The 57,241-nt window shown below is 71.2% G+C and carries 51 protein-coding genes (1 of these 51 cut by a window edge); 21 read left to right on the forward strand and 30 right to left on the reverse strand.

Annotated elements, in window-relative coordinates:
- Window positions 1-141: 141 nt before the first annotated feature.
- Window positions 142-1,581 (reverse strand): DegT/DnrJ/EryC1/StrS family aminotransferase, encoded by a 1,440-nt coding sequence (locus ACFV9M_RS31705; RefSeq protein ID WP_385070006.1) that lies wholly within the window; start codon window positions 1,579-1,581, stop codon window positions 142-144.
- A 411-nt stretch (window positions 1,582-1,992) separates the two neighbouring features.
- Here ACFV9M_RS31705 and fahA point away from each other — a divergent pair, with 411 nt between their 5' ends.
- The 8 genes from fahA to ACFV9M_RS31745 all read left to right on the forward strand — a co-directional run bounded on the left by fahA (window position 1,993) and on the right by ACFV9M_RS31745 (window position 11,624).
- Window positions 1,993-3,204, forward strand: a complete 1,212-nt coding sequence (fahA, locus tag ACFV9M_RS31710) for a fumarylacetoacetase (protein WP_385070166.1) — start codon at window positions 1,993-1,995, stop codon at window positions 3,202-3,204.
- Between the two features lie 155 nt (window positions 3,205-3,359).
- Window positions 3,360-4,298: a M56 family metallopeptidase gene (locus ACFV9M_RS31715; RefSeq protein WP_385070008.1), complete on the forward strand. Its 939-nt coding sequence runs from the start codon at window positions 3,360-3,362 to the stop codon at window positions 4,296-4,298.
- 158 nt (window positions 4,299-4,456) lie between these two features.
- Window positions 4,457-5,245: a GntR family transcriptional regulator gene (locus tag ACFV9M_RS31720; RefSeq protein WP_385070011.1), complete on the forward strand. Its 789-nt coding sequence runs from the start codon at window positions 4,457-4,459 to the stop codon at window positions 5,243-5,245.
- 121 nt (window positions 5,246-5,366) lie between these two features.
- Complete coding sequence (locus tag ACFV9M_RS31725) at window positions 5,367-5,594, forward strand: ferredoxin family protein (protein ID WP_030790138.1); 228 nt, start codon at window positions 5,367-5,369, stop codon at window positions 5,592-5,594.
- Between the two features lie 16 nt (window positions 5,595-5,610).
- Window positions 5,611-6,951, forward strand: a complete 1,341-nt coding sequence (locus tag ACFV9M_RS31730) for an ABC transporter substrate-binding protein (RefSeq protein WP_385070015.1) — start codon at window positions 5,611-5,613, stop codon at window positions 6,949-6,951.
- On the forward strand, window positions 6,948-7,850 hold the full coding sequence (locus ACFV9M_RS31735; RefSeq protein ID WP_385070018.1) for an ABC transporter permease: 903 nt from the start codon (window positions 6,948-6,950) through the stop codon (window positions 7,848-7,850). The genes ACFV9M_RS31730 and ACFV9M_RS31735 overlap by 4 nt, the downstream gene beginning before the upstream one ends.
- Window positions 7,834-8,679, forward strand: a complete 846-nt coding sequence (locus ACFV9M_RS31740) for an ABC transporter ATP-binding protein (protein ID WP_385070021.1) — start codon at window positions 7,834-7,836, stop codon at window positions 8,677-8,679. Before ACFV9M_RS31735 ends, ACFV9M_RS31740 begins: the two co-directional genes overlap by 17 nt.
- Window positions 8,680-8,690: 11 nt before the next feature.
- Complete coding sequence (locus ACFV9M_RS31745) at window positions 8,691-11,624, forward strand: fumarate reductase/succinate dehydrogenase flavoprotein subunit (RefSeq protein ID WP_385070169.1); 2,934 nt, start codon at window positions 8,691-8,693, stop codon at window positions 11,622-11,624.
- A gap of 131 nt (window positions 11,625-11,755) precedes the next feature.
- On the opposite strand, the gene recQ is transcribed toward ACFV9M_RS31745, so the two are convergent.
- The 15 genes from recQ to ACFV9M_RS31820 all read right to left on the reverse strand — a co-directional run bounded on the left by recQ (window position 11,756) and on the right by ACFV9M_RS31820 (window position 30,346).
- Complete coding sequence (recQ, locus tag ACFV9M_RS31750) at window positions 11,756-13,762, reverse strand: DNA helicase RecQ (RefSeq protein ID WP_385070024.1); 2,007 nt, start codon at window positions 13,760-13,762, stop codon at window positions 11,756-11,758.
- 206 nt (window positions 13,763-13,968) lie between these two features.
- Entirely contained in the window at window positions 13,969-15,618 is a 1,650-nt protein-coding gene (gene nuoN / locus ACFV9M_RS31755) for an NADH-quinone oxidoreductase subunit NuoN (protein ID WP_385070026.1), read from the reverse strand.
- Complete coding sequence (locus ACFV9M_RS31760) at window positions 15,615-17,186, reverse strand: NADH-quinone oxidoreductase subunit M (RefSeq protein ID WP_385070028.1); 1,572 nt, start codon at window positions 17,184-17,186, stop codon at window positions 15,615-15,617. The genes nuoN and ACFV9M_RS31760 overlap by 4 nt, the downstream gene beginning before the upstream one ends.
- Window positions 17,187-17,191: 5 nt before the next feature.
- Window positions 17,192-19,180 (reverse strand): NADH-quinone oxidoreductase subunit L, encoded by a 1,989-nt coding sequence (gene nuoL, locus ACFV9M_RS31765; protein WP_385070031.1) that lies wholly within the window; start codon window positions 19,178-19,180, stop codon window positions 17,192-17,194.
- Window positions 19,181-19,195: 15 nt separating this feature from the next.
- On the reverse strand, window positions 19,196-19,495 hold the full coding sequence (nuoK, locus tag ACFV9M_RS31770) for an NADH-quinone oxidoreductase subunit NuoK (RefSeq protein WP_003998919.1): 300 nt from the start codon (window positions 19,493-19,495) through the stop codon (window positions 19,196-19,198).
- Window positions 19,492-20,370, reverse strand: a complete 879-nt coding sequence (locus tag ACFV9M_RS31775; RefSeq protein WP_385070034.1) for an NADH-quinone oxidoreductase subunit J — start codon at window positions 20,368-20,370, stop codon at window positions 19,492-19,494. Before ACFV9M_RS31775 ends, nuoK begins: the two co-directional genes overlap by 4 nt.
- Window positions 20,367-21,008: an NADH-quinone oxidoreductase subunit NuoI gene (nuoI, locus tag ACFV9M_RS31780; RefSeq protein WP_385070036.1), complete on the reverse strand. Its 642-nt coding sequence runs from the start codon at window positions 21,006-21,008 to the stop codon at window positions 20,367-20,369. The genes ACFV9M_RS31775 and nuoI overlap by 4 nt, the downstream gene beginning before the upstream one ends.
- A complete protein-coding gene (gene nuoH, locus ACFV9M_RS31785) occupies window positions 21,001-22,362 on the reverse strand; it encodes an NADH-quinone oxidoreductase subunit NuoH (protein ID WP_385070038.1) in 1,362 nt (453 codons plus the stop codon). Before nuoH ends, nuoI begins: the two co-directional genes overlap by 8 nt.
- A complete protein-coding gene (locus ACFV9M_RS31790; RefSeq protein ID WP_385070040.1) occupies window positions 22,359-24,860 on the reverse strand; it encodes an NADH-quinone oxidoreductase subunit G in 2,502 nt (833 codons plus the stop codon). Before ACFV9M_RS31790 ends, nuoH begins: the two co-directional genes overlap by 4 nt.
- Window positions 24,857-26,206 carry an NADH-quinone oxidoreductase subunit NuoF gene (gene nuoF, locus ACFV9M_RS31795; protein WP_385070043.1) on the reverse strand — a complete coding sequence of 450 codons (1,350 nt, stop codon included), beginning with the start codon at window positions 26,204-26,206 and terminating at the stop codon, window positions 24,857-24,859. Before nuoF ends, ACFV9M_RS31790 begins: the two co-directional genes overlap by 4 nt.
- Entirely contained in the window at window positions 26,203-27,090 is an 888-nt protein-coding gene (nuoE, locus tag ACFV9M_RS31800; protein WP_385070045.1) for an NADH-quinone oxidoreductase subunit NuoE, read from the reverse strand. Before nuoE ends, nuoF begins: the two co-directional genes overlap by 4 nt.
- Window positions 27,087-28,409: an NADH-quinone oxidoreductase subunit D gene (locus ACFV9M_RS31805; RefSeq protein ID WP_385070048.1), complete on the reverse strand. Its 1,323-nt coding sequence runs from the start codon at window positions 28,407-28,409 to the stop codon at window positions 27,087-27,089. The genes nuoE and ACFV9M_RS31805 overlap by 4 nt, the downstream gene beginning before the upstream one ends.
- Entirely contained in the window at window positions 28,406-29,140 is a 735-nt protein-coding gene (locus ACFV9M_RS31810; RefSeq protein ID WP_385070172.1) for an NADH-quinone oxidoreductase subunit C, read from the reverse strand. The genes ACFV9M_RS31805 and ACFV9M_RS31810 overlap by 4 nt, the downstream gene beginning before the upstream one ends.
- 278 nt (window positions 29,141-29,418) lie before the next feature.
- On the reverse strand, window positions 29,419-29,973 hold the full coding sequence (locus ACFV9M_RS31815) for an NADH-quinone oxidoreductase subunit B family protein (RefSeq protein ID WP_055635348.1): 555 nt from the start codon (window positions 29,971-29,973) through the stop codon (window positions 29,419-29,421).
- A 13-nt stretch (window positions 29,974-29,986) separates the two neighbouring features.
- Window positions 29,987-30,346: an NADH-quinone oxidoreductase subunit A gene (locus ACFV9M_RS31820; protein WP_030494815.1), complete on the reverse strand. Its 360-nt coding sequence runs from the start codon at window positions 30,344-30,346 to the stop codon at window positions 29,987-29,989.
- 713 nt (window positions 30,347-31,059) lie between these two features.
- Here ACFV9M_RS31820 and ACFV9M_RS31825 point away from each other — a divergent pair.
- The gene (locus tag ACFV9M_RS31825) at window positions 31,060-31,902 is read left to right on the forward strand and encodes a C40 family peptidase (protein WP_385070050.1); all 843 of its coding nucleotides are present in this window, start codon (window positions 31,060-31,062) and stop codon (window positions 31,900-31,902) included.
- Window positions 31,903-32,003: 101 nt separating this feature from the next.
- Here the strand turns inward: ACFV9M_RS31825 and ACFV9M_RS31830 are convergent, their stop codons facing one another.
- Window positions 32,004-33,299: a geranylgeranyl reductase family protein gene (locus ACFV9M_RS31830; protein ID WP_385070051.1), complete on the reverse strand. Its 1,296-nt coding sequence runs from the start codon at window positions 33,297-33,299 to the stop codon at window positions 32,004-32,006.
- Between the two features lie 98 nt (window positions 33,300-33,397).
- Here ACFV9M_RS31830 and ACFV9M_RS31835 point away from each other — a divergent pair, with 98 nt between their 5' ends.
- Window positions 33,398-33,922: a GNAT family N-acetyltransferase gene (locus ACFV9M_RS31835; protein ID WP_385070053.1), complete on the forward strand. Its 525-nt coding sequence runs from the start codon at window positions 33,398-33,400 to the stop codon at window positions 33,920-33,922.
- A gap of 95 nt (window positions 33,923-34,017) precedes the next feature.
- The gene (locus tag ACFV9M_RS31840; protein WP_385070056.1) at window positions 34,018-34,422 is read left to right on the forward strand and encodes a PASTA domain-containing protein; all 405 of its coding nucleotides are present in this window, start codon (window positions 34,018-34,020) and stop codon (window positions 34,420-34,422) included.
- 21 nt (window positions 34,423-34,443) lie between these two features.
- Here ACFV9M_RS31840 and ACFV9M_RS31845 read toward each other — a convergent pair whose 3' ends face one another.
- Genes ACFV9M_RS31845 through ACFV9M_RS31860 form a run of 4 tightly spaced genes read right to left on the reverse strand, consistent with a single transcriptional unit; the run spans window position 34,444 to window position 39,395 of the window.
- The gene (locus ACFV9M_RS31845) at window positions 34,444-35,139 is read right to left on the reverse strand and encodes a demethylmenaquinone methyltransferase (protein ID WP_385070059.1); all 696 of its coding nucleotides are present in this window, start codon (window positions 35,137-35,139) and stop codon (window positions 34,444-34,446) included.
- Between the two features lie 32 nt (window positions 35,140-35,171).
- On the reverse strand, window positions 35,172-36,728 hold the full coding sequence (locus ACFV9M_RS31850; protein ID WP_385070061.1) for an acyltransferase family protein: 1,557 nt from the start codon (window positions 36,726-36,728) through the stop codon (window positions 35,172-35,174).
- Window positions 36,728-39,064: a bifunctional polysaccharide deacetylase/glycosyltransferase family 2 protein gene (locus ACFV9M_RS31855; protein ID WP_385070064.1), complete on the reverse strand. Its 2,337-nt coding sequence runs from the start codon at window positions 39,062-39,064 to the stop codon at window positions 36,728-36,730. Before ACFV9M_RS31855 ends, ACFV9M_RS31850 begins: the two co-directional genes overlap by 1 nt.
- Window positions 39,065-39,095: 31 nt before the next feature.
- Window positions 39,096-39,395 carry a hypothetical protein gene (locus ACFV9M_RS31860; RefSeq protein WP_385070067.1) on the reverse strand — a complete coding sequence of 100 codons (300 nt, stop codon included), beginning with the start codon at window positions 39,393-39,395 and terminating at the stop codon, window positions 39,096-39,098.
- A 391-nt stretch (window positions 39,396-39,786) separates the two neighbouring features.
- Between ACFV9M_RS31860 and ACFV9M_RS31865 the strand changes: the two genes are divergently transcribed.
- Complete coding sequence (locus ACFV9M_RS31865; RefSeq protein ID WP_385070068.1) at window positions 39,787-40,824, forward strand: chitinase; 1,038 nt, start codon at window positions 39,787-39,789, stop codon at window positions 40,822-40,824.
- Between the two features lie 78 nt (window positions 40,825-40,902).
- Here the strand turns inward: ACFV9M_RS31865 and ACFV9M_RS31870 are convergent, their stop codons facing one another.
- The 6 genes from ACFV9M_RS31870 to ACFV9M_RS31895 all read right to left on the reverse strand — a co-directional run bounded on the left by ACFV9M_RS31870 (window position 40,903) and on the right by ACFV9M_RS31895 (window position 47,268).
- Window positions 40,903-41,508, reverse strand: a complete 606-nt coding sequence (locus ACFV9M_RS31870) for a hypothetical protein (RefSeq protein WP_385070071.1) — start codon at window positions 41,506-41,508, stop codon at window positions 40,903-40,905.
- Between the two features lie 7 nt (window positions 41,509-41,515).
- On the reverse strand, window positions 41,516-42,715 hold the full coding sequence (mqnC, locus tag ACFV9M_RS31875) for a cyclic dehypoxanthinyl futalosine synthase (protein WP_385070074.1): 1,200 nt from the start codon (window positions 42,713-42,715) through the stop codon (window positions 41,516-41,518).
- Between the two features lie 72 nt (window positions 42,716-42,787).
- Window positions 42,788-43,696 (reverse strand): prepilin peptidase, encoded by a 909-nt coding sequence (locus tag ACFV9M_RS31880; protein WP_385070076.1) that lies wholly within the window; start codon window positions 43,694-43,696, stop codon window positions 42,788-42,790.
- 249 nt (window positions 43,697-43,945) lie between these two features.
- Complete coding sequence (locus ACFV9M_RS31885; protein ID WP_385070079.1) at window positions 43,946-44,383, reverse strand: DUF6507 family protein; 438 nt, start codon at window positions 44,381-44,383, stop codon at window positions 43,946-43,948.
- A gap of 91 nt (window positions 44,384-44,474) precedes the next feature.
- Entirely contained in the window at window positions 44,475-46,295 is a 1,821-nt protein-coding gene (locus ACFV9M_RS31890; RefSeq protein WP_385070082.1) for a serine/threonine-protein kinase, read from the reverse strand.
- 124 nt (window positions 46,296-46,419) lie between these two features.
- Complete coding sequence (locus tag ACFV9M_RS31895) at window positions 46,420-47,268, reverse strand: menaquinone biosynthetic enzyme MqnA/MqnD family protein (RefSeq protein ID WP_385070085.1); 849 nt, start codon at window positions 47,266-47,268, stop codon at window positions 46,420-46,422.
- 288 nt (window positions 47,269-47,556) lie between these two features.
- On the opposite strand from ACFV9M_RS31895, the gene ACFV9M_RS31900 reads away from it, so the two are divergent.
- Window positions 47,557-47,760 (forward strand): cold-shock protein, encoded by a 204-nt coding sequence (locus ACFV9M_RS31900; RefSeq protein ID WP_003974443.1) that lies wholly within the window; start codon window positions 47,557-47,559, stop codon window positions 47,758-47,760.
- A 143-nt stretch (window positions 47,761-47,903) separates the two neighbouring features.
- Here the strand turns inward: ACFV9M_RS31900 and ACFV9M_RS31905 are convergent, their stop codons facing one another.
- Window positions 47,904-48,467, reverse strand: a complete 564-nt coding sequence (locus ACFV9M_RS31905; RefSeq protein WP_385070088.1) for a helix-turn-helix domain-containing protein — start codon at window positions 48,465-48,467, stop codon at window positions 47,904-47,906.
- A gap of 77 nt (window positions 48,468-48,544) precedes the next feature.
- Here ACFV9M_RS31905 and ACFV9M_RS31910 point away from each other — a divergent pair, with 77 nt between their 5' ends.
- The 6 genes from ACFV9M_RS31910 (at window position 48,545) to ACFV9M_RS31935 (ending at window position 54,016) form a co-directional block, all read left to right on the forward strand.
- Complete coding sequence (locus tag ACFV9M_RS31910) at window positions 48,545-49,228, forward strand: AzlC family ABC transporter permease (protein ID WP_385070090.1); 684 nt, start codon at window positions 48,545-48,547, stop codon at window positions 49,226-49,228.
- Window positions 49,225-49,551 (forward strand): AzlD domain-containing protein, encoded by a 327-nt coding sequence (locus ACFV9M_RS31915; protein ID WP_385070093.1) that lies wholly within the window; start codon window positions 49,225-49,227, stop codon window positions 49,549-49,551. The genes ACFV9M_RS31910 and ACFV9M_RS31915 overlap by 4 nt, the downstream gene beginning before the upstream one ends.
- A 40-nt stretch (window positions 49,552-49,591) precedes the next feature.
- Window positions 49,592-50,245: a class I SAM-dependent methyltransferase gene (locus ACFV9M_RS31920; protein WP_385070096.1), complete on the forward strand. Its 654-nt coding sequence runs from the start codon at window positions 49,592-49,594 to the stop codon at window positions 50,243-50,245.
- Between the two features lie 275 nt (window positions 50,246-50,520).
- Entirely contained in the window at window positions 50,521-51,846 is a 1,326-nt protein-coding gene (locus ACFV9M_RS31925; RefSeq protein WP_385070099.1) for a cation:proton antiporter, read from the forward strand.
- Window positions 51,847-52,308: 462 nt separating this feature from the next.
- Window positions 52,309-52,476, forward strand: coding sequence for a hypothetical protein (locus ACFV9M_RS31930; RefSeq protein WP_385070102.1), 168 nt, complete (start codon window positions 52,309-52,311; stop codon window positions 52,474-52,476).
- A 187-nt stretch (window positions 52,477-52,663) separates the two neighbouring features.
- Entirely contained in the window at window positions 52,664-54,016 is a 1,353-nt protein-coding gene (locus ACFV9M_RS31935; protein WP_385070104.1) for a DUF3500 domain-containing protein, read from the forward strand.
- Between the two features lie 224 nt (window positions 54,017-54,240).
- On the opposite strand, the gene ACFV9M_RS31940 is transcribed toward ACFV9M_RS31935, so the two are convergent.
- On the reverse strand, window positions 54,241-54,672 hold the full coding sequence (locus ACFV9M_RS31940) for an ATP-binding protein (RefSeq protein WP_385070106.1): 432 nt from the start codon (window positions 54,670-54,672) through the stop codon (window positions 54,241-54,243).
- Window positions 54,673-54,801: 129 nt separating this feature from the next.
- Between ACFV9M_RS31940 and ACFV9M_RS31945 the strand changes: the two genes are divergently transcribed.
- Both ACFV9M_RS31945 and ACFV9M_RS31950 read left to right on the forward strand, forming a co-directional pair.
- A complete protein-coding gene (locus ACFV9M_RS31945; protein ID WP_385070109.1) occupies window positions 54,802-55,665 on the forward strand; it encodes a helix-turn-helix domain-containing protein in 864 nt (287 codons plus the stop codon).
- Window positions 55,662-55,910, forward strand: a complete 249-nt coding sequence (locus ACFV9M_RS31950) for a DUF397 domain-containing protein (RefSeq protein ID WP_385070112.1) — start codon at window positions 55,662-55,664, stop codon at window positions 55,908-55,910. The genes ACFV9M_RS31945 and ACFV9M_RS31950 overlap by 4 nt, the downstream gene beginning before the upstream one ends.
- Window positions 55,911-55,921: 11 nt before the next feature.
- On the opposite strand, the gene ACFV9M_RS31955 is transcribed toward ACFV9M_RS31950, so the two are convergent.
- Window positions 55,922-57,241, reverse strand: the 3' portion of a protein-coding gene (locus tag ACFV9M_RS31955; RefSeq protein WP_385070114.1) for an AMP-dependent synthetase/ligase. 597 nt of this gene lie beyond the right edge of the window; 1,320 of the gene's 1,917 nt are visible here — the last part of the coding sequence; its start codon lies off the right edge, out of view; it ends in the stop codon at window positions 55,922-55,924.

Here is a 57,241-nt window from a genome sequence, read left to right on the forward strand (position 1 = left end):
GCGGGCGGACCGGCGGGCGGACCGGCGGGCTCGTGCACCTGGCCCCCCGTCCGTCCGCCGGCCACCGGGCGGCCCCGTCTCCCGGCCTCCGCCTCGGTGTGTGTTCCGGCCTGTGTCGCGGCCTGTGTCCCGGCCCGTGTGTCAGCCACGCGTCGGCTCCAGCCCTCCCGGTGCCTCGGCCGGCCGGATGCCGGACTCCTGGAGCACGTCGACGACCCGGCGCGCCCGCAGCGGATCCACGGGGAGCGCGTGCCGCGCGAACCAGCGGGCCCCGGCGGGATCGGGCGAGGGGTCGGTGAACGCCGCTCCCGCGTAGTCGTCCAGCGGCGGGTCATAGAGATACCCGACGACGATGCCCCGCCGGGCGAGTGCCGCGATCGCGGCATCCCGGTCGGCGACGAACAAGGGGACCCGGAAGAGCGGTTGGACCCCCGGCGCACCGCCGGCCGAAGAGCCGCTCCGGAAGCCGGTCCCGGCACCGCTCGGGAAGCCGGTCACCGCACCGGAACCGGCACCAGTACCGGTCCCAGCGCCGGCACCGGTACCGGTACCGGCACGACGGCTGGTCGGCTCGCCGCCCGGAGCACCGGGGTCCGGCTGGATGTCCGGCTGGATGTCCAGCTGAACGCCCGGCTGGACGTCCGGCGGCGGCCCCGGTCTCGCCCAGGGCGTCGACCGCAGCAGCCGCGTGCCCGCCCGGCAGGCGTCCAGCACCTCGTCCAGACGGTCCAGTTTCCGTTCGATGCGGCCGAGGCGCAGCGGCCCGGAGCGCAGCCGGTAGTCGTGCATGTCGACGCGGACCCAGGAGTCGTGCGCGGTGAGGTCCGGTGCCCCGCCGACCGCCCGCGCCAGCTCGTCCGCGCGCAACGGCATCCTGATCTCCTCGCGCTCCATCAGCCCGAGCAACCGCATGGCGGCCCACGCGGCACTCCGCAGCCGCAGCCCCCGCACGGCCGCCTCCGCGTACGGGCGGAGGGTGAAGGCGAGTTCGGCGCCGAGCCGCCCGGGCAGCAGCAGGTCCTCGCAGGTCTTCTCCAGGGCCTCGCGCAGACCGGGGTCGGCACACGCCAGGAAGCCCCCGGCCTTGGCCCCGACATGCTTGGACAGGCTGAAGACGGAGGCGTCCCCCCAGGCCCCGACCGGCCGGCCGCCCACCTCGCTGCCGATGGCGTGCGCGCCGTCCTCGAACAGCGGGATCCCCCTCGCGTCGCACTTCTCCCGCAGCCGCGGCGCGTCGTCCGGGTTGCCGTAGAGGTTCGTCGTGAGCACCGCGGACAGCGAGTCCCACACGTCGTCGGGCACCGCGTCGACGTCGATCGACGCGTCCAGCGGGTTCAACGGCGCCTGCACCGGCCGCAGACCGGCGGCGAGCACCACGAAGAAGATCACGTCGTCGTTGACCGGCGACATCAACACCCGTCCGCCGGGCGGGCACCAGTGGCGCAGGGCCACGAACAGCCCGAACCGGCACGACGGCACGTACACGCATTCCCGGCCGAGTCTGCCGCGCATGGTGGCTTCCAGCCGCTTCGGCCGTGCACCACGCCGCGCCGACCCGAGGCCGGCCTCCCCTATGGCCATCCGCCCCCCAGGTGTGCCAGGGGAAAGCCCCCTCCCCGAGGCCTTCCAGCACCCGCCCAGAGTCTCCCTGTTCGCACCGCTCCGTCAAGATTGCGTGCCCGCCTGTGGACAACTTCCCGTACCCGCGTGACAGCGGAGCGCTGCGAGTCGGCCGCCTCATCCCTCACCTCCCTTGTCACTTCCGTCATTCCTTCCGCTGCGCCGCGGTGTCCCTCCTGCGAGGTCAGCCGTAACGTGTGCGACGGCCGGGCACACCCGCGCGACGCCCCGCGGACCGTCGGTCGAACACCCGCGGGCATCCACACCAAGCACCCCGGCCACGACGGACACATGTGCGTACGGGCGCATGCGCGGCGCACACGCGGCGCATCCACGGCGAGCACGAAAGCGAGGCAGCACCCGATGCCCCCCTTGCCCCCCTTCGACCTTCCCGAGGGCGACCCCTTCGGCCCGCACAACCTCCCCTACGGCGTCTTCTCCCTCCCCGGCTCCGAGCAGCGGACCGTCGGCGTCCGGCTCGGCGACCACGTCCTGGACGCGGGCGCGGCGGCCCGGGCCTGCGGTTCACCGCACGCCGCCCTGCTCACCCGTCCCACCCTCAACGCCCTGCTGGCGGCGGGCCGCGGCACCTGGTCCGAGGTACGGAACTCGCTGACGGAGTGGATCACGGCCCCCTCCCGTCACGAGAGCCTCGCCCCGCTCCTGCACCCCCTCTCGTCGGTGACCCTGCACCTGCCGTTCGACGTCGCCGACTACGTCGACTTCTACGCCTCCGAACACCACGCCCGGAACGCGGGCGCCATCTTCCGCCCGGACGCCGCCGACACCCTCCTGCCCAACTGGAAGCACCTGCCGGTCGGCTACCACGGCCGGGCCGGCACGGTCGTGGTCTCCGGCACGGACGTCGTCCGCCCGTCGGGCCAGCGCAAGGCACCCGCCGACGCCGCGCCCGTCTTCGGCCCGTCCGCACGGCTCGACATCGAGGCCGAGGTCGGCTTCGTGGTGGGCGTGCCGTCGCGGCACGGCCGACCGGTCCCGCTGGCCGGGTTCCGCGAGCACGTCTTCGGACTGTGCCTCCTCAACGACTGGTCGGCCCGCGACATCCAGGCCTGGGAGTACGTGCCCCTCGGCCCGTTCCTGGCCAAGTCCTTCGCCACGTCGGTCTCCGCGTGGATCACCCCGCTGGAGGCGCTGGAGGCGGCACGGGTCCCGCCCCCGGCGCGCACCCATCCCCTGCTGCCCTACCTGGACGACACGTCCACCGAACCCGCCGGCTACGACCTGCGCATCTCCATCGCCGTCAACGGTCACATCGTCTCCGAACCCCCCTTCTCCACCATGTACTGGACGGCCGCCCAGCAACTCGCCCACCTGACCGTCAACGGCGCCTCCCTGCGCACCGGTGACCTGTACGGCTCGGGCACGGTGAGCGGCCCGGCGGCACACCAGCGCGGCTCCCTGCTGGAACTGACCTGGAACGGCCGTGACCCCCTGGAACTGCCCGACGGCAAGCGCACGTACCTGGAGGACGGTGACGTGGTGACCCTGTCGGCCTGGGCTCCGGGGCCGAACGGTCTGCGCGTGGGTCTGGGCGAGGTGAGCGGACGGGTTCTCGCGGGCTGACTCCGGCGTCGGTCGCCGTCATACTGGCGGCGGGCACGGTCCTCGTACCGGGCCCGCCCTACGCACGCCCTCGGGGCGGGCGCACCCGGAGCGCGCCCGTCCGGTCCGCCTTCTCCCCTCCCTGTCTCCTCCGACCAGGAACCGGAGCCCGTGGCATGACCCTCTGCCTGCTCCTGCTGAGCGCCGTCGCGCTGGCGGCCGCCGTGCCGGCCCCGCGTGCCCTGACCCGCGCCGAGTGGACCGAGCGGGAGCCGGTGGTGGCCCTGTGGGTGTGGCAGTGCCTGGTCGCCACGGTCCTGCTGTGCTGTCTGACGGCCCTGGTGCTGGGTGCCGCCGCCGTCTTCCAGACCGTCCGCGTCCAGGTCTTCGCCCCCGCCCCGCCGGCCGTGACCGAGGCGTACGACCTCTCCACCGCCCCGGTGTGGGCGACCGCCCTCACCCTGCTGCTGGCCTGCGGGGCGGCCTGGACCACCGCGATGCTCGCCCGTGAACTGGCCGAAGCCCGCCGACGGCGCACCACGGCCCGCGCCCACCTGCGGGAACGCGCCCCCGACCTCCCCGCGGGCCTGCCCGCGGCCCGGGGTCCGCTGCTCGTCCTGGAGGACGAGTACCCGGACGCCTGGTGGATGCCCGGCAACCCTCCCCAACTGATCGTGACCACCGGTGCCCTGCACCGCCTCACCTCCCATCAACTCGACGCGGTCCTCACCCATGAACGCGGTCACGCCCGGGCCCACCACGACTGGCTGCTGCACCTGTCGACGGCCCTGGCGACCGGCTTCCCGCGCATTCCGCTGTTCGCCCACTTCTGCGACCAGACCCACCGGCTGGTCGAACTCGCCGCCGACGACACGGCGTCCCGCCGCTGCGGCCATCTGACGACGGCCCTGGCCCTGATCGAGCTGAACCAGCACCGGGGCGTCCTGTCCTGCGCGTCGAGCCGCCGGCTCCTGGGCGAACGCGTGGACCGCCTCCTCCAGCCGCCCCCGCGGCTGCTCCGCCGGCACCGCGCGCTGACGACGACGGTGGCCGCGCTGGTCCCGCTGCTGCCCCTCCTGATCACCTTCGCCCCGGGGTTGACGGCGCTGGCCTGAACACCCCGTCGGCACCCCTCGCCCGGAGGCGGCCCGGGTGGCAGATCTTTCCGGCACACACCGGAACGTCGCAGGTCTGACGGCTTACTGCCCCATCGTCAGGTGGCGCAATACTTCGGCAACACCACTTCCTCACCCCCCTCGGTATGGTCCAGAACATGCCATCCACCGAGCGCGTCCGAGACCACGCCGGCCAGGGCGCGACCACCGTCGCCGCCCACCGCGCACGTCGCCGGCTGCGCGCGGATCAGGCCCGCCAGCTCGCCGACCTCCTCCGCCGCCAGCTCCTCACCGGCGGCTTCCCGGCCGGCACGCTGCCCCACGAGTCCGCCCTCGCCACCGACTACCGCGCCTCCCGCAACACCGTCCGCCAGGCGCTCGACCTCCTTCGGGCGGAGGGGCTCGTGGAACGCCTGCCCGGTGTCGGCACGGTGGTCGTGGCCCAGAAGTACCCGCACGGTCTCGACCGGCTGATGGGCCTCGCGGAGACGCTGCACGAACACGGCCGGGTCACCAACGAGGTCCGCACGATGGGCCCCGTCCCCGCGCCGGCTCCGGTGGCCGACCGCCTCCATGTCCCGCCCGGCGCCGACGTCCTCTACATCGAACGTCTGCGCCGCCTGGGCGGTCTCCCCCTCTCTCTCGACCTGACCTACATCCCGCTCGACATCGGCGCCGACCTGCTCGGTGCCGACCTGGAGAACACCGATGTCTTCCGCCTCCTGGAAGCCGCCACCGGCCTGCGCCTCGGGCACGCGGAGATCACCTTGGAGGCGGTCAGCGCCGACGCCCACTCCGCCGCCGTACTGGAAGCCCCGCGGGGGGCGGCCGTCCTGATGCTGGAACGCCTCACCCACCTCGCCGACGGCCGCCCCGTGGACCTGGAGTTCATCCGCTTCCGCGGCGACCGCATCTCCATGAGCGGTCTGCTGCACCGCTCCCGCTGACACCCGCCTCACCGGCCCTCGCCCCCTTCGCTCCCTCGCCTCTCACCCCTTCATCGTTCGGCAGGGTGCGACCGGTTCACCGCCACGCGGAATTTCCCACGCGATTTCCCTGGAGACAGCCATGCCCTTGGTGCCCCAGCGGGCCGACGTGCCCGTGACGATCGACGAGTCGAAGTGCATCGACGGCTGCACCCTCTGCGTGGACATGTGCCCGCTGGACTCCCTCGCCATCGACGAGAGCAACGGCAAGGCGTACATGCACGTCGACGAGTGCTGGTACTGCGGCCCGTGCGCGGCCCGCTGTCCCACCGGAGCCGTCACGGTCAACATGCCCTATCTGCTCCGGTGAAAGGTCCGCCCTCCCCATGAAACGCCTCGCGGCCGCCCTCGCCGCCACCCTCCTGCTGCCCCTCACCGCCTGCGGCGGCAACGCCGAGGCCGGTGACGGCTCCACGGTCACCGTCACCGTCGGCTACCAGTCCAAGACGATCAACACCGTCACCGCGGGAACCCTCCTGCGCTCCCTCGGCTACTTCGAGAAGCAGCTCGACGCCCTCGACGACGGCACCACCTACAAGGTGCAGTGGCAGGACTTCGCCACCGGCGCCCCCATCACCGCCCAGATGACCGCGGGCAAGATCGACATCAGCTCGATGGGCGACTTCCCCCTGCTCATCAACGCGGCGCGCGGCAAGCAGCTCGGCCGCCCCACCCATCTGGTCTCGGTCACCGGCTACAACCTGCGCGGCGGCCTCAACACCATCGTCACCGCCCCCGATTCCCAGCTGACCTCCCTCGCCGACCTCAAGGGCAAGAAGGTCTCCACCAGCGTGGGCTCGGCCGCCGACGGCACCCTCGTGCGGGCCCTGCAACGCGCCGGCATCGACCCCGACAAAGGCATCGAGAAGCTCAACCAGCAGCCGGCGGTGGGTGCCTCCGCCCTCTCGGCGGGCAGCGCGGACGCCCTCTCCCAGTTCGTCGCCTGGCCCGGCCTGCTCGTCCACCAGGGCAAGGCGAAAGCCCTGTACGACGGCGCCCAGCTCGACCTGCCCACCTTCCACGGCGTCACCGCCCGCGAGGACTTCGCGAAGAAACGGCCGGCCGTACTGGAGGCCTTCCTGAAGGCGCAGGCCGAGGCCACCGCATACCTCTCCGCACACCCCGTCGCCGCGGCCGAGAAGGTCGCGAAGGCCACCGACCTGCCCGCCGAGGTCGTCTACCTCTACAACGGCGCCCACGGCATCGCCACCTTCGACCCGTCCGTCAAGCCGCAACTGGTCGCCGCCCTGAAGAAGGACGTGTCGATCCTGAAGGCGGCGAAGCTGACCGGGGACATCGACGTGGACGCCTTCGTCGACGACCAGTACGTGAAGAAGGCCCTCGGTTCCTCGTACGCCCAGCAGCTCGCCGCCACGCCCCCACCGGCCCGAAGCGAGGTCTGGCCGAAGGGCGCCGCCGAGACCCAAACCTTCACCTCACCCGGCGGCCTGCTGGCCTACGTGGCCGCGCACCCCGACGGCATCCGCGCCGCCTACGTCCCCGACGCCGACACCGGCACCCTCTGGTTCGCCGACAAGGCGGTCTGGGTGGCGGACGGCTCGGCACTGCTCCCCTTCGTCGCCCCGGCGACCGCGCAGGCCTACACCGACGCCCACGGCGGCGCCCGCGTCGTGTCGTACGCCGAAGCCCTGGAGCGTGCCGCGTGACCCGGCCCGCGCCGCGCTTGGGCCGCTATGCCCTGCGGCTGCTCTCCCTCGCCGTCGCCCTCGGCCTGTGGCAGCTGGTGACCAGCCTGAAGATCGACCTCTGGCTGCGCTTCTCGCAGTTCCCCACCGTCACCGACGTCACCCGCGCCTTCGCCGACCGGCTCACCGGCGGCGACTACTGGACGGACCTCACCGACAGCGTCACCCGCATCCTCACGGGGTTCCTGCTGGCCGCCGTCCTGGGGGTGGCCGTGGGCGTGCTCGTGGCGCGCTCGCGGCTCGCCGAGGACCTGCTCGGCCCGCTCCTTGAGGTGATCCGCCCCATCCCGGCGATCGCCCTGGTCCCCGTGGCGATCCTCCTGTTCCCCTCCAACGAACAGGGCATCGTCTTCATCACCTTCGCCGCCGCCTTCTTCCCCGTGCTGGTCTCCACCCGGCACGCGGTCCGCGCCCTCTCCCCCGTCTGGGAGGAAGCGGTCCTCACCCTGGGCGGCGGCCGGTGGCGCATCCTCCGCTCCGTCGTCCTGCCGGGCGCGCTGCCCGGCATATTCGGCGGCCTGTCGGTCGGTATCGGCGTGTCGTGGATCTGTGTGATCTCCGCCGAGATGATCTCCGGCCAGTACGGCGTCGGCTACCGCACCTGGCAGGACTACACGGTCGTCGACTACCCCGGCGTCTTCGTCGGCATGGTCACCATCGGCATCCTCGGCTGGGCGACGTCCACGGCCGTGGAACTCCTGGGCCGCCGCCTCACCCACTGGCTGCCACGCACCTCGTACGTTCCCGTGGCCCGGCCGAGGACCGCACGAGCCGCGGCGCAAGTGCCGTCCGCGCCCTCCCCCATCGGCGGGGGACCCGCATCCGAGGCCGAGGAGGCACACGATGAGCACCTCGTCTGAGACGTCCCGGCACCGCACGTCCGGCACGACCGCCACCGGTGCGGAGAAGACCCCTCCCCTCCCGACCGGCCCGGACACGGCCGCACCCGCGCCGGTCCGCGGTACCCGGCTCACCCTGCGCGCCGCCGCGCTCGGCCGCCCGGACGCCCCCGCCCTGACCGGCGTCGATCTCGACGTGGTCCCGGGCGAGATCCTCACCGTCGTCGGCCCCTCGGGCTGCGGCAAGTCGACCCTGCTGCGCACCCTGGCCGGTCTGCTGCCCGTCCTCGCCGGAACGGTCGAGCAGGACGGCCACCGGATCACCGGACCGGCGGCGGACCGCGCGCTGGTCTTCCAGGAGGACGCGCTCCTGCCCTGGCGCACCCTGCGCGCCAACGTCGAACTGGCCCTCGCCGTGCGGGGCCGGCCGCGCGCGGAACGCCGCCGGCAGGCCGACTCCTGGCTCGACCGCGTCGGACTCGCCGGCGTGGCCCGGCAGTTGCCCCATCGGGTCTCCGGAGGACAGCGCCAGCGGGCCCAGCTGGCCCGCGCCCTGGCCGCCGGGCCGCGCGCGGTCCTGATGGACGAACCGTTCGGCGCGCTCGACGCCCAGACCCGGGCCGGCATGCAGGACCTGCTGGTGGAGGTGCTGCACGGCACGGGCGCGACCGTCGTCTTCGTCACCCACGACGTCGACGAGGCCCTCTTCCTCGGCGACCGCGTCGCCCTGCTCGGTGCGGACGGCCTCCTCGCCGTCCGGAACGTCCCTCGCCCGCGCGACCGCGCCGCCCACGACGACCCGGCCCGCACGGCCCTGCGCCGCGACGTCCTCACCTCCCTCGGCACGTGAAAGGCACCCTGGTGGCCACCCCCGTCAACACCCCTGTGCAGATCCCCGCGCTCGCCGACGCCGAAGAGCTGACCTGCGACGTCCTGGTCATCGGCGGGGGCACCGCCGGCACGATGGCGGCCCTGACCGCCGCCGAGCGCGGCGCGGACGTGCTGCTGCTGGAGAAGGCGCACGTCCGCCACTCCGGCGCCCTCGCGATGGGCATGGACGGCGTCAACAACGCGGTCGTCCCCGGCCGCGCCGAGCCCGACGACTACGTCGCCGAGATCACCCGCGCCAACGACGGCATCGTCGACCAGTCCACCGTCCGCCAGACCGCGACCCGCGGCTTCGCCATGGTGCAGCGGCTGGAGTCGTACGGCGTGAAGTTCGAGAAGGACGAACACGGCGAGTACGCGGTCCGCCAGGTCCACCGCTCCGGCTCCTACGTCCTGCCGATGCCGGAGGGCAAGGACGTGAAGAAGGTGCTGTACCGGCAGTTGCGGCGGCGGGAGATGCGCGAGCGGATCCGCATCGAGAACCGTGTGATGCCGGTGCGGGTGCTGACGGCGGGCGAGGGCCCCGACCGGCGGGCCGTGGGGGCGGCGGGCTTCCACACCCGCACCGGACGGTTCGTGACCGTCCGGGCGGGCGCGGTGATCCTGGCCACCGGCGCCTGCGGCCGGCTCGGCCTGCCCGCCTCCGGCTACCTCTACGGCACGTACGAGAACCCGACGAACGCGGGCGACGGCTACGCCATGGCCTACCACGCGGGCGCCGAGCTGACCGGCATCGAGTGCTTCCAGATCAACCCGCTGATCAAGGACTACAACGGCCCGGCCTGCGCCTACGTCGCCAATCCCTTCGGCGGCTACCAGGTCAACCGGCACGGCGAGCGCTTCGTCGACTCCGACTACTGGTCGGGCCAGATGATGGCGGAGTTCGCGGCGGAGGTCGCCTCCGACCGCGGCCCGGTCTACCTGAAGCTGAGCCATCTTCCCGAGGAATCGGTCTCGGCGCTGGAGTCGATCCTGCACTCGACCGAGCGCCCCACCCGAGGCACCTTCCACTCCGGCCGCGGCCACGACTACCGCACCCATGACGTCGAGATGCACATCTCCGAGATCGGTCTGTGCGGCGGCCACTCGGCCTCCGGCGTCCGCGTCGACGACCACGCCCGCACCACCGTCCCCCGCCTGTACGCCGCCGGCGACCTCGCGTGCGTACCGCACAACTACATGATCGGCGCGTTCGTGTACGGGGACCTCGCGGGCGCGGACGCCTCCCAGTACCGCGCCTACGAGGGCGAGTTGCCGCAGGATCAGCTGCGCGAGGCGCATGAACTGGTCTACCAGCCGCTGCGCAACCCGGACGGTCCGCCGCAGCCCCAGGTCGAGTACAAGCTGCGCCGCTTCGTCAACGACTACGTGGCGCCGCCGAAGTCCGGTGCCCGTCTCTCCCTCGCCCTGGAGGCGTTCGAGCGGATGCGGGACGACATCGCCGCGATGGGGGCCGCCACCCCGCACGAGCTGATGCGCTGCGCCGAGGTCACCTTCATCCGTGACTGCGCGGAGATGGCCGCGCGGGCCTCCCTGGCCCGCACGGAGTCCCGCTGGGGTCTCTACCACGACCGCCTCGACCACCCCCGCCGTGACGACGTGTCCTGGTTCCACCACCTCGACCTGCACAAGTCCCCCTCCGGTGCGATGGAGTTCACGGCCCGCCCCGTGGCTCCCTATCTGGTTCCGGTCGACGAGTTCGCCCCGGTCGGCGGTCCGTCCCGGCATCTCGGCGAGGTCCGCCCCGAGAACGTGGCCACGGCCGGCTCACGCGACGTGGCACCGGTGGCGTCCCCGCCCCCGGGAACCGGACCGGACCCGGCGAGCGCCCCCGTCGGCTCCGACCCTCTCGCCCCTCTGGCCCCTCTCGCCCCTCTCGCCCCTCTCGCCCCTCTGGCCCCTCTCGCCCCTCTCGCCCCTCTCGCCCCTCTCGCCTCTGCGGAGCCGGATCCCTCCGCCGAGCAGTCCTCCTCCCGTCTGCTGGCCCTCGTCGCCCTCGCCGACGAGCAGCCCGGCCTCGACGCCCTGCGGCCCTACCTGAGCGACCCGGCCCCCGCCGTGCGGCGCGAGGCGGTCACCGTCCTCACGGAGACCGTGCCGCCGGGCAGCGGCCCCGCGCTCGCCGAGGCGCTGCGCGACACCGCCGCCGAGGTGCGTGCCGCCGCCGCGGCCTCACTGCGCGAGCTGGTCGAGACCCTGCCGCCCGAGCCCGCCCTGCGCGACGGCCTCGCCGCCGCGCTGGCCGAGCCCGACCCCGTCGTCCGCGCCGCCGCGCTCGACGTGCTGCGCGCGTTGCGCCTGGGCGACGCCGGCCTGTTCGCGGCCGCCCTCACGGACGCGGACATCGCCGTCCGCATCGAGGCCGTGCGCGCCCTGGTCTCCGTGGGCGCCGCCGCCGAACTGGCCCGCACGGCATCCACCGACCCATCCCGCGAGGTACGCGTCACCGTGGCCAAGGCGCTGGCCACGGTGGCCGCGGGACACCTGGACGCCGCCTCCGCGACCGGCCCCGGCACGGCCCCGGGCACCGCCTTCGACGTGACCCCTGTCCACACGGCGCTGAGCACCCTCACCTCCGACGCCGACGCCCTGGTCCGCGCGGCCGCCTACGGGGCTCTGGGCACCGTCGGCTGCCCGGACCCGCTCGCCACCCGCGCCGTGACCGCCCTGGCGGACCCGGCGTGGCAGGTGCGCGCCGGGGCAGCCACGGCCCTGGCCGCCGCCTCCCCCGACACCGCGGTCCCGGCACTCGCCAAGGCACTGGCCGACCCCAACGCGGACGTCCGCAAGGCCGCCGTTCTCGCCCTGACCCGGCACCGCGCCTCCGAGGCCGCCCGGGCGGCCATCGCCACGGCCACCGCCGACTCCGACGCCGACGTCAGGGCGTACGCGGCACGGGGCAACTGACAGACCGTGGCCGGCAGCGGGCCATCAAAGCTGCGGAGGCCGAGGGCTGCAGAGGCCGGGAACTGCGAAGGCCGGGACCTGTCGGCGACCGCAGCCCCCGCGGCCCGGGCCGCGTCCCGATGTGCAGCCGTCTACATCCAGTCCTCGGGCTCCGGTTCCGCCTCCATCTCGGGCCAGTCCTCCGCGCCGTCCTGGCCGTCCGCTTCCGGAGCGGCGCCCGGAGCCGAGCCCGGGGCTCCGCCCAGCGACGCGAGCACCGCGACCACGCCCTCCCCGTACGTCGCCAGCTTCTTCTCTCCTACTCCGCTGACCCCGGCGAGCTCGCGCACCGACGCCGGCCACACCGTGGCGATCTCCCGGAGCGTGGCGTCGTGGAAGATGACGTACGCCGGGACGCCCTGTTCGCGGGCCTGTTCCGCGCGCCAGGCGCGCAGGGCCTCGAAGGCGGGGAGCAGTGTCTCGGGCAGCTCCACGGCTGCCGTTCTGGCCTTGCGGTCCCCGCGGCCGGACGAGGACGAGCCCGTCTTCGCGGTCGCCGGCTTCTTCGGCTCCTTGCGCAGCGGCACCTCCCGCTCGCGCCGCAGCACCGCCCCGCTGGCCTCCGTCAGCACCAGCGTGCCGTACTCCCCCTCTACGGCGAGCAGCCCCTGCGCCAGCAGCTGCCGCACCACACCGCGCCACTCGCCCTCGTTCAGCTCCTCGCCGATGCCGAACACCGACAGCTGGTCGTGGTCGAACTGGATCACCTTGGCGGTGCGCTTGCCCAGCAGGATGTCGATGATCTGCACCGCACCGAACTTCTGCCCCCGCTCCCGCTGAAGCCGCACGACGGTCGACAGCACCTTCTGCGCCGCGACCGTGCCGTCCCAGGTCTCCGGCGGGGTGAGGCAGGTGTCGCAGTTGCCGCAGCCCGCCGGGTCCGGCTCCTGGCCGAAGTAGGCGAGGAGCTGTCCGCGGCGGCACCGGGCCGTCTCGCACAGCGCCAGCATCGAGTCCAGGTGGGCCGCCGCCCGCCGCCGGAACGCCTCGTCGCCCTCCCCGGACTGGATCAGCTTGCGCTGTTGTATGACGTCGTTGAGGCCGTACGCCATCCAGGCCGTCGACGGCAGCCGGTCGCGGCCCGCGCGGCCGGTCTCCTGGTAGTAGCCCTCGATGGACTTGGGCAGGTCGAGGTGGGCGACGAACCGCACGTCGGGCTTGTCGATGCCCATGCCGAAGGCGATGGTCGCCACCACGACCAGGCCTTCCTCCCGCAGGAACCGGGACTGGTGCGCCGCGCGCGTGCCCGCGTCCAGGCCGGCGTGGTAGGGCACCGCCTCGATGCCGTTGCGGGAGAGGAACTCGGCGGTCTTCTCCACCGAGTTGCGGGAGAGGCAGTACACGATGCCCGCGTCGCCCGCGTGCTCCTCCCGCAGGAAGGTCAGCAGCTGCTTCTTGGGGTCGGCCTTCGGCACAATCCGGTACTGGATGTTGGGCCGGTCGAAGCTCGCCACGAAGTGCCGGGCCGCCGGCATGTTCAGCCGCTGGGTGATCTCCTGGTGCGTGGCGTGCGTGGCCGTCGCCGTGAGCGCGATCCGCGGGACGTCCGGCCAGCGCTCACCGAGCAGGGAGAGGGTCAGGTAGTCGGGGCGGAAGTCGTGGCCCCACTGGGACACACAGTGCGCCTCGTCGATGGCGAAGACAGCGATCTTGCCGCGGGAGAGCAGGTCCAGCGTGGAGTCCAGGCGCAGCCGCTCCGGCGCCAGGTACAGCAGGTCCAGCTCACCGGCCAGGAACTCGGCCTCGACCACGCGCCGCTCGTCGAAGTCCTGCGTGGAGTTCATGAACCCGGCGCGCACGCCGAGCGCCCGCAGGGCGTCCACCTGGTCCTGCATCAGCGCGATCAGCGGGGAGACGACGATCCCCGTACCCGGTCTGACCAGGGCGGGGATCTGGTAGCACAGCGACTTGCCGCCACCGGTCGGCATGAGGACGACGGCGTCACCGCCGGCCACCACGTGCTCGATGACCGCTTCCTGCTCGCCGCGGAAGGCGTCGTATCCGAAGACGCGGTGCAGCGTGGCCCGTGCCTCGCTGTCTGTCGTCCCCAATGTCCCGGTGATCGCAGTCATCTCCCTGATTCCGCCCGTCCCACCCATCGCATGGCCCCCGTACGTCGTCCTTCGACCACTGCCTCCACGATAGGGGTCCGGACTGACAGCGTCGGAGTTATCCACAGGCGGCTCCGCCGAGATCGAGCCGCCGCGCAGCACGGGAGGCGGCCCCCCACCGTCCACCTCCCGGCACGGCGACGGCCCGGCACCCCCATGAAGGGTGTCGGGCCGGCCTGCGTATGGCTCGTCGCTCAGCGCACGAACACCCCCGCCTGTCCCGCCAGGTCCAGGAAGTACTGCGGCGCCACGCCCAGCACCAGGGTGACCGCCACGCCCACCGCGATCGCCGTCGTCGTCAGCGGCGACGGCACGGCGACGGTCGGGCCCTCGGGCCGCGGCTCGCTGAAGAACATCAGCACGATGACGCGGATGTAGAAGAACGCCGCGATCGCCGACGAGATCACACCGACCACCACGAGCGGTGCCGCGCCACCCTCCGCCGCCGCCTTGAACACGGCGAACTTCCCGGCGAACCCGGAGGTCAGCGGGATGCCGGCGAAGGCGAGCAGGAACACCGCGAACACGGCCGCCACCAGCGGCGAGCGACGGCCGAGCCCCGCCCACTTGGACAGGTGGGTCGCCTCGCCGCCGGCGTCCCGCACCAGCGTCACCACCGCGAACGCCCCGATCGTCACGAACGAGTACGCGCCGAGGTAGAAGAGGACGGACGAGACGCCGTCCGGCGTGGTCGCGATGACACCCGCGAGGATGAATCCCGCGTGCGCGATGGACGAGTACGCCAGCAGCCGCTTGATGTCGGTCTGCGTGATGGCGACGATCGCACCGCCCAGCATGGTGACGATCGCGACACCCCACATGACCGGCCGCCAGTCCCAGCGCAGGCCCGGCAGCACGACGTAGAGGATCCGCAGCAGCGCGCCGAAGGCGGCCACCTTGGTCGCGGCGGCCATGAAGCCGGTGACCGGGGTCGGCGCGCCCTGGTAGACGTCCGGCGTCCACATGTGGAACGGGACCGCGCCCACCTTGAACAGCAGACCCATGACGATCATCGCGGCGCCGACGAGCAGCAGCGCGTCGTTGCCCATGGTGTCGGCGAGCGCCGGGGTCACGCCGGTGACCGTGCCGTCGACGACCTGCGCGATGGTCGCGTACGACACCGAGCCCGCGTAGCCGTAGAGCAGGGCGATGCCGAACAGGGTGAACGCGGAGGCGAAGGCGCCGAGCAGGAAGTACTTGACCGCGGCCTCCTGCGACATGAGCCGCTTGCGGCGGGCCAGGGCGCACAGCAGGTACAGCGGCAGGGAGAAGACCTCCAGGGCGATGAAGAGGGTCAGCAGGTCGTTGGCCGACGGGAACACCAGCATGCCGGCGACCGCGAACAGCAGCAGCGGGAAGACCTCGGTGGTCGTGAAACCGGCTCTGACCGCGGCCTTCTCGCTGTCGCTGCCCGGCACGGAGGCGGCCTGCGCCGCGAAGGAGTCGACGCGGTTGCCGTGCGCCACCGGGTCGAGCCGCCGTTCGGCGAAGGTGAAGAGGCCGACCAGGGCGGCCAGCAGGATCGTGCCCTGGAGGAACAGGGCGGGGCCGTCGACGGCGATCGCGCCCATCGCGGCGATGCGCGCCTTGGTGGTGCCGTACCCGTCGGCCGCCAGCGCCACCACCGCGGCGAACGCGGCGGCCAGGGCGACGACGGACACGAAGAGTTGGACGTGGTAGCGGGACTTGCGCGGTACGAGCGCCTCGACCAGCACCCCGACGACCGCCGCGCCCACGACGATCAGGGTGGGCGACAACTGCGCGTATTCGATCTTCGGCGCGTCGATCTTCGTGATCGGGTCGGCCGCTGTTGTCCACAGGCTGTGGACGGCTGCTGCGCTCACTTGGCCGCCTCCACCTCGGGCTGGGGGTCCTTCTTCTGTACGTCGGACAGCGTCTGCTCGACCGCCGGATCGACGATGGCCGTGACGGGCTTCGGGTAGACGCCGAGGAAGATCAGCAGCACGATCAGCGGGGCGACCACCAGCAGCTCCCGCGCGCGGAGGTCCGGCATCGCCGAGACCTCGGGTTTCACCGGGCCCGTCATCGTCCTCTGGTAGAGGACGAGGGTGTAGAGCGCGGCGAGGACGATGCCGAAGGTGGCGATGATGCCGATCACCGGATAGCGCGCGAACGTGCCGACCAGGACGAGGAACTCGCTCACGAACGGCGCGAGGCCCGGCAGCGACAGCGTCGCCAGGCCGCCGATCAGGAAGGTGCCGGCGAGCACGGGAGCGACTTTCTGCACACCGCCGTAGTCGGCGATGAGCCGGGAGCCGCGCCGCGAGATCAGGAAGCCGGCGACCAGCATCAGCGCGGCCGTCGAGATGCCGTGGTTGACCATGTAGAGCGTCGCGCCCGACTGTCCCTGGCTGGTCATCGCGAAGATGCCCATGATGATGAAGCCGAAGTGCGAGATCGACGCGTACGCCACCAGCCGCTTGATGTCCCGCTGCCCGACGGCGAGCAGGGCCCCGTAGATGATGCTGATCAGGGCGAGGACCAGGATCGCGGGCGTCGCCCACTTGCTGGCCTCCGGGAAGAGCTGGAGGCAGAAGCGGAGCATCGCGAAGGTGCCCACCTTGTCGACGACCGCCGTGATGAGGACGGCGACCGGGGCGGTGGACTCCCCAATGGCGTTGGGCAGCCAGGTGTGCAGCGGCCACAGGGGGGCCTTCACCGCGAAGGCGAAGAAGAAGCCGAGGAACAGCCAGCGTTCGGTGGTCGTCGCCATGTCGAGCGAGCCGTTGGCCCGGGCCTCGGCGATCTCCGTGAGCGAGAAGTTCCCGGCGACCACGTACAGCCCGATCACCGCTGCCAGCATGATCAGCCCGCCGGCCAGGTTGTAGAGCAGGAACTTCACGGCCGCGTAAGACCGCTGGGTGGCGGCCGTCTGCTCGCCGTGCTCGTGGGCCCGGTCCCCGAAGCCGCCGATGAGGAAGTACATCGGGATCAGCATGGCTTCGAAGAAGATGTAGAAGAGGAAGACGTCGGTGGCCTCGAAGGAGAGGATCACCATCGCCTCGACGGCGAGGATCAGCGCGAAGAAGCCCTGGGTCGGGCGCCACCGCTTGCTGCCCGTCTCCAGCGGGTCGGCGTCGTGCCAGCCCGCCAGGACGATGAACGGGATCAGCAGTGCGGTGAGCGCGATCAGCACCACCGCGATGCCGTCCACGCCCAGTTCGTAGCGGACGCCGAAGTCCGCGATCCAGGAGTGGGACTCGGTGAGCTGGTAACGGTCGCCGTCCGGGTCGAAGCGGACCAGGACGACGATCGCCAGGACCAGGGTGGCGAGCGAGAACAGCAGCGCCAGCGCTTTCGCGGCGTCGCGCCGCGCGGCCGGCACCGCGGCCGTGGCGACCGCCCCGATCGCGGGGAGCGCCGCCGTCGCTGTCAGCAGAGGAAAGGACATCGGTATCAGACCGCCCTCATCAGCAGGGTCGCGGCGATGAGGACCGCCGCACCGCCGAACATCGAGACCGCGTACGACCGCGCGAAGCCGTTCTGCAGCTTGCGCAGGCGTCCGGAGAGGCCGCCGACCGAGGCCGCCGTGCCGTTGACGACGCCGTCCACCAGGGTGTGGTCGACGTAGACCAGGGACCGCGTGAGGTGCTCGCCGCCGCGGACCAGGACGACGTGGTTGAAGTCGTCCTGGAGCAGGTCGCGCCGGGCGGCCCGGGTGAGGAGCGATCCGCGCGGGGCGACCGCGGGGACCGGGCGGCGCCCGTACTGCCCGTAGGCGACGGCCACCCCGATCACCATCACCGCCACCGTGGACAGGGTGATCGTGAGGGCGCTGACCGGCGGGTGGCCGTGTTCGAACCCGGTGACGGGCTCGAGCCAGTGCACGAAGCGCTCGCCGATGCCGAAGAAGGCTCCGGCGAAGACCGATCCGACGGCCAGCAGGATCATCGGGACGGTCATGATCTTGGGCGACTCGTGCGGGTGCGGTTCGGCCGTCGCGGCAGCGTGACCGGAAGCGGTCTCGCCGTGGTGCGCGGCCGCGGGCTCCGCGCTCGGCGCTTCGGGCGAGCGCGTGGGCCGGTTCCTCCAGCGCTCCTCACCGAAGAACGTCATCAGCATCACGCGCGTCATGTAGTACGCGGTGATGGCCGCGCCCAGCAGCGCGCAGCCGCCGAGGATCCAGCCCTCGGTGCCGCCCTTGGCGAACGCCGCCTCGATGATCTTGTCCTTGGAGAAGAAGCCGGACAGGCCCGGGAAGCCGATGATGGCGAGGTAGCCGAGGCCGAAGGTGATGAAGGTGACCGGCATGTACTTCCTCAGGCCGCCGTACCTGCGCATGTCGACCTCGTCGTTCATGCCGTGCATCACCGAGCCGGCGCCGAGGAACAGGCCGGCCTTGAAGAAGCCGTGCGTGACCAGGTGCATGATCGCGAAGACGTAGCCGATGGGGCCGAGGCCCGCGGCCAGCACCATGTAGCCGATCTGCGACATGGTCGAGCCGGCCAGCGCCTTCTTGATGTCGTCCTTCGCGCAACCGACGATCGCACCGAACAGCAGCGTGACCGCGCCGACGATCGTGACGACGAGCTGCGCGTCGGGCGCCAGGTTGAAGATCGCCGCGGAACGGACGATCAGGTAGACGCCCGCGGTCACCATCGTCGCCGCGTGGATGAGGGCCGAGACCGGGGTCGGGCCCTCCATCGCATCCCCGAGCCAGGACTGCAGCGGCACCTGGGCGGACTTGCCGCAGGCCGCGAGCAGCAGCATCAGGGCGATGGCGGTGAGCCGGCCCTCGGACGCGTCACCGGCGAGCCCCGCCTCCTCGTGCGTGCCGAGCAGCGGGCCGAAGGCGAAGGTGCCGAAGGTGGTGAACATCAGCATGATGGCGATCGACAGTCCCATGTCGCCGACGCGGTTGACCAGGAAGGCCTTCTTCGCGGCGGTGGCGGCGCTGGGCTTGTGCTGCCAGAAGCCGATGAGCAGGTAGGAGGCGAGACCGACACCCTCCCAGCCGACGTACAGCAGCAGGTAGTTGTCGGCGAGGACGAGCAGCAGCATCGCCGCGAGGAACAGGTTGAGATAGCCGAAGAAGCGGCGGCGCCGCTCGTCGTGCGCCATGTACCCGACCGAGTACAGGTGGATCAGCGAGCCGACGCCCGTGATCAGCAGCACGAACGTCATCGACAACTGGTCGAGGCGGAAGGCGACGTCCGCCTGGAAGCCCTCGACCGGGATCCAGCTGAACAGGTACTGCGTCAGCGTCCGGTCGTCGGCGTCCCTGCCGAGCAGACCGGCGAAGAGGACGAGGCCGATCACGAAGGAGCCGGCCGCGAGCAGGGTGCCGATCCAGTGGCCGACGGCATCGAGCCGGCGGCCGCCGACCAGCAGGACGGCCGCTCCGAGCAGGGGCGCCGCGATCAGCAGCGCAATCAGGTTCTCCACGATTCTTCCGACCCCTTACAGCTTCATCAGGCTGGCGTCGTCGACCGAGGCCGAGTGGCGGGAACGGAACAGCGACACGATGATCGCGAGTCCGACCACGACCTCCGCGGCGGCGACGACCATCGTGAAGAAGGCGATGATCTGGCCGTCGAGATTGCCGTGCATCCGGGAGAAGGCGACGAGCGTGAGGTTGCAGGCGTTGAGCATCAGCTCGATGCACATGAACACGACGATCGCGTTGCGCCTGATCAGCACACCGGTCGCGCCGATCGTGAACAGCAGGGCCGCCAGATACAGGTAGTTGACCGGGTTCACTGGGACGCCTCCTCGGTGCGACGGGAGTTCCGCCCGGTGTGCGGCGGCTCGATCGCGGACCGCTCCAGGCGTTCCTCCGCGCGGTGCTCCAGCGCCTTGAGGTCGCTCAGCGCCTCGGCGGACACGTCACGGATCTGGCCGCGCTCGCGGAGCGTCCGGCTGACCGTGAGCTCCGACGGGGTGCCGTCGGGCAGCAGGCCCGCGATGTCGACGGCGTTGTGCCGCGCGTACACGCCCGGTGCCGGCAGCGGCGGAACGTGCTTGCCCTCGCGCACCCGCTGTTCGGCCAGCTCGCGCTGGGTCCTGGCCCGCTCGGTCCGCTCGCGGTGGGTGAGCACCATGGCGCCGACGGCGGCCGTGATGAGCAGGGCGCCGGTGATCTCGAAGGCGAAGACGTACTTGGTGAAGATGAGGGCCGCCAGTCCCTCCACGTTGCCACCGGCGTTGGCCTGCGCGAGGCCGTCGAACTCGGTCAGGGAGGCGTTGGCGATACCCGCGACCAGCAGGACACCGAAGCCGAGGCCGCACAGGAGGGCCAGCCAGCGCTGGCCCTTGATGGTCTCCTTCAGGGAGTCCGCCGCGGTAACGCCGACGAGCATCACCACGAACAGGAACAGCATCATGATCGCGCCGGTGTAGACGACGATCTGCACGATGCCCAGGAAGTAGGCACCGTTGGCGAGGTAGAACACCGCAAGGATGATCATCGTTGTGGCGAGGCAGAGCGCGCTGTGCACGGCCCTCTTCATGAAGACGGTGCACAGGGCGCCGATCACCGCGACGGTGCCGAGCACCCAGAACTGGAAGGCCTCGCCGGTGGAGGTGGAGTAGGCGGCGAGCTGGGCGGAGGAGTGGACGGCGAGCTGCGCGCTCATCGGCCGATCACCTCCCCCGTGGTGGGCTCGCCCTCACCGAAGGTCGAGGCGGCCTCCTGCGGCACCTCGCCCTTGGAGACGGCGACCTGCCGCTCGGTGCCGGGCGCGGCCTCCGTCACCAGGCCCCGGTAGTAGTCCTGCTCGTCCGTCCCGGGGTAGATGGCGTGCGGCGAATCGACCATGCCGTCCTCGAGGCCGGCCAGCAACTGCTCCTTGGTGTAGATGAGGTTGGCGCGGCTGGAGTCGGCGAGCTCGAACTCGTTGGTCATCGTGAGCGCGCGCGTGGGGCACGCCTCGATGCACAGGCCGCACAGGATGCAGCGGGCGTAGTTGATCTGGTAGACGCGGCCGTACCGCTCGCCCGGGGAGTAGCGCTCCTCCTCGGTGTTGTCCGCGCCCTCGACGTAGATGGCGTCGGCTGGGCAGGCCCAGGCGCACAGCTCGCAGCCGACGCACTTCTCCAGGCCGTCCGGATGGCGGTTGAGCTGGTGCCGTCCGTGGAACCGCGGAGCCGTGGTCTTCTTCTGCTCCGGGTACTGCTCGGTCAGCCGCTTCTTGAACATGGCCTTGAAGGTCACGCCGAAGCCGGCCACCGGGTTCTGGAAACCGGGCTTGGTCTCCTCGGGCTCCTCAGCCATCGGACGCCTCCTTTCCATCCAGAGTTCCGTCACTGTGAGTATCGGTCCCACCACTGACAATCAGCTCCCGCTGGCGTCGCGGGCGGCGCCTCGGCACCGGCGGCAGCTCCTGTCCGGGCAGCGGCGGTACGGGGAACCCGCCCGCCATCGGGTCGAAGCCGGCCGGCTCGGCGGGTGCCTCGGCCTGCCTGCCGCGGTCGCGGAACATGTCGGCGACGAAGGAGAGCAGCAGCAGGACCAGGACGGCGCCGCCGACGTAGAGGGCGATGTCGGCGAAGTCGTAGTTCTCGTTGCGCAGCGTCCGCACGGTCGCGACGAGCATCAGCCACGTCACCGAGACCGGGATGAGGACCTTCCAGCCGAGCTTCATCAGCTGGTCGTAGCGGACGCGGGGGAGCGTGCCGCGCAGCCAGATGAAGAAGAACAGCAGCAGCTGGACCTTGACGGTGAACCAGAGCATCGGCCACCAGCCGTGGTTCGCGCCCTCCCAGAAGGTGCTGACCGGCCAGGGGGCCCGCCAGCCGCCGAGGAAGAGCGTCACCGACACGGCCGAGACCGTCACCATGTTCACGTACTCGGCGAGCATGAACATCGCGAACTTGATCGACGAGTACTCGGTGTTGAAGCCGCCGACCAGGTCGCCCTCGGACTCCGGCATGTCGAAGGGGGCGCGGTTGGTCTCGCCGACCATCGTGACGATGTAGAGGATGAAGGAGACCGGCAGCAACAGGATGTACCAGCGGTCCTGCTGCTGCTCGACGATCGTCGACGTCGACATGGAGCCGGAGTAGAGGAACACCGAGGCGAAGGCGGCGCCCATCGCGATCTCGTAGGAGATCATCTGCGCGCAGGAGCGCAGCCCGCCCAGGAGCGGGTAGGTGGAGCCGGAGCTCCAGCCGGCTAGGACGATGCCGTAGATGCCGACCGAGGCGACCGCGAGGATGTAGAGCATCGCGATCGGCAGGTCCGTGAGCTGCATCGTGGTGCGCTGGCCGAAGATCGAGACCTCGTTGCCGGCCGGGCCGAAGGGGATCACCGCGATCGCCATGAAGGCCGGGATGGCCGCGATGATCGGCGCGAGGACGTACACCACCTTGTCGGCGCGCTTGACGACGAGGTCCTCCTTCAGCATCAGCTTGATGCCGTCGGCGAGCGACTGGAGCATGCCCCAGGGCCCGTGCCGGTTGGGGCCGATGCGCAGCTGCATCCAGGCGACGACCTTGCGCTCCCAGACGATGGAGAACAGCACGGTCACCATCAGGAAGGCGAAGCAGAAGACCGCCTTGACCACGACCAGCCACCACGGGTCGCGGCCGAACATCGAGAGGTCTTCGACGGCGAGGTACGGGCTCATGCCTCCACCTCCTGGGGGGCTGCGGCAGCCGTCGCCGGGCCGATGCGGACGAGGGAACCGGGCCGGGCCCCGGTGTCGGAGGCGACGCCCCCGCCCACGGAGTTCAGCGGGAGCCACACCACGCGGTCGGGCATCTCGGTGATCCGCACGGGCAGTTCGACCGTGCCGGCGGTACCGGTCACCGCGAGTACGCCGCCGTCGTCGACACCGGCTTCGGCGGCCGTGGCGGCCGACACGCGCGCGTGGGCGGCGTGCCGCGTCCCGGCGAGCGCCTCGTCGCCCTGCTGGAGGAGCCCCTGGTCGAGCAGCAGCCGGTGCCCAGCGAGCACGGCCTCACCGGCGGCGGGCCGCGGCAGGACGCCGGCGCTCTCCGCCGGTTCGACGGCCCGCGGCCCGTCCCAGGCGCCGAGCCGGTCCAGCTCCGCGCGGGCGGTCCGCAGGTCCGGCAGGCCCAGGTGGACGTCCATGGCGTCGGCCAGCATCTGCAGCACCCGCGCGTCGGACTGCGCCGGGCGGCGGATCATCTGGTCGGGCTTGAGCGCGGCCTCGAAGAAACGCACCCGGCCCTCCCAGTTGAGGAAGGCGCCCGTCTTCTCGGCGACCGCGGCCACGGGCAGAACGACGTCGGCGCGCTCGGTGATCTCTCCGGGCCGCAGTTCCAGCGAGACCACGAAGCCGACCTCGTCGAGCGCCTCACGCGCGCGTGCCGGGTCGGGCAGGTCGGCGACCTCCACGCCGGCGACGAGCAGCGCCTGCAGCTCACCCGACACCGCGGCCTCGATCATCTGCCCGGTGTCACGGCCGTAGCGGTGCGGGAGCACGGCAACACCCCAGGCGGCCGCGACCTCGTCCCGCGCGCGCGGGTCGATGGCCGGGCGTCCGCCCGGCAGCAGCGACGGCAGCGCGCCGGCCTCGATCGCGCCCCGCTCCCCGGCCCGGCGCGGAATCCACGCCAGCGCGGCGCCGGTAGCGTTCGCGGCCCGTACGGCGGCGGTGAGCCCGCCGGCCACGGCGGCCAGCCGCTCGCCCACGACGATGACCGCGCCCTCGGCGCGCAGCGCCTCGGCGGCCAGGCTGCCGGCGTCCTCCAGGCCGACGCCGCCGGCCAGCGCGTCCAGCCACTCGGTCTCGGTGCCCGGGGCGGCCGGCAGCAGCGTGCCGCCCGCCTTCTCCAGGCCCCGGGTGGCGTGCGTGGCCAGCGAGAACACCTGCTGCCCGTGCTTGCGCCAGGCCTTGCGCAGCCGCAGGAAGACGCCGGGTGCCTCCTCCTCGGACTCGAACCCGACCAGCAGGACGGCGGGCGCCTTCTCCAGCGAGGCGTAGGTGACACCCGTACCGTCGAGGTCGCGGCCGTGTCCGGCCACGCCGGCCGCCAGGAAGTCGGCCTCCTCACTGCTGTGCACGCGCGCGCGGAAGTCGATGTCGTTGGTGTCGAGCGCCACGCGCGCGAACTTGCTGTACGCGTAGGCGTCCTCGACGGTGAGCCGGCCCCCGGTCAGGACACCGGTCCGGCCGCGCGAGGCGAGCAGCCCCTGGGCCGCGATCTGCAACGCCTCCGGCCAGGACGCCGGTACCAGGGTGCCCTCGGCGTCCCGCACGAGCGGCGTCTGGAGGCGGTCCCGCGCTTGCGCGTACCGGAACGCGAACCGCCCCTTGTCGCAGATCCACTCCTCGTTGACCTCGGGGTCGTCGGCGGCGAGCCGTCGCATGACCTTGCCGCGCCGGTGGTCGGTGCGGGTGGCGCAGCCGCCGGAGCAGTGCTCGCAGACCGACGGCGAGGAGACGAGGTCGAAGGGACGGGAGCGGAAGCGGTACGCCGCCGAGGTCAGCGCGCCGACCGGGCAGATCTGGATGGTGTTGCCGGAGAAGTACGACTCGAACGGGTCGCCCTCACCGGTGCCGACCTGCTGGAGCGCGCCCCGCTCGATCAGCTCGATCATCGGGTCGCCCGCGACCTGGTTGGAGAAGCGGGTGCAGCGGGCGCACAGCACGCACCGCTCGCGGTCGAGCAGGACCTGCGTGGAGATGGGGACGGGCTTCTCGTAGGTCCGTTTCCTGCCCTCGAAGCGGGACTCGGCGTTGCCGTGCGACATGGCCTGGTTCTGCAGGGGGCACTCGCCGCCCTTGTCGCAGACCGGGCAGTCCAGCGGGTGGTTGATGAGGAGCAGCTCCATCACACCGTGCTGGGCCTTCTCGGCCACCGGCGAGGTGAGGTGGGTCTTCACCACCATTCCGTCCGTGCACGTGATCGTGCAGGACGCCATGGGCTTGCGCTGGCCCTCGACCTCGACGATGCACTGGCGGCAGGCGCCGGCCGGGTCGAGGAGGGGATGGTCGCAAAAGCGCGGGATCTCGATGCCGAGCTGCTCGGCGGCCCGGATCACCAGGGTGCCCTTGGGCACGCTGATCTCCGCGCCGTCGATGGTCAGCGTGACGAGGTCCTCCGGCGGGACCGCCGCCTCTCCCCCGCCCGCGGGAGCGCTGGTGGTCACGGTCATGCGTTCACCTCCGTGCGGTCGGCCCAGGCCGTCGACTTGGCCGGGTCGAACGGGCAGCCGCGGCCCGTGATGTGCTCCTCGTACTCCTCGCGGAAGTACGTGAGCGAGGAGAAGATCGGCGAGGCGGCACCGTCGCCGAGGGCGCAGAAGGACTTGCCGTTGATGTTGTCGGCGATGTCGTTGAGCTTGTCGAGGTCGGACATGACGCCCTTGCCGGCCTCGATGTCCCGCAGCAGTTGCACCAGCCAGTACGTGCCCTCGCGGCACGGCGTGCACTTGCCGCACGACTCGTGGGCGTAGAACTCGGTCCAGCGGGTGACGGCGCGGACGACGCAGGTCGTCTCGTCGAAGCACTGGAGGGCTTTCGTGCCGAGCATGGAACCCGCGGCGCCCACTCCTTCGTAGTCGAGAGGGACGTCGAGGTGCTCGTCGGTGAACATCGGGGTCGAGGAGCCGCCCGGCGTCCAGAACTTGAGGCGGTGGCCCGGTCGCATGCCGCCGCTCATCTCCAGGAGCTGACGGAGGGTGATGCCGAGTGGGGCCTCGTACTGGCCGGGGCTGGCGACATGGCCGCTGAGCGAGTACAGCGTGAAGCCCGGGGACTTCTCGCTGCCCATCGACCTGAACCATTCCTTGCCGTTGTTCAGAATCGCGGGAACTGACGCGATCGATTCGACGTTATTCACCACAGTCGGGCACGCGTAGAGGCCCGCGACAGCAGGGAAAGGGGGACGGAGCCGCGGTTGACCACGGCGGCCTTCGAGCGAGTCCAGCAGCGCGGTCTCCTCACCGCAGATGTACGCGCCCGCGCCCGCGTGCACGGTGAGTTCGAGGTCGAGTCCGCTGCCCAGGATGTTCTCGCCGAGGTAGCCCGCCGCGTAGGCCTCACGCACGGCCTCGTGCAACCGCCGCAAAACTGGGACGACTTCACCCCGCAGATAGATGAAGGCATGAGACGACCTGATGGCATGACACGCGATGACGATGCCCTCGATGAGGCTGTGCGGGTTCGCGAACAGGAGCGGGATGTCCTTACAGGTTCCCGGCTCCGATTCGTCGGCGTTGACAACTAGATAGTGCGGTTTTCCATCACCCTGCGGAATGAACTGCCATTTCATTCCGGTCGGGAATCCCGCGCCGCCGCGCCCGCGCAGACCGGAGTCCTTGACGTACGCGATCACGTCGTCCGGGGACATGGCGAGCGCCTTGCGGAGCCCCTCGTACCCTTCGTGCCTCCGGTAGACGTCCAGAGTCCAGGACCGGTCCTCGTCCCAGAAGGCCGACAGCACGGGTGCGAGCAGCTTCTCGGGGCTGCCGCCTTTCAGCTCGGGTGCCAAGGTCATCACTCCCCCTCCTCGGCGGTAGGCCCTGCCGGGTGGGCCGGGTCGGAGGCCGATGTGTCCTGCGGCGCGTCGTGCGAACTGAGGTGGGCCGTCGGCGAGGGCTCGTGCACGGCCCCGTCCCGCGGTTCGTCGTGCGGTCCGCCGTCGTGCGGTCCCCCGTCGCGCGGGTGGACCACGCGCGCGGGTGCGGTCTCTCCCCTGGCCAGGCGAAGGCCCACCAGCGACGCCGGTCCCGCGCTGCCGCTCGCCTCCACGGCGCCGTCACGCTCGTCGGGGAAGCCCGCCAGGATCCGGGCGGTCTCCTTGAAGGTGCACAGCGGCGCCCCGCGCGTGGGCGAGACGGTCCGTCCCTCCCGCAGGTCGTCGACCAGGCGTTTCGCGCTCTCCACGGTCTGGTTGTCGAAGAACTCCCAGTTGACCATCACGACCGGCGCGAAGTCGCAGGCCGCGTTGCACTCGATGTGTTCCAGGGTGACCTTGCCGTCGTCGGTGGTCTCGCCGTTGCCGACGCCCAGGTACTCCTGGAGCTCCTCGAAGATCGCGTCACCGCCCATCACCGCGCAGAGGGTGTTGGTGCAGACCCCGACCTGGTAGTCACCGCTCGGCCGGCGCCGGTACATGGTGTAGAAGGTGGCGACCGCGGTGACCTCGGCGGTGGTCAGTCCGAGCACGTCCGCGCAGAACAGCATCCCGGTGCGCGTGACGTGTCCCTCCTCCGACTGCACGAGGTGCAGCAACGGCAGGAGCGCGGAGCGGGAGTCGGGGTAGCGGGCGACGACCTCGCGCGCGTCCCGTTCGAGCCGGGCCCGGACGTCGTCCGGGTAGGCGGGCGCGGGCACCTCGGGCATGCCCAGGCTGACGGCCCGCTCCGAAGAAGAGGTGGTCACCGGTCGACGCCTCCCATCACGGGGTCGATGGACGCGACGGCGACGATGACGTCGGCGACCTGGCCGCCCTCGCACATCGCCGCCATGGCCTGCAGGTTGGTGAAGGACGGGTCGCGGAAGTGGACCCGGTAGGGGCGGGTGCCGCCGTCGGACACGACGTGCACCCCGAGCTCGCCCTTGGGCGACTCGACGGCCGCGTACGCCTGTCCCGGCGGGACGCGGAAGCCCTCGGTGACCAGCTTGAAGTGGTGGATCAGGGCCTCCATGGAGGTGCCCATGATCTTCCTGATGTGGTCGAGGGAGTTGCCGAGGCCGTCCGGGCCCAGGGCGAGCTGGGCCGGCCAGGCGATCTTCTTGTCGCCGACCATGACCGGGCCGGGCTGCAGCCGGTCCAGGCACTGCTCGATGATCCCGAGGGACTGGCGCATCTCCTCGAGCCGGATCAGGAAGCGGCCGTAGGCGTCGCAGGAGTCCGTGGTCGGGACGTCGAAGTCGTACGTCTCGTAGTCGCAGTAGGGCTGGGCCTTGCGCAGGTCGTGCGGCAGGCCGGTGGAGCGCAGGATCGGGCCGGTGGCGCCGAGGGCCATGCAGCCGGCCAGGTCGAGGTGGCCGATGTCCTGCATGCGGGCCTTGAAGATGGGGTTCCCGGTGGCGAGCTTGTCGTACTCCGGGAGGTTCTTCTTCATCTTCTTCACGAACTCGCGGATCTGGTCCACCGCGCCGGGCGGCAGGTCCTGGGCGAGTCCGCCGGGGCGGATGTACGCGTGGTTCATCCGCAGGCCCGTGATGAGCTCGTAGATGTCGAGGATCAGTTCACGATCACGGAATCCGTAGATCATGATCGTGGTGGCGCCGAGTTCCATACCGCCGGTGGCGATGCACACCAGGTGGGAGGAGAGCCGGTTCAGCTCCATCAGGAGCACCCGGATGATCTTCGCTCGCTCGGTGATCTGGTCCTCGATGCCGAGGAGCTTCTCGACGGCGAGGCAGTAGGCGGTCTCGTTGAAGAAGGACGTCAGGTAGTCCATGCGCGTCACGAACGTCGTGCCCTGCGTCCACGTGCGGAACTCGAGGTTCTTCTCGATGCCGGTGTGGAGGTAGCCGATGCCGCAGCGGGCCTCGGTGACGGTCTCGCCCTCGATCTCCAGGATGAGGCGGAGCACCCCATGGGTGGAGGGGTGCTGAGGACCCATGTTGACGACGATCCGTTCGTCGTCGGCGCGGGACGCGGACTGGACGACCTCGTCCCAGTCGCCACCGGTGACGGTGTAGACAGTGCCCTCGGTGGTCTCCCGAGGGGAGGCGTGCGAAGTGCTCACGAGTACGACCTCCGCTGGTCCGGAGCCGGGATCTGGGCGCCCTTGTACTCGACGGGGATGCCGCCGAGGGGGTAGTCCTTGCGCTGCGGATGTCCCTGCCAGTCGTCCGGCATCATGATCCGCGTCAGGGCCGGGTGACCGTCGAAGACGATGCCGAAGAAGTCGTAGGTCTCGCGCTCGTGCCAGTCGTTGGTCGGATAGACCGGGACGAGGGACGGGATGTGCCGGTCGGCGTCCGGGGCACTGACTTCGAGGCGGATCAGCCGGTTGTGGGTGATCGAGCGCAGGTGGTAGACGGCGTGCAGCTCGCGGCCCTTGTCGTTCGGGTAGTGGACGCCGCTGACGCCGGTGCAGAGCTCGAAGCGGAGGGCCGGGTCGTCGCGCAGGGTGCGGGCGAGGCGCGGCAGGTGTTCGCGTTCGATGTGGAAGGTCAGTTCGCCGCGGTCGACGACCGTCTTCTCGATGGCGTTCTCGGGGAGGAGTCCCTGCTCCTCCAGCGCGCCCTCCAGCTCGTCGGCGACCTCGTCGAACCAGCCGCCGTAGGGGCGGCTCGCCGGCCCCGGGAGGCGGACCGACCGGACCAGGCCGCCGTATCCGGAGGTGTCGCCGCCGTTGTTCGCGCCGAACATGCCGCGCTGGACGCGGACCTCCTCGCCGCCCTCGCCACGCTGGCCGGGGAGGTTGGAGGCGGAGAGGTCCTTCTCGGGATTCGCCCCGTTCGCCCCGTCCACCTTGCGCGACCCGTTCGCCTTCTCCGGCCCGTCGGCCTTACGCGACCCGTTCGCCTTCTCCGGCCCGCTCACCTTCTCCGGCCCGTCGGCCTTACGCGACCCGTTCGCCTTCTCCGGCCCGCTCACCTTCTCCGGCCCGCCCGGCGTGCCGGATCCACCCGGCGCACCGGACCCACCCGGCGCACCGGATTGACCCGGCGTACCGGACCCGCCCGGGGTGCCGGACGAGCCGCCGGGCCCGTTCGCCGCTTTCCCGCCGTGGGTGCCGTTCGCGTCGCTCACCGCAGCAGCCCCTTCATCTCGATCGTGGGCAGGGCCTTGAGCGCCGCCTCCTCCGCCTCGCGGGCCGCCTCCTCGGCGTTCACGCCCAGCTTGGAGTTCTGGATCTTGTGGTGGAGCTTGAGGATCGCGTCCATCAGCATCTCCGGGCGCGGCGGGCAGCCGGGGAGGTAGATGTCGACGGGGACGATGTGGTCGACGCCCTGGACGATCGCGTAGTTGTTGAACATGCCGCCCGAGGACGCGCACACGCCCATGGAGATCACCCACTTGGGGTTCGGCATCTGGTCGTAGACCTGCCGGAGCACCGGCGCCATCTTCTGGCTGACCCGGCCCGCGACGATCATCAGGTCCGCCTGGCGCGGCGAACCGCGGAAGACCTCCATGCCGAAGCGCGCCAGGTCGTAGCGGCCGGCGCCGGTGGTCATCATCTCGATGGCACAGCAGGCGAGGCCGAACGTGGCGGGGAAGACGGACGCCTTGCGCACCCAGCCCGCGGCCTGCTCGACGGTGGTCAGCAGGAAGCCGCTCGGCAGCTTTTCTTCGAGTCCCATGACTAAAGGCCCCTCAGTCCCATTCCAGGCCGCCGCGCCGCCACACGTACGCGTAGGCGACGAAGACGGTGAGCACGAAGAGCAGCATCTCCACGAGCCCGAAAAGCCCCAGGGCGTCGAAGGTGACGGCCCAGGGGTAGAGGAAGACGATCTCGATGTCGAAGACGATGAAGAGCATCGCCGTCAGGTAGTACTTGATGGGGAAGCGCCCGCCGCCGGCCGGCGTGGGGGTCGGCTCGATTCCGCACTCGTAGGCCTCGAGCTTCGCGCGGTTGTACCGCTTCGGCCCGATCAACGTGGCCATGACCACGGAGAAGATCGCAAAGCCTGCCCCGAGGGCTCCCAGTACGAGGATGGGCGCATACGCGTTCACCGCTCCTCGCTCCTCTCAGTCGGCACTGACTGCTGGCGATGGCGTGGGCTCACTCGCGCCCCACCCGGCTCACGAGCCCCGCCCGTCCCGGCGAAGATCGCGAACATGTGAAGCAGGTCACAAGCCCAACTGCCTCGCATCTTATGCCTGCCGCTCTGTGATCTGCGACACGGGGTATTCCACAAGCTTTGTGATCTCCACCACCTGACGATCGATCATGAAGTCATATCGGCAGCGATCTTCGTACAAGAAGCGTCGGAGTGATCACAAGAGGTGACATTTACGCTCGTCACCGCAGGCGGCAGGGCGCGTCTCAATATCAAGAAACTTCCCTTGCATGCAAATTGGCGTTGGGCGCCAGTCCCTGATAGGGGACGCGTTTCACACGCCGGAAGGAGTCGCGGAGCCGGGTGTGGACGTGTGCACGCGTTCACGAGCGGAGCCGGCCGGCCCGTTCGCCCGGGACGTCGGCGTAACGGCGATCGTTCCGTGACCTCCGCCACACCGGCAGGGGGCGCCCAAAAGCCGGGCTTGGCCAACCGTCGTAACCAGTGGTAGGCGCGGGGCAATTCGGGCGTAACAGCGAAAGCCAATGATCACAGGCTTGGGCACCCACGTCCGCATTGCCCGTTAAGGCGTCAATAAGGAGTGGCCGAGCAGGTATTCAGGGGGGCCATTGAACAATTGTGGCGCAGCACACGTTTCTTGAAGGTATGAAGGAGCCCCTGGTACCGGTTGTACTCATGTCCCACACCGCTCACATACGCAGCCACCGGAAGCCCCGCCGCAGCGCGTCCACGATCGCGATGCGGGCCGGAGTCGCCAGTGGTGTTCTCGGCACGCTGGCCGTCGCCACGGCGTCAGGATCGGCCAACGCCGCCGAGCCGGTGACGCAGACGCTCGAACTGCCCGTACTGACGGGAGACCTGGCCGCACAGGTCGCGCAGTCCGCCGAGGCCACGCAGCAGGCCGCGGCGAACTACCAGCTGGAGGCCGAGCGTGACGCGGCCGCCGCCGCGGCGGCCGCGGAGGCCAAGAAGGACCTCGCCGCCGCCAAGAAGGCCGCGGCGAAGAAGAAGGCCGCCGAGGAGGCCCGCGAGGCCGCCGCCGAGGCCGCCGTCTCCCGCTCCACGGAGCGGACCACCCTGACCACCACCACCGCCTCCGCGAGCGCCTCCACGACCGCCTCCGCCCCGTCCAGCGGCAGCGTGGCGACGGTCATCGCCTTCCTCAGGGCGCAGGTGGGCGACGCCTACGTCATGGGTGCCACCGGGCCCAACGCGTGGGACTGCTCCTCGCTCGTGCAGGCCGCGTTCCGCCAGGTCGGCGTCGACCTGCCGCGCGTCTCGCAGGACCAGTCGATGGCAGGCACGGATGTCTCCCTGTCCGACCTCCAGGTCGGTGACATCCTCTACTGGGGCGGCAAGGGTTCCGCGTACCACGTGGGCGTGTACATCGGCGACGGCCAGTACCTGGACGCGGCCAACCCGTCCAAGGGCGTCGTCATCCAGGATCTCTCCGGCTACCCCGCGTCCGGTGCGGTGCGCGTGCTCTGACACGCCACCGCGCCCGGCACACGGGACGAAGGGCCGCTGCCGCTCGGGGGCAGCGGCCCTTCGGGCTTCCCACGGGACCGCGGGGGTCTCGCCCCCGCCGGTCACGCCTTGGGCGCCACCTTGCTCAGGCCGTTGATGATGCGGTCCATCGCGTCGCCGCCCGTCGGGTCGGTCAGGTTCGCCAGCATCTTCAGGGTGAACTTCATCAGCAGGGGGTGGGTCAGGCCGCGCTGGGTGGCGATCTTCATGACCTTCGGGTTGCCGATGAGCTTCACGAAGGCGCGGCCCAGCGTGTAGTAGCCGCCGTAGGTGTCCTTGAGGATCCGCGGATAGCGCTGGAGGGCGAGTTCGCGCTGGCCGGGGGTGGCGCGGGCGTGCGCCTGGACGATGACGTCCGCGGCGATCTGGCCGGACTCCATGGCGTAGGCGATGCCCTCGCCGTTGAAGGGGTTCACCAGGCCGCCGGCGTCGCCGACGAGGAGCAGGCCCTTGGTGTAGTGGGGCTGGCGGTTGAAGGCCATGGGCAGGGCGGCGCCGCGGATGGGGCAGGTCATGTTCTCCGGGGTGTAGCCCCAGTCCTCGGGCATGGAGGCGCACCAGGCCTTGAGGACCTCGCGCCAGTCCAGTTCCTTGAAGGAGTCGGAGGTGTTGAGGACGCCCAGGCCGACGTTGGAGGTGCCGTCGCCCATGCCGAAGATCCAGCCGTAGCCCGGCAGGAGCCGGTCCTCGCCCGGGCCCCGCCGGTCCCACAGCTCCAGCCAGGACTCCAGGTAGTCGTCCTCGTGGCGCGGGGAGGTGAAGTAGGTGCGGACCGCGACGCCCATCGGCCGGTCCTCCCGGCGGTGCAGGCCCATGGCCAGGGACAGCCGGGTGGAGTTGCCGTCGGCGGCGACGACCAGCGGGGCGTGGAAGGTGACTTCGCGCTTCTCCTCGCCCAGCTTGGCGCGCACGCCGGTGATCCGGCCGGTGCGGTCGTCGACGATCGGGGCGCCGACGTTGCAGCGCTCGTACAGCCGCGCGCCCGCCTTCTGCGCCTGGCGCGCCAGCTGTTCGTCGAAGTCGTCGCGCTTGCGGACGAGGCCGTAGTCGGGGAAGGAGGCGAGATCCGGCCAGTCCAGCTGGAGGCGGACCCCGCCGCCGATGATGCGCAGGCCCTTGTTGCGCAGCCAGCCGGCCTCCTCGGAGATGTCGATGCCCATGGCCACGAGCTGCTTGACGGCGCGCGGGGTGAGACCGTCGCCGCACACCTTCTCGCGCGGGAACTCGGTCTTCTCCAGCAGAAGGACGTCGAGTCCGGCCTTGGCGAGGTGGTAGGCGGTCGTGGATCCGGCCGGGCCCGCCCCGACGACGATCACATCGGCGGCGTTTCCGGAGAGGGGCTCGGTCTCGACGGTCACGGCGGGATCTCCCCAAGTTCGACATCTGTGTGCCGGCCGGCACAGGACATGGGCAGTCTATTCAGCGGTACTGATCACCCGGCTGAAGGGCTGCCTCCGTGAACCGAGTTCTCCCCGTCGTACGGCTGCGCGTCCCCACGGACGAGGACGCGGTGGCCTGGCACCGGGCCTTCGCCCACCCGGACGTCATGGAGTTCCACGGCGGCAGTCCCGCGGGGCTGTCCGTCTACGAGGAGCTCACCGCCCGCCAGCGCCGGCACGACGCCGAGCGCGGTTTCTGCCTGTGGACCGTGCTCGACGTATCGGGTGAGGTCGTCGGCTTCACCGGCGCCCAGCCCTGGGAGCGGGAGTGGGGGCCCACGGGGGAGATCGAGATCGGCTGGCGGCTGGGCCGGGACCACTGGGGCCAGGGGTATGTCACCGCCGCCGCGCGGATGACGCTGGAGCGGGTGCGGGCGGCCGGGGTGCCGGGTGTGGTGGCCATGGTCGACGCGCGCAACGCCCGTTCGATCGCGGTCACCCGGCGGCTCGGCATGCGGCTGGCGGAGGTCTTCACGACGCCGGGAGCCGGGCGGGAGGGGCACTGCTACCGGCTCGACCTCCCCGATGGCTACTCTGTGTAGTCAACAGGCGCGGAAATTACTACGGATAGACACCGAACCCTTCCGGATGGCGCCGCCGTACGGCTACTCTTCCCGTACCACTGGGGGTGACATCTGTGCTCATACGGCCCAAAACGCCCGAAGTGCGCGTGCCGAGACTCGTCGGCCTGATGGCCGTGGACGCGCGCGAGACGGCCACGGCTCGAGGAGTGCTGCTGGCCGCGCCGGACCGGCCCGACTTCCACCGCACCGTCGTCGACCACGTCGTACGGCAGTACCCGCCGCCCGGTGCCGAGGTACCGCGCGGCGCGGTCGTCACGGTGTGGTTCGACTTCACCGACGGCGAGGGCGGTGGGGGCGCGGGCGTCCGCGAGCCCCGTCTGCCGAGACCGGGCGGGGGCGGGCTGGAGCGCGAACTGGACCGGCCGGGAGACGCTCGGGACCGGCCGGGAGGCACTCTGGACCGGCCGCAGGACGCTCTGGACCGGCCGGGAGACGCTTTCGAGCCGGTCATCGGGTAGGCGCCGCCGCGGACCCGGGGGTCAGCTCGCCTTGAAGCCCCGGTGCAGGGTCACCACGCCGCCGGTCAGGTTGCGCCAGGCGACCTTCGACCAGCCGGCCTTGCGCAGGTGTTCGGCCAGGGCGGGCTGGTCGGGCCAGGCGCGGATGGACTCGGCGAGGTAGACGTACGCGTCGGGGTTCGACGACACCGCGCGCGCCACCGGCGGCAGGGCGCGCATCAGGTACTCGGTGTAGACGGTGCGGAAGGGCGCCCAGGTCGGGTGCGAGAACTCGCAGATCACGACCCGTCCGCCCGGCCGCGTCACCCGGTGCATCTCGCGCAGGGCGGAGTCGAAGTCCTGCACGTTGCGCAGCCCGAAGGAGATCGTGACGGCGTCGAAGGTGTCGTCCTTGAACGGCAGCCGCGTCGCGTCGCCCGCGGTGAACGGCAGCCAGGCGTGCTTCTTCTTGCCGACCTGGAGCATGCCGAGGGAGAAGTCGCAGGGGACGACGTAGGCGCCGGTCCGGGCGAACGGCAGCGAGGAGGTGGCCGTCCCGGCCGCCAGGTCCAGGACCTTCTGCGCGGGACGGGCGTCGACCGCCCGGGCGACCTCCTTGCGCCACCTCCTGTCCTGACCGAGCGAGAGGACGTCGTTCGTCAGGTCGTACCGTTCCGCCACGTCGTCGAACATCGAGGCGACTTCGTGCGGCTGCTTGTTCAGGGAAGCGCGGGTCACCCCGCCATTCTTGCAGCCCGGCCGGCAGCGGCTCACGGCAGGAGCCGCGGCCGCTTCTTCCCGGCGACGTCCTCGACCCACCCGCACAGCAGCACGAACAGCACGATCAGCACCCAGCCGACGCCGAACATGAACCACATGCTGTTCAGCGGCAGGTACGTCTCGAACGCGGGCACGTTCCAGAAGGTGTCGATCAGCGGAACCGCCAGCACCAGGGCGATCTCGTGCCAGAGGTAGATCGTCACGGCGCGCGCGTTGAAGACCGTGACGATCCGGTTCGTGCGCCGGTAGCGGGTGAGCCAGGCGAAGTCGATGCCGAAGTACGCCTTCGCCCACATCAGCAGCATCACGAAACCGGCCGACCAGAAGGCCTGGGCCAGCGGGTCCTCGTCCAGGTCGTAGGTGCCGAACTCGGCCTGGTGGGCGAAGGCGTACCAGCCGCCGTAGGCCATCGCGGCGAGCGAGAGGACGACCACCAGGGCGGGCTTCATCCGCTGGAGGACGCCGTCGCGGTGCGCGAAGCCGAGGATCCAGCAGAAGAGGTACGTCGACAGGTCCCACAGGGCGGTGCCGACGCGGTTGTCGGGACCGGCCCAGACGAAGGTCAGGACCATGATCGGGACGAGGGACAGCACCAGGACCGGGACCGGGGCGAGGCGGAACACCCGGAGCAGGAGCGGGGACAGCAGGACGAACCACAGGTAGGTCCGCAGGTACCAGAGGATCTCCCAGGCCTGCTGGCCCCAGGCGTTGCCCGGCGGATCCCCGAGCGGCACGATCCAGTAGACGATCTGCCAGCCCGGCATCCAGTCGTGGATCAGCATCGCGACGACGACGAAGACGCCCCAGAACCAGAACGGCGGCAGGAGCCGGCGCATCCGGCTCCTGATCACCTTGAGCGCGGGGCGTTCCAGGGACTTCGCCATCAGGGTGCCGGCCAGGCCGAACATGATCCCCATGGACGGGAAGACCAGGCTCGCCCAGGCCCAGCCGAAGGTGTGGTAGGTGACGACGCGGATCAGCGCCAGGGCGCGCAGGGTGTCGAAGTAGCGGTCGCGGACGCCCGCCCTGGGCGCCCCCGAGGGCTTCTCCCCCTCCGTCGCGGCCACTCGGCCGCCGGACTCCGCGGCGCCGGCGGGGCGGGACCGGCCCGGCTCGGCGGGCTCCTCAGCCTTCACCGGCTCGTCCCCCGCCTCCACCTGCTCGTCCACCGCCACGGCGGGCAGCGGCGCCGTCTCCTCCACCGGCTGGGGCCGGGGCGGCGCCTGGACCGGCGCCTGCCCCTGGTCCGCGTACTGCTGGGGGTACGGCTGCTGCTGCGCGTACTGCTGCTGCCCGTGACCGGACCCGTATCCGCCCTCGTACCCCTGCGGATACGACTGCTGGTACGGCTGCTGGTACGGCTGCTGATGGGGTTGCTGGTACGGCTGCTGATGGCCTTGCTGGTGGGGCCAGCCCTGCTGCGGCCATCCCTCCTGCCCGCCCCCCTGGCCGTACTGCCCCTGCCCCTCGCCGTACTGCCCCTGCCCCTGGCCGTACCCCTGCCCCTGGCCGTATCCCTGGCCCTGGCCCCCCTGTTCCCAGCTCATCAGCTCACCCCGGCCGGGGTTCCCACCTCGCCCGTCCGCTTCAGCTTCTGCCAGCGCAGACGGCCACCGGTGAGGGCGGTGATGCAGGAGTGGATGAGGACGAGGTACATCATCTGGCGGTAGGCGAGCTGCTGGAGCGGCATCATCAGCAGGTAGCGGTACTTCTCGCGGTCGAGGCGGAAGGCGTACCCCGCGCAGAACAGCTGGACTCCGAGCACCGCCAGCCAGGCCAGCAGGGCCGCCTGGAAGTCGATGAAGATCATCGAGTAGATGGTGAACACGTCGATGAGCGGGGCGAAGACCGGCGTGATGATCTGGAAGAGGACGACCAGCGGCATGCCGACGCGGCCGAAGCGGCCCGAGGGGCCCTTGTCCGTGAGGGACTTGCGGTGCTTCCACAGCGCCTGCATGGTGCCGTAGGACCAGCGGTAGCGCTGCGACCACAGCTGCTTCAGGGAGCCGGGCGCCTCCGTCCAGGCGATGGCGTGCTCCTGGTAGACGACGTTCCATCCCCCGCGGTGCATGGCGATGGTGATGTCGGTGTCCTCGGCGAGGGTGTCCTCGCTCATACCGCCGACCTCGAGGACGGCGTCGCGGCGGAACGCGCCGATCGCGCCGGGGATGGTCGGCATGCAGCGCAGCAGGTCGTACATGCGGCGGTCGAGGTTGAAGCCCATCACGTACTCGATGTGCTGCCAGGCGCCGATGATCGTGTTGCGGTTGCCGACCTTGGCGTTGCCGGCGACCGCGCCCACCTTCGGGTCGGCGAACGGCTGCACCAGCTGGTGCACGGCCTCCGGCTCGAAGACGGTGTCGCCGTCCATCATCACGACGATGTCGTAACTGGCGCTGCGCACACCGTTGTTGAGCGCGGCAGGCTTGCCCGCGTTCTCCTGCCGGATGACCCGGACGTTCGTCATGCCGAGCTTGTCGGCCGCGGCGCGCGCGATCTCCGACGTGCCGTCCGTCGAGCCGTCGTCGACGACGAGGACCTCGATCGGATGGGTGCTCTGCGCCAGCGACTCGAGGGTGTTGGCGATGCACTCCTTCTCGTTGTACGCCGGGACGATCACGCTCACCGGCCGGGTGACCGTCGGTCCCCAGCTGAAGCGGCGTTTGTTGCGGATTCTGTAGTGCCGGCGGGCCAGGATCAGCATCATCCCGAAGCGGCCCATGACCGCCACACCGACGACCATCAGTCCGTACGAGAGCGCGGGTACCGTCCATTCGGCGAAGGCGACCGCCGCGATGAGGGCCTTGCCCTCGTACAGGGTGACGCCGGTGGCCTCGCGGTGCGCGGCCTGGAGGGAGTTCACGGCCTCGCCCGCACCGTTCGGCGCGGTGCCGGGCTGCCCACCCGTGCCGGCGGTCGCGCCCGCTGTGGCGGTGCCCGCCTCGGCCGTGGCGGCTCCCGTGTCCTGCTGCTGCCCGGAGTTCGCCGCCGCCGGAGCGCCGGCGTTCTGCTCCTGCATGACGCCGCTGACGGTGGTGAAGGTGTACCCCTTCGCCTTCATCTTCTCGATGTACTTCGGCAGCGCCTTGATCGTCTGCGAACGCTCGCCACCGGCGTCGTGGAACAGCACCGACGCGCCCTTGTCGTCCTCCGGCGTGGCCCACTTGATGATCTTCGAGACGCCCGGCTTCTTCCAGTCGTCGCTGTCGGTGTCGACGAAGACGCTGGTGTAGCCGTCCTCGCCGAGCTTCTCGTAGACGGGCCAGCTGTAGTTGTCGATGGCGTCCGTCTGTGAGGAGTACGGCGCGCGGAACAGCGTGGTGGTGATGCCGGCCGCACCCGCCAGCGCGAGCTGGGTCTGTGTCATCTCGCGCTCGATGCGGGCGTCGCTCTGGTAGGAGAGGTCGACGTGGGTGAAGGTGTGGATGCCGATCTCGTTGCCCTGGTCGACCATGTCGTTCACGATGCTCGGGTAGCGCGACACCATCGAGCCGACCACGAAGAACGTGCCGGGTACGTCGTACTCCTCGAGGATCTCCAGCACCTGCGGCGTCCACGTGGGGTTCGGGCCGTCGTCGAAGGTGAGCGCGATCGTCTTGTCCGGCACCGAGAGCATGGTGGCCTGTCCGCCTCGAAAGGTCAGGATCGGGCCGCCTTCGAGGACCTCGTCGGGCACCTTGCTGGCGCTGGCACCGTCGCGGACGCGCTGGTCGTTGCCGACCTCGGAGCGCAGGTAGCCGTCGAGCAGCATCACGCTGGTGAGCCCCAGCAGGAGCAGCAGGGCGAGGATGACACGCGGTTTCTGCAGCGCCGCGGCCTTGCCCGCCGCCCGCTCGATGCGGGAGGGGGCACGGCGCCGCCGGCGGGAGGGAGTCGTCGTCATGAGGGTGGCTGCGTTCCGGTCGGTGTGGGCGTCAGTTGGCGGTCGCCGAGGCGGACGGGGACGGTGAGGCGGTGCCCGAGGGCGGGGTGCTGCCGGGCAGGCCGACCTGATTGCCCACGCCGCCGTCCGGGCGGATGCCGGCGGGCCCCTGGCCGCCCTGGGCACCCTGGCCGCTCCCGCCGAACGGCAGCAGCGAGGACGGGGTCAGCGAGGTGCCCCAGCCCATGAACGCGGCGCCGAGGACGGCCGCGTAGGCGAGACAGCCGACGCTGATGAGGAGGCCTATCCGGCGCAGAAGCTTGGACCTGCGTCCGGAGTTGTCGACGAACACGGGCCCTTCCGCGGAGTCGCTGTCGCGTTTGCGACGGCGACCGCGAGCGGCCGCACGGCTTTCGATGGCAGGCTCGGAATGCATTCCACAGAGATTAGGGAGCGTTTATGTGACCCAAACTCTGTACTTCGTGTGAGGCAGCCATGAGGAATGGCCGAACCTGTCTCTTGCCTGAGAGTCCCACCGGCCCCCCGTGCGGCCCACCAGCCGGATGGGAGGTCCATTCACCCCTTTCGGGCGGAAGATGAACCGCCTTTGGCGGCATATGTCCACCGGCTGTCCAAGCCCTGAGGACCCCCGCGCGGGCTGCCCGCATGTGAGACATTTCCACTTCGGCAACACACTTTGTTTCCATCCTGAGACAGAAATCACGAGAGCGGGTGCATGCGCAATGAGGAGTCTCCTGAAGCCGGCGGCCGGGCTCACTTGCTTGTTTGCCCTGGCCACGGCGGGATGCTCCGCGGGGTCCGACGACTCGTCGGACGCGGCACCCGCGACGCCCGAACAATCCGCCACGGCCTCCCCGTCCGAGAGCGCCACGGCGTCCTCGGGCACGGCCTACGCGCCCTATGTGAGCGCCACCACGTCCTACGACACCGACTCGGTGGGCTCGCCCACGGCCTACAACCTGGCGTTCGTCATCTCGGACAGCAGCAGCTGTACGCCGGAGTGGAACGGCACGCACGCGATCGACGACACGACCGTGGCGTCCCGCATATCGAAGCTCACGGAGTCGGGCGCCTCCGTCCGGGTCTCCTTCGGCGGGGCCTCCGGCGACGAGCTGGCCGCGACCTGCGACAGCGTGTCGGAGCTGGCGGAGGCGTACGGCGCGGCCCTCGACGCGGCCGGCTCCACGCAGGCCGACTTCGACATCGAGGGCGACGACCTGACCGACTCCGCGTCGGTCGCCCTGCGTTCGCAGGCGATCGCCCAACTCCAGGAGGAGCGGCCGGAGCTGGAGGTCTCCTACACCGTCCCGGTGATGCCGTCCGGGCTGGACTCCGACACCCTGGCGCTGCTGACGTCGGCGAACAAGTACAACGTCCAGGTCTCCACCATCAACCTGATGACGATGAACTACGGCTCGTCGTACACCGGGGACATGGGCGAGTACGCGATCACCTCGGCCACGGCCGCGCACACCCAGCTGAAGGACATGTTCGGCACGTCGGACGCGGCGGCCTGGAAGGGCATGGCGCTCACCTCGATGATCGGCGTGAACGACGTCGACAACGAGACGTTCACGCTCGCCGACGCGGCCGAGGTGCGGACGTTCGCCGAGGAGAACGGCATCTCCTGGGTGTCGATGTGGGTGACCTTCCGCGACAAGCAGTGCGAGGACGGCGCCTCCACGGAGGACGCGCTGACCACGTGCAGCGGTGTCGAGCAGGAGGACGGGGCGTTCGCCGAGGCCTTCGCGGGCGAGTAGGCGAGCCGAGGCCTTCGCGGGCGAGTAGGCGAGCCGGGACCGGCCGTCTCGTGTACCGCCCTCGTGTACCGCTCCCGCTCAGCGCCGGCGGTACACGAGGCGGCCCTCGACGACCGTGGCCACGCAGGTCGCGGCGCCGCGTTCGACGAGGGCCGCCTCGTCCGGCACGTCGAAGACGGCGAACCGGGCGGCGGAACCGCGCTCCCTCGGGGGCGCGAACTCGGCCGGCCGCCCGCTCGCGTACGGGTCGAGCGAGGGCGCCCCGGGGGGCCGCCCGAGCCGGTCCACCACTGCGAGGCCGGAGCGGCGTACGGCGTCCCGCACGGCCCGGTTGCGCAAGCTCTCGCAGGCCGCGGCGACCGTGCCGTGCGCCAGCATGCGCTGCACCCCGCGCCGGGCGCTCGCGCCCCAGCGGGCGTCGTCCATGGCCAGCGCGGTGAGCGCGTCCCCGGTCAGCGGCTCGGTGCCGAGTTCGTCGGCCTCCCGCGGATCGGGGTGGTAGGCCTCCTCCAGCAGCTCGGTGCCGTACGGGTTGACCAGCCCGGGGGTGAGGATGCCGGGCCACTGGCGCACCCGGGCCCGCGGGTGGTCGGCGAGGAGCTTCTCCAGCGGGCCCGCCTCGGCGATCCAGGCGCCGTCGACGGCGAACGCCCAGCCCCGGGAGTCCGCGTGGATGGTGAGCATCGGCCGGCTAGTTGGCGGCGAGGATCTTCAGCTCGGGGTGCGCGGTGCCGCCCGCGATCGCCGTCGAGGAGATGTGGGAGGCGACCCGCTCGTCGGCGGGGTCGTTCGCCGGGTCGTCGTGGACGACGAGGTGCTCGTACGTCGTGGAGCGCTGCGCCGGGACGCGGCCCGCCTTCCGGATCAGGTCGATGATCTCCAGCCGGTTGGAGCGGTGCTTGGCGCCGGCCGAGGAGACGACGTTCTCCTCCAGCATGATCGAGCCGAGGTCGTCCGCGCCGTAGTGCAGGGACAGCTGGCCGACCTCTTTGCCGGTCGTGAGCCAGGAGCCCTGGATGTGGCGGACGTTGTCGAGGAAGAGGCGGGCGATGGAGATCATCCGCAGGTACTCGAAGAGGGTCGCCTGGGTGCGGCCCTTCAGGTGGTTGTTCTCGGGCTGGTAGGTGTACGGGATGAAGGCCCGGAAGCCGCCCGTGCGGTCCTGCACGTCACGGATCATCCGCAGGTGCTCGATGCGCTCGGCGTTCGTCTCGCCCGTGCCCATGAGCATGGTGGAGGTGGACTCGACGCCGAGGTCGTGGGCCGTCTCCATGATCTCCAGCCAGCGCTCGCCGGACTCCTTCAGCGGGGCGATCGCCTTGCGCGGGCGGGCCGGCAGCAGTTCGGCGCCGGCGCCGGCGAAGGAGTCGAGCCCGGCCTGGTGGATCCGGGTGATGGCCTCCTCGACGGACACCTTCGAGATCCGCGCCATGTGCTCGACCTCGCTCGCCCCCAGGCTGTGGATGACGAGCTGCGGGAACTCCTTCTTGATGGCGGAGAAGTGCTTCTCGTAGTACTCCACGCCGTAGTCGGGGTGGTGTCCGCCCTGGAACATGATCTGGGTGCCGCCCAGCTCGACCGTCTCCGCGCACCGGCGCAGGATGTCGTCGAGGTCGCGGGTCCAGCCCTTGGCCGTGTCCTTGGGGGCCGCGTAGAAGGCGCAGAACTTGCACGCCGTGACGCACACGTTGGTGTAGTTGATGTTCCGCTCGATGATGTACGTCGCGATGTGCTCGGTCCCGGCGTACTGGCGGCGGCGTACGGCGTCGGCGGCGGCGCCCAGGGCGTGCAGGGGCGCGTCGCGGTAGAGGTCGAGCGCCTCCTCTGGCGTGATCCGCCCGCCCTCGGCGGCACGGTCGAGGACGGACTGGAGGTCGGCCTTCTCGGTCACCGGAGCGTCCCTTTCGTCAAGGGTTGTGGACGGACCGAACCAGCCTACGCCAGCCCTTCGCACCACCGGACTTCAGGCCGCGTACGCGCCGATCAAGAGCCCCGTGAACGCGCCCGCGATCAGGAACGGCCCGAACGGGATGGTCGTCCCGCGCCCCGCCCGCCCCGCGACGACGAGCGCGCCCCCGTACAGCGCGCCCAGCAGGAACCCGGCGAACGTGCCCAGCATGACCGCGGCCCAGCCGTACCAGCCGAGCACGGCGCCCGCGCCGAGCGCCAGCTTCACGTCGCCGAAGCCCATGCCGGCCGGATTGATCAGGTGCAGGACGAGATAACCGGCGCCGAGCGCGAGCGACCCGAGCAGGGCCGTCGTCCAGTCCCCGGCGTGCTCGGGCAGCAGCGCGGCCGCGCCGAGCAGGGCGAGGGCGGCCGCGGCGAGCGGGAGGGTCAGCGGGTCGGGCAGCCGCCGCACCCGCAGGTCGACGACCGCGAGCAGCACGCCGACGGGCGCGAGCAGCAGCCAGACGACCAGCTCGGGCCGGAGACCGGTGGCGACGGCGGCGAGGGCGCAGACGAGGGCGGTGACGGCGGCGAGGCGGGCGGCGCCGGGGCCGTAGCGGGCGGGTGGGGCGGCGCCGGGAACGTAGCGGGCGGAGGGGGTGGCGCCGGGGGGGTGGTGTGCGGGCGGGGAGGCGCCGGGCGCCTGGGGTGCGGGCGGGGCGGCGCAGGCGCGGCAGCGGGCCGGGCCGATCCAGCCCGTGATCGGGTGTCCGTCCGGACAGGCGCTCCGCCAGCCCTCCTGGACCGGGGCCGCCGCGGCCCCCTCGGCCTCCTGCTCCTCCGCCTCCGCCTCCGCCTCCGCCTCCGGGGGCAGTTCCACCGAGAACCGGTAGACGGCCCGCGGCAGCAGCGCGCCCGCCACCACGCCCCACAGCGCCGCGACGACGATCAGCGCGGCGTCGACCGACGTGAGTTCGGTCATGACGCCGGCCTCCTCGTCGAACTCGTGGTGGTGCGTCGCGCCATGGCGGTGTCCTGATCAGTGAGCGGGCGGGGGCAGGGGGGGCCGGGCGGGCGTCAGGCAGGCAGGCCGGCAGGCCGGCAGGCCGGGGGCCCAGTCGTGTCGCACCCGAACCTACCGAGACACCGCTCCCCCTGGACGGATGTTTCCCGTGCCGGTCGCCTATGAAGTGCGGTATGCCGTCCGGGTCGATCAGGTTCGCCCCGTCGCTCACCCGCCGGCCCCCGGCAGGTCCACCTTCGGCTCCTTGGCCGCCTCACGCTGCGCGCTGGCCGCCATCGCCAGGTCACCCTCGACGTAGTGCCCGGTGGCCTCCGCGGCGCCGTTCACCGACCTGGACGCGCGCTCGGCGAGGTACAGCAGATCACCACTCCAGTGCTGCCGGAACTCACCCAGCGCCAAGCCCACGATGCCGGCCGTGCTCGTGTACGGCCCGTACTGGCTGGTGATGGTCCCCGCCGCCGAAGCGGCCTCCTCCAGGTTCCCCTGCATCGCCAGACCGTGTCCGACAGGTTCTTCGCCACCGTGCCCGTGTTCTGGAGAACCCCGCGCACACCGGCCACGTCGATGTCCCACCCCGTCACACCGCTCCCCCGCGGTCTCCAGGGGTGTCCAGGCCCTCACCAGGTGCTCTGGTAGCCGACGCACCCCGCGTTCAGGCCAGATCCTGGCACATGAACTTGTGCAAACATCGGCCCGTGTCGACGATCTGGCTGGATCTGTGCCCGATCTTGTCCTGCTACTCGACGCGCGCCATCCGCGCCACCGGGCGTCCCTCCGCCGCGCTGTCCGAGGTGTACGTCAGGTCGTCGCCCGTCGGGGTGAGGCGGATGGTGTGGGGGTCGGGGTTGCAGCCGGCGTGGTTGGTGGCGGCGCCCTTCGAGGTGGCGACGATCTCCTTCGCCGTCACCTGCTTCAGGGTGAGGACGTCGAGGCAGACCGCGCCCAGGATGTCGGTCTGGCGCAGTTCTCCCAGTTCCTGGCCGACTGCCGTCTGGTGGACGGTCACGCGGAAGGTGCCCATGGGGAGTTGGCCGTCGAGGCCGGTGCCCTCGCCCTCCCAGGTACCGAGGTAGCGGGACGGCAGGGCGGTGGGTGTGGCGGTGGGTGTGGCGGCGTCGCCGGCGCCGTTGTCCGAGCCCGGTGGGGCCGCGGTGGTCGAGGAGGCCGAGGAGGGCGCGCCGTCGGCGGCGTCGTGGGTGTCGTTGCCCGACGATCCCGGCAGCAGGTCGAGGACGAACACCGAGCCCACCGTCACCGCGGCCAGCGCCCCCGCGACCGCCAGGGCGACGGTGCAGCTCAGGCGGCGGCCGCGGCCGGCCTCGCCCGGGCCGGCGGTGGCCGCGAGGCTCACGGAGAGTCTTCCGGGGCGGCCGCCGGTCCGCTCACCGCCCTGTCGGGGGGCGGGGACCGCGTCCGCCGGGGCCGGCATCTCGGGGGGCGGCCCGAACTCCCCGACGGTGACGGGCGGGCGCGGCTGCCCCACCGACGGGCTGCTGAACTCCACCGGGCCCGAGACCGGGCCGGGGACGGGACCTCCCGGACCGGGAACCGGGCCGAGGACGGGACCGGCCGGACCGGGAACCGAGCCGAGGACAGGACCGGGAACCGGGCCCGCGCTCACGCCCGCCCCCGCCCCCGTCCCCGTCCCCCTCCCCGTCCCCTCCAGGTTCAGCACCCGTACCGCGCTGCGCCCCACCTGTTCCACCACCGCCCCCGGCAGCCATCCGGCCGCCACCAGCCGGGCGGCGCCCTCGGGGGCCAGCCGTCGGGCCATCTCCTCGGGGGCGGGCCGGGCGCGCGGGTCCTTCGCGAGGCAGGACTCGGCCACCTCCCGCAGGGCACCGCCGAGTCCGCCGAGCTCCGGCTCCTCGTGGACGACCTTGTAGAGGAGGGCGGCGGAGGAGTCGCCGCGGAAGGGCGGCTCGCCGGTGGCCGCGTACGCCAGGACCGCGCCGAGGGAGAAGACGTCGGCGGCGCCGGTGACGCCCTTGCCGAGGATCTGCTCGGGGGCCATGTACCCGGGCGAGCCGACGGAGACGCCGGTGGACGTCAGCGACGCCGTGCCGTCCGTGGCGCGCGCGATGCCGAAGTCGATCAGGAGGGGGCCGTCGACGGTCAGCAGGACGTTGGACGGCTTGACGTCCCGGTGCACGAGCCCGAGTCCGTGGACGGTCGCCAGCGCCTCCGCCAGCCCGGCCCCCAGGACCCGTACGGTGTGCTCGGGCAGCGCGCCCCCGTCCGTACCGGCGACGGCCGCCGCCAGTGAGGGGCCCGCCGCGTACGCCGTGGCGACCCAGGGCACGCCCGCCTCCGGGTCGGCGTCGAGCACCGGCGCGGTCCAGGCGGCCCCGACCCGCCGGGCGGCCTCGACCTCGCGCCGGAAGCGGGCGCGGAACTCCTCGTCGAGGGCGAGGTGCGGGTGCACGATCTTCACCGCGACCGTGCGGCCGCCGGCGCTGCGCCCCAGGTAGACGCGGCCCATCCCGCCGGAGCCGAGCCGGCCGAGCAGCCGGTAGGGCCCCACCTCGGTGGGTTCGTCGGCTCCGAGCGGCTGCATGGCGTCCCCTCTCCCCCGTAACGCAACGCCTCACGTAACGCCTCAACGCCTCACTCCCCAGCAGGGTAGTGCCCGGGCCCGCCGGGCCTCAGGGGCGCAACGGCCGGCGCTTCGCGGGGAGGCCTCAGGGCTGGAGCAGGTCCACCTTCACGTCCGCCGGGAAGCCCGTCGTCGGCCCGACGCGCCGGGCGAACTCGCTCACGGCCTCCAACTGCGGTCCGCCGAAGCGGAAGTCGAGCGTCGTGAAGTACTGCTCCAGGGTCCGCTCGTCGAAGGCCTCCCAGCGGGCAGCCTGTTCGGCGACCTTGCCGACCTCCTCCAGGGAGAGGTTGCGGGAGGCGAGGAAGGCCTCGTGGACCTGGCGGGTGATGTCCGGCTCGCGTGCGAGGTAGTCGCGGCGGGCGGCCCACACGGCGAAGACGAACGGCAGGCCGGTCCACTCCTTCCACAGCGCCCCGAGGTCGTGCACCTGGAGCCCGTACCGGGGGCCGTCCAGCAGGTTGGCGCGCAGCGCCGCGTCGCCGATGAGGACGGCCGCCTCCGCCTCCTGCATCATCAGGCTGAGGTCGGGCGGGCAGGTGTAGTAGTCGGGCCGGACGCCGTAGCGGTCGGAGAGCAGCAGTTGCGCGAGGCGCACGGAGGTGCGCGAGGTCGAGCCGAGCGCGACCCGGGCGCCGTCCAGCCGGTCCAGCGGGACCTGGGAGACGATCACGCAGGACATCACCGGGCCGTCGCAGCCGACGGCGATGTCGGGGAAGGCGACCAGGTCGTCCGCGTTCTTCAGGAACTCGACGAGGGTGACGGGGCCGATGTCGAGCTCGCCGGCCACCAGTCGCTCGCTGAGCTTCTCCGGGGTGTCCTTGGTCAGTTCGAAGTCGAGGAGCGTGCCGGTTCTCGCGAGCCCCCAGTACAGGGGCAGGCAGTTCAGGAACTGGATGTGGCCGACGCGCGGCCGGGTGCGAGAATTGTCCACATCGCGAGACTAGACCCCGTCCGGTACGCTCCGGACTCCGGCCCCCGGGTCAACCCCTCCACCGGATCTTCAAACATCCGGGTGAAGTGATCTTGGCCTCTATTGCTTTCGGGTGCCCGCGTGCTAGGCTCGCCGCAAGTTGCAGTTTGGTTTCCCTTGCAGTACAGAGCCTGCGGAGCATGTAACCGCGGGCTCTCGTCGTTTTCAGACGTATGCAGTTGTGCGGCACTTGCTTTCACGCTTGCAGGGTTCTGGAGCAGGGCAACCCTTTGGGCCCAAGGAGGGCTTATGGCTACCGGAACCGTGAAGTGGTTCAACGCCGAAAAGGGCTTTGGCTTCATCGCCCAGGAAGGCGGCGGCCCCGACGTCTTCGTCCACTACTCCGCGATCAACGCGCAGGGTTTCCGTTCCCTCGAGGAGAACCAGCAGGTCTCCTTCGACGTGACCCAGGGCCCGAAGGGCCCGCAGGCGGAGAACGTCACCCCCGTCTGATCGTCACACCCGACAGATCGCAAGTCTGAGAGCAGTACCCAAGGAGCCCCGCGCCGCAAGGCAGCGGGGCTCCTGCCTTTTCCCGCCTTCCGGCGCCCGGATCTTCTACGTCCAGATGAATTCCCGGCGAATCCTCGCGCCCCTCACACGTGCTGCATCACGAGCACGAACGTCGTGCCCGGCACCAGCGCCTCGTACGAGTGCGGCACATCGCCCCGGTACGTCATGTAGTCGCCGGGCTCCAGTTCCACCGTCTCCCCGGCCGGCCCCGCCTCCACCCGTCCGGTGCTCACGATCAGGTGCTCCACCGTGCCCGGGATGTGCGGCTGCGAGGCCCGTACGGCCCCCGGCTCGGCCCGCAGGTGGTAGAGGTCGCGCCGGGCGCCCGGCGGGCTGGCCGACAGCAGGGTCGCCACGTACGGCGCCTGCTCCGAGGCGACCGTCGGACCCTCCCCCGCGCGGATCACCTGGACGGCGGGCACCGGCGGCTCGACCAGCACGCTGAACGGCACCCCCAGCGCCACCCCCAGTGCCCAGATGGTCTCCATGCTCGGATTGCCGCCCGCCGCCTCCAGTTGCGACAGCGTGGACTTGGCGATGCCGGCCCGTTTGGCCAGCTCGGAGAGGGAGAGCCCGGCGCGGGTGCGCTCGCGCCGCAGGGAGGCGGCGATCCAGTCGAGGGGCAGGCGGGTGGGGACGTCGGACATGCCGTTCGCTCCGTTCGCTGCGTCGGTACGTTCGTTCGCCTTGACGAACGACAGGTGCTCTGTTCATTGTAGAAAACATGCGTTCGTTTCTCCGAACACCCTCGTTCGGGTCATTGGTCCGCGACAGTTCCCTCGTCTGGGCGGCGAGCGGGGTAGTCGGCGTCTCGTTCGGCGCGCTCTCCGTCGCCGGAGGGCTGCCGGCCTGGGTGCCGGTGGTGATGTCGCTGGTGGTGTACGCGGGCTCGGCACAGTTCAGCGCGGTCGGGGTGCTGCTGGCCGGGGGCGGCCCGTTCGCCGCGGCGGCCACCGGACTGCTCCTCAACACCCGGACGGCCGCGTTCAGCCTCGCCGTCGCCGACCTGCTCGGCCCCGGCCGTGCGGCGCGCCTGCTGGGCGCCCACCTGGTGACGGACGAGACCGTGGCCCTCGCCCTCGCCCAGCCGGATCCGGCGCGCCGCCGCGCCGCCTTCTGGGTGTCCGGCCTCGGCCTGTTCGCCGTGTGGAACCTGGGCGTCCTCGCCGGGGCGCTCGTGGGCACCGCCCTCGGCGACACCGCCCGCTACGGCCTGGACGCCGCCTTCCCCGCCGTCCTGGTGGCCCTGGTCCTGCCGTCCCTGCGCGCGAGCCGCCCCCTGCGGCGCCCTGCCGCCCTCGGCGCCCTGACCGCCCTCGCGGCGACCCCCTTCGTCCCGGCCGGCGTGCCGGTGCTGCTGGCGCTCGCCGGGCTGTTCCCGTACGGCCGCGAGGGGGCCGCCGTATGAGCGCGTCGGCCGTCGCGGTGATCGTGACGATCGTGGTGCTGGCGGTGGGGACGTACGCCTTCCGGCTGGTCGGGCCCGCGCTGCACGGGCGGGTCGAACTGCCCGCGCGGGTGCGGGAACTGCTGTCGGCGGGGGCCGTGGTGCTGCTGGTCGCGCTGCTGGCCACGGGCGCGCTGACCGAGGGCGGGGGCTTCGCCGGCTGGGCGCGGCCGGCCGGGGTGCTGGTGGGCGCCGTACTGGCGTGGAAGCGGGCGCCGTTCCCGGCGGTGGTGCTGGGAGCGGCGGTGGCGACGGCCGGGCTGCGGGCGCTGGGCGTGGCCTAGGCCGAGCCGCTGTCGTTGGGGGCGGCTAGCGTGCGCTGCCATGACCGCCGACTTCCTCACCACCACCCGCTCCTTCTACGACACCGTCGCCGACGACTACGCCGACCACTTCCGCGACGTGCTGGCGGCGAACCCGCTGGACCGGGCCCTGCTCACCGCGTACGCCGAACTCGTGGGCGCGGGCGGCAAGGTGGCCGACCTGGGCTGCGGCCCCGGCCGGGTGACCGGGTTCCTCGCGGCGCGGGGCCTCGCGGTCTCCGGCCTCGACCTGTCGGAGTCGATGCTGGCGATCGCGCGCCGCGAGAACCCGGGCGTCCGGTTCGAGCGGGGCTCCATGCTGGACCTGGACGGGCACCCGGACGGCTCCCTCGACGGGGTGGTCTCCTGGTACTCCTCCATCCACGTCCCCACCGAGGAACTCCCCGCCCTCTTCGCCGGGTTCCACCGCGTGCTGGCCCCGGGCGGCCACCTCCTGATCGCCTTCCAGGTCGGCGACGAGCCGAGGCACCTCGACCGGCCCTGGGGCCACCCGGTCGCCCTCGACTTCCTGCGGCGGCGGCCCGACGCGGTCGCCGGCCTGCTGGTGTCGGCCGGGTTCGCCCTCCGCACCCGGACGGTCAGCGAGTCCGACTCCGACCTCAGCGAGAAGATCCCGCAGGCCTGCCTGATCGCCCGGAAACCGCAGGAGGGGTAGGTAGGGCGGTCCTGTCGTCAACGGGGCGTGTCCGGACGTACATGGTCGCATTCCGGCCATTCGTTCGGTCCGTCCCCGGCCACGCGAGGACCGCTCCCACAATGAGCTAGCCGTGGTGTCCGTACGACGGTGTCATCCGTCGCGCCCGATCACCGCCAGGGGGCGGCCGTTCCCGTCCGTTCCCCGTCTCTCGAACGGCCCATCTGCCCAGCCTGCCCGGCCGCACTCCGCGAACGAGGCCGTGGGCGGGATCGCGAAGGACGGAGACCGACCGCATGACCACCCACCAGACGACCTCACTCCTCGTCGGCCTCGCCGTCATGGTCCTCCTGGCGCGGCTGCTCGGCGGGCTGGCCCGGCGCCTGGGCCAGCCCGCGGTGATCGGCGAAGTCCTCGCCGGCATCGCGCTGGGACCGACCCTCTTCCACGGGGCGGTGTCCGACGCCCTCTTCCCCGGCACCACGAGACCTCTGCTCAGCGCCCTGGCCGCGGTCGGCGTCGCCGTCTTCATGTTCATCGTCGGACTGGAGTGGGACGCGGCCCTGATCCGGGGCAGCGGCGCCATCGCCCCCGCCGTATCGATCAGTTCCATCATCCTGCCGTTCGGCCTCGGCACGGTGCTGGGCCTCTACCTGACACAGGACCACGGGACCGGCGACAGGACGGCGTTCGTGCTGTTCATGGGCATCGCCATGTCGATCACCGCGTTCCCGGTGCTGGCCCGCATCCTCACGGACCGGGGCATGACCCGCACGCCGCTGGGCGTGGTGGCGCTGGCCTGCGCCTCGATCGACGACGTCCTCGCCTGGTCCCTGCTCGCCGCCGTCGTCGCCATCAGCGGATCGGCCGGTCCCGACCAGTGGCGGATCCTGCTCGCCGTCCCCTATCTGCTCGGCATGCTGTTCGTGCTGCGCCCCGCGCTGCGCCGCCTGGCGGCCCGTCAGTCCTCGCTGCGGCTCACCCCGACCGTCTTCGCGTGCGTCCTGGCGGGCCTGTTGCTGTCGGCCGCCGCCACCGAGTGGGTGGGCCTGCACTACATCTTCGGCGCGTTCCTCTTCGGTGCCGTGCTGCCGCGCTCGGGAACCGAGCGGCTCCGCCGCGACGTGCACGACCGCCTCGGCCACATGAGCGGCACCCTGCTCCTGCCGGTGTTCTTCCTGGTCGCCGGTCTCCAGGTCGACCTGTCCGGACTCGACGCGGGCGGGCTCGGTGACCTGGGGCTGATCCTGCTGGTGGCCGTGGGCGGGAAGTTCGTCGGCGCGTTCGCCGCGGCCCGCCTGAACCGGATGCCGCCGCGGCAGTCCGCCGCGCTGGCCACGCTGATGAACACCCGCGGTCTGACCGAACTGATCGTCCTGAACGTCGGTCTGCAACTCGGTTTCATCCGTCAGGGCCTCTACTCGCTCATGGTCGTCATGGCCGTGGTGACGACGGCGATGGCAGGTCCGCTGCTGACCTGGCTCCTGGGCCGGCCGACCGGGAACGACCTGACCGGTCCCGTTCCCGATCCCGACGCCGATCACGACCGCGGCACCGCCCCGGCCACCGACGTCACCGGATCCACCGGCGAGCCCGAACGCTCGACGGGGTCCACCGCCTGAGGCCGGTGGTGCCGAGACGTCGGCTGCCGGCAGCCGCCAAGGCTCCACCGCCGAGTACGGCCGCGGTCCCCGCGCCGGCGGATCCGGCGATGAGCGTACGCCTGGTCACCGGAACAAACTTTTTCAATCGATATCGACCGTCTCACAGATCGGCTCAGGTCAAAGCAGGAAGACGGTCTGGCGATGCCCCGTGTGCCCATCGAATCCGCGGAAGGTCAAGCCTGCGGCGCGCGATCTGAGAATGCATGAGGAGTCGGCCAGCCCGCAGCGCGCCTCTCACCCCTGCGCACATCCCCTGTGCCTTTTCTATGACCCTGTGATGGCACTGTGAATTCGAGCCGTTGATGGGGATCCTTATCCGTCGTGCAATCCATGAAGAGCCTGCCGCCCGCATGAGGCGGACTCGCCTCCGGCATCAGCCGCCACTGCGTCCTGGTCCTGGACTGCACCACGGGAGAGCAGGTGAACGCCCGTCTCCACTGCACCGGCACCGGCACCGGCACCGGCACCGGTGCAGGAGTACGACGTTCAGGCAGCAAGCTGTACGTCGACAACTTCGGCGCCGATACGGCCAGTTCCACCATCCAGCCGCCCATTCTCGACGAAACCGTCCAGTCAGGCTGCGCATGAGTCCGGAAGCCCTGTAGACACACAAAAGGTGCCATGTAGGCGAACCGCACTTCCGGCCCTTCCGACACCCGGCCGGATTCCTGATTTCCCATCCGGGAATTCATTCCTCTCTCATGAAGCTCAGGCACAGTCGCCCAGACGGCCGTCGAACGAAAAACCACACCATCCGAATGGAAGGAGTCGCGTAATGACCGACACCGACATGGGCGGAAACACAGCACCGCGGGCCCGGACGCGGGCGGAGGCACCGCGAACGGCTGAAGGGGACCGCCGCGGCTTCATGCGCCGGGTCTTCTTCGCCGGCGGTGCCGCCGCCTTCACCGCCATGGGCGGCGCCGGCGCGGTGGCGTTCGCCGACGACACCCCCACCGCCACGGCCTCGGCGACCCCCAGCGCCAGTGCGAGCGGCGCTCCCGGCGACGCCGGCCACAGCGCTGGCGGCGTCCTCGCGAAGCAGACCATCACCGAGGACTTCTTCGGCCTGACCACCGACGGCAAGAAGATCGACGACCTGTTCGCAGTCCACTCCCAGGGCGTCGACACCGCACCGGTCGTCGCGGCCGCCACGGCGTTCCTGGCCGGACTCACCGACACCCAGAGGTCCGCGACCCAGTTCACCGTCCACGCCACCGAGTGGCGGCACTGGAGCAACCTCGACCCGGGCGAGTTCAAGCGGCAGGGCGTCACCCTGGCCGACCTGACGGACGCGCAGAACGCCCTCGGCACCGCCATGCTGAAGGCGGCACTGAGCGCCGACGGCCTCGAGACCACCGAGAAGATCCGTCGCCTCAACAAGGCCGCCGGTGAGCTGGTCGGCAAGAGCGACGTCTTCAACGACGAACTCTTCTACTGGACCGTCATGGGCACCCCCTCGACCACCGAACCGTGGGGATTCCAGCTCGACGGCCACCACCTGGCCGTCAACTACTTCGTCCTCGGCGACCAGGTGGTCACGAGCCCCTGCTTCTGGGGCTCGGAGCCGACCTCCATGGAGATCGACGGCGAGACCGTCTCGGTCTGCCAGGAGGAGGTCGAGGCCTCCCTCGCGTTCATCCAGTCCCTCACCGACGCCCAGCAGCAGGTCGCGATCGTCTCCGCCACCAAGGCGAACGAGGACATGCAGGCGGGCGCCTTCGCCGACAACGCGGTGGAGGCCTACGCCGGCATCCGCGCCACCGCCCTCACCGCGGCCCAGAAGAACAAGCTGCTCGCGGTCGCCGAGGCCTTCGTGGGCCGCGCCAAGGCCGACGCGGCCAAGGTCCGCATGGCGGAGATCCGCAGCCACCTCGACGACACCTACGCCGCCTGGATCGGCGGTACCGGCGACGACGCCCCCTTCTACCTGCGCGTCCACAGCCCGGTCGTCTGGATCGAGGTCGACTGCCAGGCGGCCGGCCCGCTGGGCAGCGCCTACGGCAAGACCCGCGCCGACGGCCCGACCCAGAAGCACGTCCACTCCGTCATCCGTACGCCCAACGGCAACGACTACGGCAAGGAACTCCTCCGGCAGCACTACCTGACGTCCCCGCATCACAGGTGATGTCGAGCGGGGACAAAGGTGCCCACGCCGCCGGGCCTGAGGCGATGACCCCGCACCGGCGGCCGCAGGCGAAGCACTACTGCACCGGGCGCACCTGCCATCCCCACTCGAGGCCGCCTGAGACCTTGACGATCCCTCGGCCCGACGCGTCCTGGTCGCCGGTGTCCTGGGCGAGGAGTGCGGTAAATGAGCCTGGAATTCGGAGGGGTTGGGAGGTTCCGCTTTCAAGTGAGGGGCAGTTCCGCCCACACCGTCTTGCCGGTCTCCCGCTCGGTGACGCCCCACGTCCGGGCGAGGACGGCGACCAGGACGAGGCCCCGGCCGCCCTCCGCCTCGTCGGAGCCCGGCACGACCCGCAGGCCCCGGTCCGCCCGCTCGTCGCTCACCTCCACCCGCAGCACGCCCTCCGGGAGCAGCAGGAGCCGTAGACCGAAGTCCCGGCCCTGCAGCCGTCCGTGCGTGACGGCGTTGGCGGCCAGCTCCGCGACCACGTGCTGGGCGTTCTCGCTCACCTCCGTGTCGTGCGGGTGGCCCCACACGTCGAGCTGCTGCACCGTGAGCCGCCGGGCGAGGCGGGCCCCGCGTGGTGTGGAGCTGAGCCGCAGGGTCAGTTCACCGAGGGGGGTGGAGATCTGGGGGGAGATTCTGCTGTTCACCTCACCGAGCGTGGCCGGTTGTATCTACGCTGGCCAGGGGCGACCTGGCGACTCTCCGTAGCCGTACGGCTACGGTCGCGCGGGCGTACGTGGTGTCGGCGTGACCAGTGAGACGGAAGGCGGAGTGACGTGACGGACGAACGCGAGCGGCGGCCGGAGACACCGGCGGAGGCCGACGGGACGACGGGACTGCTTACAGCGCTGGGCAAGATGATGAAGCTGCTGCGGGAGCGGAAGGGGCTCACGCAGAAGGAGTTCGGCCAGATGGTGGGATACGGGCCGGATGCCATTTCCGCGATGGAGCGGGGCGTGCGGACGATTCGGCCGGAGGTCCTGGAGGCGGCGGATGAGCTACTGGACTCCGGGGGGTTGTTCAAGCAGGCGATCCCCGAGGTGCGAGAGGCGATGGCTCGGGCACGGACTCGGCATCCGGAGTGGTACCGGGGGTATGCAGTGCTGGAGGCGGAAGCGGTTGAGCTGCATCACTACTCCAGCCATACGGTGCAGGGGCTCCTCCAGACCGAGGCACACGCTCGCGCGGTGTTCTCGAAACGCCGCCCCTTCCTGAGCGAGGAGACCATCGAGAAGCGAGTTGCCGACCGGCTCTCCCGGCAGCAAGTCTTCGAGAACTGGCCCGGGCCGATCGTCAGTTACGTGATCGAGGAGGTCGCGCTCGACCGGCCGATCGGCGGACGAGAAGTACACATCGGTCAGCTGGAGCGCTTGCTTCAGGTCGGCACCATGCGCAACGTCGAGATCCAGGTCATGTCGACGAACACGGAAGAACACCCCAACATGGACGGCGCGTTCAACCTGCTGACCCCCAAGAGGCATGGGCAGGTGGCGTACACGGAGATCCAGGGGTATCCCCGCCTGATCACGGACGCGGAAGAGGTCAGGAAGATCGCCGACCGCTATGGGACCATGCGTGCGATCGCTCTCTCGCCCAGTGATTCGCGCACGTTGATCCAGAAGAAGCTGAAGGAGCTATGAACAGCGACGATCTCACCTGGTTCAAGTCCAGCTACAGCGGCGGCGAAGGCGGAGACTGCCTGGAGACCGCCTACAACTGGCGCAAGTCGACCCATAGCGACGGTGGCGGCGGCGAATGCCTCGAAGTAGCCGCCTGCCCCCACACCATCCACATCCGCGACTCCAAGCACCCCGACGGGCCCCACCTCACCCTCTCCGCCCCCGCCTGGGGCGGCTTCCTCACGCACGCCGCCGGGCGGCTCTGACCGTCAGGCCCTCACCGCGGGTACAGCCCCTCCACCTCGACCGCGAAGTCCCGCATGACCGCCTCACGCCGTAGCTTCATCGACGGCGTGAGGTGGCCCGCGGCCTCAGTGAAGTCGTGCGGGAGGACGGCGAAGCGGCGGATGGACTCGGGGCGGGAGACGAGTTTGTTGGCCTCGTCGATCGCCCGCTGGAGCACGGCCTCCAGCTCCTCGTCGCCGATCAGCAGTTTCGCCGGGACGGGGTGTTTGCCGTTCATCTGGCGCCAGTGGGTGAGGCCGTCGGGGTCGAGGGTGAGCAGGGCGGAGACGTAGGGGCGGCCGTCGCCGAGGACCATGGCCTGGGAGATCAGGGGGTGGGAGCGCAGCCAGTTCTCCAGCGGGGCGGGGGCGACGCTCTTGCCGCCCGCCGTGATGATCATCTCCTTCTTGCGGCCGGTGATGGTCAGATAGCCCTCGTCGTCGAGTGCGCCGAGGTCGCCGGTGGCGAGCCAGCCGTCGGGGGCGGCGGGGACGACTCCGCCGGCGGCCGGGTCCCAGTAGCCGCGCAGGACGTGGCCGCCGGCGATGAGGATCTCGCCGTCGGAGGCGATGCGGATCTTGGTGCCGGGCAGGGGCCAGCCCACGGTGCCCAGGCGGGGTTTCTGCGGCGGGGTGACCGTGGAGGCGCCCGTGGTCTCGGTCAGGCCGTAGCCCTCGTAGATCTCGATGCCGGCGCCCAGGTAGAACGCGCCCAGGCGGCGGCCCAGCGGGGAGCCGCCGCAGATGGCGTGGCGGACGCGGCCGCCCATGGCGTTGCGGATGCGGCGGTAGACCAGCGGGTCGTAGAAGGAGCGGGCCGCGCGGAGGGTGGCGCCGGGGCCGTGTCCGGTGCCGGTCTTCTGGCCCTCGACGGCCTCGCCGTAGCGGACGGCCGTGTTCACGGCGCGGTCGAAGGAGGTGAGCCGGCCGCCCGCCTCCGCCTTCGCGCGGGCCGTGTTGAAGACCTTCTCCAGCATGTACGGGATCGCCAGGAGGCAGGTGGGCCGGAACGCGGCCATGTCCGGGAGGAGCTCGGCGGGTTTCAGGCTCGGGGCGTGGCCGAGGCGGACGCGGGCGCGGACGCAGGCGACGGCGACCATCCGGCCGAAGACGTGCGACATCGGCAGGAAGAGGAGGACGGAGAGGTCGTCGGTGGACGACTTGAAGACCGGGTAGAGGAGTTCGATCGCGTTGTCGACCTCGGCGAGGAAGTTGCCGTGGGTGAGCGCGCAGCCCTTGGGCCGGCCCGTGGTGCCGGAGGTGTAGATGAGGGTGGCGAGGGTGTCGGGGCCGAGGACGCCCCGGCGGACGTC

This window comes from Streptomyces sp. NPDC059895 (assembly GCF_042731035.1).
Taxonomy (GTDB): Bacteria; Actinomycetota; Actinomycetes; order Streptomycetales; family Streptomycetaceae; genus Streptomyces.

Bases quoted from the DNA above. Each gene is read 5' to 3' on its own strand.
- ACFV9M_RS31705 (WP_385070006.1), bottom strand. From the start codon at position 1,581: ATGGCCATAGGGGAGGCCGGCCTCGGGTCGGCGCGGCGTGGTGCACGG.
- ACFV9M_RS31715 (WP_385070008.1), top strand. From the start codon at position 3,360: ATGACCCTCTGCCTGCTCCTGCTGAGCGCCGTCGCGCTGGCGGCCGCC.
- ACFV9M_RS31720 (WP_385070011.1), top strand. From the start codon at position 4,457: ATGCCATCCACCGAGCGCGTCCGAGACCACGCCGGCCAGGGCGCGACC.
- ACFV9M_RS31725 (WP_030790138.1), top strand. From the start codon at position 5,367: ATGCCCTTGGTGCCCCAGCGGGCCGACGTGCCCGTGACGATCGACGAG.
- ACFV9M_RS31730 (WP_385070015.1), top strand. From the start codon at position 5,611: ATGAAACGCCTCGCGGCCGCCCTCGCCGCCACCCTCCTGCTGCCCCTC.
- ACFV9M_RS31740 (WP_385070021.1), top strand. From the start codon at position 7,834: ATGAGCACCTCGTCTGAGACGTCCCGGCACCGCACGTCCGGCACGACC.
- recQ (WP_385070024.1), bottom strand. From the start codon at position 13,762: ATGGGTGGGACGGGCGGAATCAGGGAGATGACTGCGATCACCGGGACA.
- ACFV9M_RS31760 (WP_385070028.1), bottom strand. From the start codon at position 17,186: ATGTCCTTTCCTCTGCTGACAGCGACGGCGGCGCTCCCCGCGATCGGG.
- ACFV9M_RS31775 (WP_385070034.1), bottom strand. From the start codon at position 20,370: ATGAGCGCGCAGCTCGCCGTCCACTCCTCCGCCCAGCTCGCCGCCTAC.
- nuoI (WP_385070036.1), bottom strand. From the start codon at position 21,008: ATGGCTGAGGAGCCCGAGGAGACCAAGCCCGGTTTCCAGAACCCGGTG.
- nuoH (WP_385070038.1), bottom strand. From the start codon at position 22,362: ATGAGCCCGTACCTCGCCGTCGAAGACCTCTCGATGTTCGGCCGCGAC.
- ACFV9M_RS31790 (WP_385070040.1), bottom strand. From the start codon at position 24,860: ATGACCGTGACCACCAGCGCTCCCGCGGGCGGGGGAGAGGCGGCGGTC.
- ACFV9M_RS31815 (WP_055635348.1), bottom strand. From the start codon at position 29,973: ATGGGACTCGAAGAAAAGCTGCCGAGCGGCTTCCTGCTGACCACCGTC.
- ACFV9M_RS31825 (WP_385070050.1), top strand. From the start codon at position 31,060: ATGAAGGAGCCCCTGGTACCGGTTGTACTCATGTCCCACACCGCTCAC.
- ACFV9M_RS31850 (WP_385070061.1), bottom strand. From the start codon at position 36,728: ATGAGCTGGGAACAGGGGGGCCAGGGCCAGGGATACGGCCAGGGGCAG.
- ACFV9M_RS31855 (WP_385070064.1), bottom strand. From the start codon at position 39,064: ATGACGACGACTCCCTCCCGCCGGCGGCGCCGTGCCCCCTCCCGCATC.
- ACFV9M_RS31865 (WP_385070068.1), top strand. From the start codon at position 39,787: ATGAGGAGTCTCCTGAAGCCGGCGGCCGGGCTCACTTGCTTGTTTGCC.
- ACFV9M_RS31870 (WP_385070071.1), bottom strand. From the start codon at position 41,508: ATGCTCACCATCCACGCGGACTCCCGGGGCTGGGCGTTCGCCGTCGAC.
- ACFV9M_RS31880 (WP_385070076.1), bottom strand. From the start codon at position 43,696: ATGACCGAACTCACGTCGGTCGACGCCGCGCTGATCGTCGTCGCGGCG.
- ACFV9M_RS31890 (WP_385070082.1), bottom strand. From the start codon at position 46,295: ATGCAGCCGCTCGGAGCCGACGAACCCACCGAGGTGGGGCCCTACCGG.
- ACFV9M_RS31900 (WP_003974443.1), top strand. From the start codon at position 47,557: ATGGCTACCGGAACCGTGAAGTGGTTCAACGCCGAAAAGGGCTTTGGC.
- ACFV9M_RS31905 (WP_385070088.1), bottom strand. From the start codon at position 48,467: ATGTCCGACGTCCCCACCCGCCTGCCCCTCGACTGGATCGCCGCCTCC.
- ACFV9M_RS31910 (WP_385070090.1), top strand. From the start codon at position 48,545: ATGCGTTCGTTTCTCCGAACACCCTCGTTCGGGTCATTGGTCCGCGAC.
- ACFV9M_RS31915 (WP_385070093.1), top strand. From the start codon at position 49,225: ATGAGCGCGTCGGCCGTCGCGGTGATCGTGACGATCGTGGTGCTGGCG.
- ACFV9M_RS31920 (WP_385070096.1), top strand. From the start codon at position 49,592: ATGACCGCCGACTTCCTCACCACCACCCGCTCCTTCTACGACACCGTC.
- ACFV9M_RS31925 (WP_385070099.1), top strand. From the start codon at position 50,521: ATGACCACCCACCAGACGACCTCACTCCTCGTCGGCCTCGCCGTCATG.
- ACFV9M_RS31935 (WP_385070104.1), top strand. From the start codon at position 52,664: ATGACCGACACCGACATGGGCGGAAACACAGCACCGCGGGCCCGGACG.
- ACFV9M_RS31950 (WP_385070112.1), top strand. From the start codon at position 55,662: ATGAACAGCGACGATCTCACCTGGTTCAAGTCCAGCTACAGCGGCGGC.